This is a genomic window from Zooshikella sp. RANM57 (assembly GCF_050749885.1).
Lineage (GTDB): Bacteria > Pseudomonadota > Gammaproteobacteria > Pseudomonadales > Zooshikellaceae > Zooshikella.
On sequence record NZ_JBOIUB010000011.1, the window covers coordinates 1 to 57,671 of the forward strand.

Here is a 57,671-nt window from a genome sequence, read left to right on the forward strand (position 1 = left end):
TCAACATTTAATGAGAAAACTTTTTGACAAGTTAGGGTTAAGCTTAAGCATTCAAAAAGTCGCTCAAGTGTATGAACAGCTGAGCGACTATGGGGCTATGGCTGGGTAAAAGTGTCTACAGTATTGCACAACACTTGCTTAACTTAAAAAAAAGTAAAATACTCATACACTCGACAGCCTGAAAAAATTTAGCTCAAGTCAGAAGGGTTAAATATGTTATTGTGAATTTAAATCTTCTATTCGCCCCTCCTCTCACAAATTCCCTATGTGCATTAGAAGATGCGCAAGAATACTTACAAGCAGAAGCATTTCTGACAATATCGTCGATCACTTTTTAACCAGAATTCAAACAACAGCACACATAAAAAACCAGTAGCATTCTTGAAAATGATCGCGTATAATCCGTGACCCTGTTAGGGGCCCTTAGCTCAGTTGGTCAGAGCAACCGACTCATAATCGGTTGGTCGCTGGTTCAAGTCCAGCAGGGCCCACCATATTCCGTCTTACATCATCACCAAGAAGCTACATTGATTGAGCAAAGCCACCGCTTACTCTTGGTCTCTCAATTTATTCCCTTTACCTTATATCCTTTCAGTTACCAACGCTTTAACGCCTGTTGTTTTTCCTGAACTTTGATATTTTGCAATAAATACCCAGCATACTCATCAACAAGTCACTTAATCTAACAAGTAACTCATTAAGTGTTTCCCTCTCATTAACTGACAACGCATTCTGCTCTTACGACATAACGCGTATTAAATCAAGCGATTATATGTTGCATTTCCTGCTTATCACTCTATAATGCCGGCAAACCATATTTTGAGAAAACGATGATTCACTTACATTCACAGCAAGGTAATTTATATAGTTGGACGCCGGGGATAGATATTTCCCTGGAGAAACTCGTGCGTCCCTATATTGCCTGCTAAGAATGTAATATCTGGTAGGCAATAAGCCTTCCAGATATCGTTTACTTACACCATACGAAAACCCGGAAGGCTAACTTAGCTTTTCGGGTTTTTTTTCGCCCGTAGAAAATGATTTTGAGTTGTTCGTTTGATTAGTTTAATGGCTTGAGCCTTCACCATATTGGCGAAACGGGAGAATTATACCTCCCTTCTTGGCTCACCAATGTAAAGAAACAAGAGATAAAGGAAAAAAATTTTAGTGACGTTTAGATCGATTTTATATAGATGATTAGCTTATTTTAACTGGTAGAGAAATTATGAATTATTGTCATTTTTTCTCCGAGATCCCCTGTCTCAAATATTGCATTTTTTAGCGATAGGTATGCACTCATCCTTAAGAAATAACACGTTAAAATAAAGCATATAACCCAAACGAATATGCAGATAAAATCTAACTAAATTCACGCTTGCAAAAAAACAAATCGACAAGTATCGTTTAAAACGATTCGCAAACACGAGCAAATATACCCATATTAAAGGGTTTAAAAATTATTCGTGTAGAGTACTGAAGATAAATATTTAGCTTATTCATCAATCGTACTCATGAATTAATAGAAATAAATCTCTATCACTATTAAATTTCGAGGGTACACAGAAGAGACGTGGTGACTCTAGCGTGCTGTAAACACGTGGCGAAAGCTTTGGTGGTTCGACTCCATCTACCCTCATCAGTTAATGCCCAGCTAGCCCAATTGGCAGAGGCACCTGACTTAGAATCAGGAGGTTCCCAGTTCGAATCTGGGGCTGGGTACCAATTTATTAAAAAATTTGCGCAGCTGGTACCGTGCTGACTCTTCAAACCAGATCATGGCAGAGCTGATAATACTAGCGTTTTCAAAGGAGGAAAATACGGTGCGAGTAGCTGTGAGTAAACGCGGCAACTATAACGCTGATATTTATTGCAGTGATAGTCATTCCGCAAAAAAAATATTAAAGGAAAATAGAGTTTCTATTCTGGCCATAGATTTTTACCTAAATGGCCGACACAACGGAAAAACTATTTTGGCATGGGCCAAAGAAAAAAACTTACTCCCACAATTTGTGGTGGTTACAGAAAATGATCGCGATAAACGTGTCTTGCTAGCGTTAGAGCTCACAAAGGGTGGTTATCGTACCGCAGATGGTACAACTTTTATTAAAGGGCACCTCTAACTATACCCTCCCCGAAGGGTATAAATTAAGAGTAGTTAACATGAGTAGAGTACTACGACTGGACCTTTCGGGCACACCAACCTCTTGGCTTTCTTGCGAAGATGCGGCCGTGCTCTATGTCAAAGAGTTGGTCAAATGGGAACTGGGCAAAAAAAACGTCATTATGTTAGGTGGTATTAACCGAATAAGTGGCGAACAATCTTTTTTAGAAATTAGCCCTGTCATTGCAACAAAAGGTGATATAAACCACCGGCGTCGAACAACAGGATTTAACAACCAAATGCTGTTTCGTCGGGATAACTACCAGTGTATGTATTGTGGTATTCAATATACGCATGTGGATTTAACACGAGATCATATTATTCCTCGTTCAAAAGGTGGTAAAGATATCTGGGAAAACGTTGTGGCGGCATGTCGCCGATGCAATCAATTCAAAGCCGATAGAACACCTGAAGAAGCTAGTATGGAACTGTTAGCAGTGCCCTTTCGACCAAATATTTTCGAGTCGATGTTCCTTGCGCAACGTACTGTGCTTGCTGATCAAATGGAATATTTAGAGAGGCAATTTTCAGGAAATAGAGATTGGAAAGCCGCTTAATTGGCGGCTTTGTCTTGACCATAGAAACCATATAGTTGAAGGCAAATACTCTATAAAAGGAAAGTATTGGGGTAATTAGATGAGATAAAGCGCCCCCAATAAGGAAGTAATATGCGTAAACTAGTCACAGTAAGAAAAGTGGATGCAATTTCCCCCATACCCAATGCAGATGCCATTGAATGCGCAACCGTTGAAGGTTGGACGGTAGTTATTAAAAAAAATGAATTTTCTGTCAACGATCCATGTGTGTTCTTTGAAATTGATTCTTTTTTGCCTATAGAAGACGAACGTTTTTCATTTCTTGCAAAAAATAAAATTACTTGGCAAGAAAAGGAAGGTATTCGTTTAAGAACCCTGAAATTACGAGGACAACTGTCCCAAGGATTAATTTTACCATTAGCTGCTTTTCCAGAAATTATGGCACAAATTGATGGGGCTGAGTTGGCCGATATTCGTGATCACGATTTTAGTGGCCTACTGAATATTGAAAAATGGGAGGCACCCGTTCCTGCATGTCTGATGGGAGAAGTGCATGGTGGATTTCCAGGCTTTATTCGCAAAACGGATCAAGAGCGGATACAAAATTTACCTGACGTGTTTGTAAATGAGTTGAATAGTCTATTTGAAGTCACAGTAAAACTTGATGGATCAAGTATGACTGTATTCCACAATGATAGTGAGATAGGTGTTTGCGGTCGCAACTGGTGGCTAAAAGAAACACCTGAGAATTCTCTATGGAAAGTGGCACGCGCTTCAAGATTAATTGATTCACTGAGCCTTCTAGGTAAAAACATTGCACTGCAAGGTGAACTTATTGGCGAAGGGATTCAAGGAAACCCTGAAAAACTTAAAGGCCAAGCATTCTACGTATTTGATGCCTACGATATCGATGCACAATGCTATCTTGGTCATTATGAGCGCCACCTAATAATGGATGAGCTACGAGCGTACGGGGCACAACTTGAGCAAGTTCCTCATGTTGCAATCGATAATCTCAGAAATATGGGTAGTGATTTAGCAACATTACTAAGTATGGCTGATGGACCTTCATTAAATCCCAATACGCGGCGTGAAGGTTTAGTGTTTAAGAAGATAAATGGACAACTTTCATTTAAAGTTATCTCAAACTATTACCTTCTTAAATATAGTAATAAATAGATATAGGGTGAACTTTCGCCCTATACCTATATTATTCTACCGTTTGTTAGCAAAATCGGCGACAATATAAACATCCTTAATTAATTTAACTGAACCGTAAAACAGGATGTCAACGCCAATACTCAATTCGACTGTACAGTGGGAAGCAGAACTGCAAGCCTTAGTAAAAAAGCATTTTGCTGAAGCGCAGCAACGTGTTGATGTAGTGTATGCCGATCACTTTGCCTCCTTTCGCCGTGTCCTTCACCGTCACTGGCAACACCGCAAAGATATCCCCCGCGACTTAGCAACAATTCCTCGAGCCACATGGCGTTTAGCTAAACGGTTAACCGGTCGTCATACAGAAAAGCCATTCACCCTAAGCCAGAAAGAGATAGCAATCAGTCAAATACTGATTAATGAACTGCTTGATCTACCCTCTTTAGAACAATTAATCATCGCGCATATCACTAGGCACCCAAACGTAAACCCCGAAGACTGGCAAGAACTCAGGAGCCTTATTGACGCCTATACGCCAGAACAAGCTCAGCAACACCTTCAACAGGCGCTTAGTCGATTAACTTTAAGTCATGAAGGTAGCCGGGATATGGCTATCTTTTTTACCTTAGGACTTATTGGTCGATCTTTTAGCGATAAATTAGTATTTGGTAGTGCGCTCGGCGTAGGGTCTGCGGCAGCCACCAGTTTATATATCAGCCAACAGTCTTATTGGGGCGCACTATGGGCTAAATGGGCCGGTGTTCCTACCTGGATATCTGTGGGCGGCGCTGTCAGTGGAGCAGTCGTTTTACTCGCAGCAACACCACTTATAGCGCCATTAACTGAATATGGTGTAAATAAATTCCGCGCAAAAAAATTTCTCCACGAAGTCATTACCCGGGTAGAAAACAGCATCTTACAAACTAAACCGGATGCCACCAGTATCATTGCTCATATTGGTACTTATATACAGCTGCTGCCGGACTTACTTACAGCCTTACGGGCAATCCGTTGAATTTTTCGATTCCCATCATGAAAAGAGCAAATCTGCTACTGTATGAACTACGGTAGCTACTTTAATTTATATATAGCACTGCTGAGCAACTCCATTAATAAGAGATTTAAGTGGTGGTCATTATTTCCCACCCCATAAATTAAGCCTATATAACCGCCACTGCTATTTTATTTACTACAGTTTTTTTAATAAACAGATCTTTTTATCGAATCATAGAAAACAGCATAGCAAATATTCCAAAAAAGAATATTATTTATTCCACACATAAAAGCATGATAATAAAACCCCATTACTGATGCATCAGCAAAAGTTTATTCAACAAGCATAGCAATAAAACTATAGTAACTCACAAATCAAAAAAACCATATCCATACGTATTTTTCCGAAATAAAAAACTTAAACGATACACCAAGCTATAACTAATCTTTCAAACTTACCATTATACTTTGGTCTAATTGACAATTATTTTTAACGTTAACAAAGCAGTTCAAAACCAGCTAATACAACATAATATTTTAAATATTATAACCTAAGAAACATGTAAACCTAACAATACACTATAAAGATTAAAAACCACAAAACACTGCTACCGCCAAGCTAAACAACCCATAAAAACAAAATAACACATACAAATACTGACGTATTTTTAAGAGAAAATAATTTAAGCATTGACAATCATCACAATAAAAATATAAATTCAACTTGCGCGCATCTCATAACAAACAAAAATATAGCAAGGAATAAATATGAAAAGCATAAATGAAAAGGCTTTCAAAGAACTTGATGCTAAAGAAATTGAGTTAGTTGCAGGTGGAAGTGGAACCTCCGAAAAAACAGCTGAAGCTTACTCAACTATGAAACCAAATGGTGGAACAACGACTGACTGGAAAGTGGATTTCCGCTGGGATTAATTTTCATAATTAGCTTATACAAGATATTGGATTACCTGCTATGGGTAATTCATCATACGTACGCTTAATAATTCAAAATAAGGAATAAAAAATGAAAAGCATAAATGAAAAGGCTTTCAGAGAACTTGATGCTAAAGAAGTAGAACTAGTAGCGGGTGGAAGTGGAACCTCTGAAAGAGTTATGGAAGCTTACTCAACGATGAAGCCAAACGGTGGCACAACGACTGACTGGCGAGTTAAGTTCCGTTGGGATTAATAGTTATAGCTGAATAGTACTATATGTATAATTAATAATTATAGATAACATACTATTCACACTCAAATAACTGCAAATAAGGAATAAAAATGAAAAGTATTAATGATAATAAGTTCCACGAACTTACCCAGGAAGAAATAAAAACAGTAGCTGGTGGTGGCACAACATACCGAGAAGCGGTTATTGAAAGTACACAACCAGGCAATAAGCCAGATGTTGTTTTCCGTGTCAAAATTGATTTCTAGCATTTAAATAAGCACAAAATCAATACGACAAAATACCCAAAGTGTTTTAATATTTGAATTGATTTTTATAGGATGAATACCCTTTGTTATAGGTGTACTTTAGAACCTCTAAAAGTAAACTTTTTTGTTCAAAGAATTTAACCTATTAATTTTAAGCAGAAAGTAATTCACTTTGGGGTTTTACTTACTGGAGTATTACATTGTCCGTTATAATAACACACTCAGATAATGATATATCCACAGATGAAGTCATGGCTTGGTTATATTACAAAGGCAACTCACCAAAAAGGATAAAAGGTGATGATTTTAGAACAAAGCCATTTTCTGTGATATTAAAGAGTGGTAAACGAAATGTAAAAACCTCTCTCAATGGTAAACTTGAAAATAATAGCGAAACAAATCCAGATAATGCTTTTTGGTTCAGACGGTGGTTTGACTTTAGTGGAAATATAACAGACTTCGCTAATAGTGAGCTAGATAGCCATGAAAAGCTAAAATTAGCAGTAATAACACATCACCATTTGAGACAAGAACGATTAACATTAGATGATTGGCTCCACAGTTATCTTTCAAGTAAAGAAATGTCACTAAATAAAGGCTTTATTGAAGTCAATAAACTTCAAGTGCTTGATCTTGCAGACAACTTAAACTTGCACATACCTGATACATTAATAACCAACGACAGGCAAGAAGTAAAACAATTTCTTAATGAAAAAGGTAGAATAATAACCAAACCAATCAGTGATGCATTTCTTTATATTGATAATAAAAATGGTTCCTACGTCAGTTATACAGAAGAAGTTACTGAAGATGCTATTGATTTATTACCAGAAAAAATTGGTACTTCTCTATTCCAAGAACTTATCGAAAAACAATTTGAACTCAGAATTTTTTATTTAGATGGTTCGTTCTATCCAATGACTATTTTTTCACAGAAAAATTCTCAGACGAAAATTGACTTTAGGCAGTATGATAAAGTTAAGCCTAATAGAAGTACACCTTTTAAGCTACCCTATGAAGTTGAAGAAAAATTACAGTGTTTACTTGACGAACTCAAGTTGAAAACAGCTTCTGTTGATATGATCTATACCAAAGATAATCGCTATGTTTTCCTTGAAGTCAACCCCGTTGGGCAATTTGGCATGGTATCAAAACCCTGTAACTACCATTTAGAAGAAAAAATTGCTGACCATATCATATCAATGGATAAATCAATATGAAGAAACAGGATTTAACGAAAGCACTTCAACAACTTTATAATGAAGATCAGGCCGTTAAGCTGCCTACACCCTATTACTTCATGAAATATGCTAAAGCGCCTGATAACAGCCAAAGACTACATACCATAAGGCATGCAAAATGCTTAAAATACAATACCGATAATATGCTTTGCTATCCATTCGAAAAACACATCACACGATTTTGCAGCTTCAATAGCGATCAATTTGAGAAGTAATTTCATGATTTACAATACACCCACAAGTCACTGTTTTCTGACCCTGTATTCATCAATACAACTGGTTAAAGGTTATTCTCGTTCATTATTGATTGATCTAGAACGTTATAAAATGAGGCTAGTACCTAATGAGTTTAATGACTTTATTAATAACTGTAAAATAGAACCAGTTCTTACCGTACTGCAAAAGTATGAACAAGACGATCAAGTTATTATAAAAGAATACCTGGATTTTATTATTGAACATGAATTTGGTTTTTATACTGATAAACCAGAGTGTTTTCCTGACTTAGATTTAACATGGAAATCACCAAGCTATATTACTAATGCCGTCATTGATGTAAACAAAGACTCTCATCATGACTACAGCCATATGATCAACATTTTGGAGAGCTTAGGCTGTCAGGCAATTGACTTAAGGGTTTTCGATAACATTCATTTTGATTTAATAGATGATTTCTTAAGCCTGTCAGATAACAGCTGTATTAGAAATATTAACATATGTATACCTTATGCTACCTGGAAAAACCGCAAAGCAAATAAGGACTATTTCTTAGATCATCCAAGAATTAATACATTTATAGTCCATAAATCACCAAAAAATAAAATCAAGGAAAACGAATACGACAATAGAAAAATCATTTTCCTTAAGAAAGGCATAACGTCTGCGAACTGTTGCGGTTATGTTTCTGAAAACCTTATGATTGGTAATATGTCTCTCTTCACGGAATCACAACAACATAACTCATGCTTAAATAGAAAGCTATCTATCGATGTCAATGGACAAGTGAATAACTGTAACGTTAGAAAAGAGAATTACGGAGAATATGACAAAATTGATGTTGTTGACTTAGTCAAAAATAATAAGTCTTTTTCATCGCTATGGCAAATCACTAAAGATCAAATATCAGTTTGTCAAGACTGTGAATTTAGATATGTCTGCGTTGACTGTAGAGGCCTGATTAGTGATGACCAAAATATCTACTCTAAACCCAAACGATGTAACTATAATCCTTATAAAGCCGAGTGGGAACCGGAACCTATCAATGTTATAGGTCACTAAATAATGGACAGTTTAAGATCATTCAAATATTACAGTTTTTTCATACTGTCCATACTTATAAGCGGATGTAGCACAAAAAACATGAAATTCGATAATGAAGTCTGCATCAATCATGTGCCAAAAATGCAGTTTAGCTTATTAGAACATATCAGAACGGCTGCATTTTCTGCTAAATCAAACAACAACTATCATAAATGTGCTACGTTATATAAGCTTGCGGCACAGCAGAACAATAACCCTAACAGCGCATCTGACTTATATAATTCTGCGATATGTTTTAACAACCAGGGAAATGTAAAGCAGGCATTAGATATATTAACAGAATCAATACACATGGGGTTTCATGATGTAAAGCAATTGAAAAATGATTTCCCAAATATAATTAATAACGCGCAATACCCACAACTACTTACCAAAACCGAATCAAATAAGAAGCTATATTTAAAACAAGTCAATAATACACTTTTAGCGCTTTATGAGTCTGATCAAGATGATAGACAACAGTCAAGCGTGTCTAAGCATCCAGATCAGCAAACCATTGCAGCCTGGAATAAAATATCGGAACGAGATCAACAACGTACAAAACGTGTTATAGCGATAACGAAACAAGATATTTTATCAACGGCTGATGACTATTATCATGCAGCAATGGTTCTCCAACACAGCCAATCAACTGAGGGTTATTATTTAGCCCATCAGCTTTGCCTCAATGCATTAAAAATTAATCCACACCACGATAAAGCACGCTATTTAGCGGCAGCTTCTCTCGACCGCTATTTAATTGGACAACACTGTCCACAACTATTTGGTACACAATATGTTATTGAAGATGGTCACTTCTACCAGCAGCCCTCTCAATCAATGTCAAAAGACTTAAAATTATACTGGCGAGTACCCTCAGAAAAAAACTATCGCGAGCAAATTAATAAACTATTAAAAACCAAATAGCATTATATTTAAACTATGCCTAATCCAACAAAGAATTCACTGTTTAGAGCTGAGGTCTATGAAAAACTTCATCATAATTTTGGCAAAATACTGATTATAAGACCTATCTCTTTTTCAGTTTATGTCATTTTTATTATACTATTCCTAGCTATCTTGATTTGTTATTTAAGCTGGGGAACCTATCGAAAGATAGAAGTCGTTTCCGGTGTACTAGAGCCATCTAAAGGAATCAGTGAAATCTTCGGTGTTAGAAATGGCGTAGTAGATCATATTAATGTGACTGAAGGACAACTTGTACAAAAAGGTCAACCGCTTGTTCTCGTAAAAACTGATAGACAAACAGCCGCGGGTAATGTAGATCAAGAACTCATCACCCAGATTGAAGAACGTTACAGATTGCTAACCAATCAAATTTCAAAAAGTTATCATATACTAGAGCTTGAAAAAGAACGTCTTAAACAAAAGAAAATAAATACCGATGTTGAATTAGAACATCTATCAAAGCAAATTAAACTTAGAAAAGAACAAAAAAATTCCTTAGCAAAAGATGTTTTAGCCTATTCAAATCTTTACAAACGAGGACAAATATCTGAAAGTAATTATAAAAATATTCTCAATAAGAAAAGAGAGCTTGAGATTAATCTTCATATTGACCAACGTGAGCTAGGTCGCTTACAAATGGAGCTTAACGAAGATACAAAAGCCTCCCAGCAAAAAGAACTTGAAATTGAAAACACTATATTTAAGCTCAGTGAGGAACAACTGTCTTTAAAACAACAGTTAATTGAAACCAAGTCCCAAAAAGGCTATATAATAAAATCACCCGTTTCTGGGCAGGTGAGTGCACTGCTTGCTAAAGTTGGTCAACACGTTGATACTGAAAGTTTATTACTCACAATATTACCAGCTCACAGCGAATTAATCGCAGAATTATATATTCCGAGTCGGTCTATTGGTTTTACTCACCCAGGACAGAAAGTACTTATTCAGTATGATGCCTTTCCATATCAGAAATTTGGACATCATGAAGGTGAAATAACGGCTATTTCACACACAATCTTACAGCCTAAATATTTAAATACGTCGATCAATATCAACGAGCCTGTTTATAAAGTCAGTGTTAAATTAGGCAAACAGTCTATCGATGCGTTTGGTAGCCAATATAATCTACAACCCGGTATGCAACTAATGGGAAGTATATTAGGTCAACAAACTACTATTCTTGGTTGGATATTTGAGCCAATTTATAGTTTACGAAAGCAATCATTATTTATCGAATAGGTCATTATTCAAAGCATATTGAGTTTTAAATCTCAATAACTGATCCATGCATTACAATAAGTATTAAATAAGATGATCAATACAATGGATACACTTGGCGCACGTTTTTCTAAAAAGCTTCCTGTTATATTTCAAAGTGAAAGTTCAGAGTGTGGTTTGGCTTGTGTATGTATGGTCGCCAACTACCATGGGTATAAGATCGACTTACTTACCTTAAGACAAAAGTGTAATATTAGTCTCAAAGGTGCAAATCTATCCCAAATCATTAAAATCAGTGATCAACTAAAATTAAACTCCAGAGCTATTCGGATTGAACTGGAAGACCTAAAGGAAATAGCAACACCCTGTATTCTACATTGGAAAATGTGCCACTTTGTCGTCCTTAAGGCGGCAAAAAAATCGCATGTTGTGATCCATGACCCTGCGATGGGTGAACTACGGTTAAGCTGGGAACAAGTTTCAGAAGCCTTCACAGGTGTAGCATTAGAACTTTCACCATCAAGAAGTTTTGAAAAAGTAGACAAGCGACTTCATCTAAGTTTAGCGGCGTTTCTTAAAAATATTACGGGTATCAAACGAAGTTTATTTCAAATTTTTCTCCTAGCCATTGCTATTCAAATATTTTCACTTGTCTTACCTTATTTTACCCAAGTTGTTGTTGATAGTGTTGTTGTCAATAAAGACAAAGAGCTACTATTTGTGTTGGGAATTGGCTTTCTACTATTAACCTTTGTAAAAGTTTTAACCAATGCACTCCGCTCCTGGTTAATTGTTTATTTACGAAGTGTATTGGGTATACAGCTACTATCCAATTTTTTTCGCCATTTAATGCGTTTACCACTTAACTGGTTCGAAAAACGCCATGTCGGGGACGTACTTTCTCGTTTCGGTTCTTTAGATAAAATCAACCACCTCTTAAGCACAGGATTTATAGAAGGCATTGTTGATGGCTTAATGGCGCTAATCACGTTAGTGATGATGCTCATTTACAGTATACCACTTACGTGTATAACACTTGCATCAGTTGGTATTTATTTTATTTTTAGGCTTGCCATCTATCGCTTGTTGATTGAACGTACTGAGGAAAGTATTCAATTTGCTGCGAATGAAGACTCAATTTTCTTAGAAAGTGTTCGAGCAATTCAAGCTATTAAAATTTCAAATCACGAATCAACCCGACAATCTACTTGGCGAAATGCTTATGCAGACTGGCTTAATGCCGATATTCGTTTATCCAAGCTCACTATCTCCAGTGATACTACTTACGACCTGCTGGCAGGTATTGAATATATCTTATTGGTTTGGGTTGCTGCGCTTATTATCATGAATAATGAATTCTCAATAGGTATGCTGTATGCTTTTTTTGCTTATCAAAATCAATTCTCATCATGCTCACAAACCTTCATCAATAAATTTTTTGAATATAAAATGATTTCACTTCACCTTCAACGCGTTTCAGAAGTAATCTTAACGGATGAAGAAAAACATTTAGAGTCTAGTTCAGCGATAAGTACTGAAATTCAAGGGAAAATTGAGCTTCATAATATTGCCTTTAAATACAGCGAGGAAGACCCTTTCTTATTCAAAACGCTCAATATAACAATCAATGCCGGTGAATGTGTCGCTATTGTTGCCCCCTCTGGTTATGGAAAAACAACGTTGATGAAAATCATGATGGGTTTGTTAGAACCCACTGAAGGCCAAATTACCATAGATGGTATCGATATCAAGCAGTTTGGCATGCGGAACTATCGCGATACCATTTCAGCCGTCATGCAAAATGATGTCTTACTGTCAGGTTCCGTCGCTCAAAATATTAGCCTGTTTTGCCCCGAGCTTGATATGAATCATGTGCTTGAGTGCGCAGAACAAGCAAAAATAGCTGAAGATATTCTGAATATGCCAATGGGATTTAATACCCTTGTTGGCGACATGGGTAGCACGTTATCCGGAGGACAAATGCAACGCGTATTAATCGCTCGAGCATTATACAGCCAACCAAAAGTGTTATTCTTAGATGAAGCAACCAGCCACCTTGATAAAAAATCAGAGCAGTTTGTTAATGATGCATTAAAACAATTAGACATGACCAGAATCATTATTGCCCATCGTGAAGAAACCATAAAAATGGCAGATCGCATTATTGATTTACAAGCCCTTGTCACTCAAAAAAATGGTGACCAAGTCACTCCTAATCAAAGCCAACCTGAAACACAAGCGGTCTAGTTGACCGCATAGAAAAATCATCTATTGTTTTAGCATTAAAACTATTTTCTAAAACCCATTTCTCCAAAGTCTGAATAACGCCCTTCAAGTATACTGTTCTTTTACCCTATGATGCTACACAGTGTATTTATAGAAATAGTCAGTAGAAATACCCTTCGCAAATAAATTTTAGGCTTCGTCATCATCACACGATGGCGTCGCAAAAAATAGAGATTATCAATTACCCCTTAAACGCCAAAACACATCAGCAGCCTTCTCTTAAACTTTCAAGTTCAAGTAAAGCGTTACGATCTTAACCTAATCTGTTACATATCGTAGCCTTGTGATGTACATTGCTAAGTCCTTGCAGCCTTTGAAATACAATAGCGTCCAGTTATTTCTTGTAAGGCGATGTCATGAAGTTGGGTGCTAATCGTAGTGTATTTCTGTTGGAGATCACTGGTTGCCATGCTGAGTTAATGGTAACGGAGGTCAATGGTATTGAAGGGATTTCAGACCCTTACAGTATTGAAATATCCTTAGTCAGTCGTCATCCCGAGCTGGGTAATTTGAATCTTATTCGCAAGCCTGCTTGTATCACTATTCGTGGCGAAGAAGAGGACCGAATAATTCATGGCATGGTCGCTTCATTAACAGAAGCCAGTCCTGATAACCGTTATACTGGATACCACGTAAAAATAGTCCCTAAACTATGGTTTCTTCAATACCGAGAAGACTGTCGTACTTATCAAAAACTCACAGTGCCTGAAATTGTTGAGCAGGTTCTCATCCGAGCAGAGCTGCAAAAAAGCATCGACTTTGAGTTTCAACTCACTGAAGACTATGAAAAAGAAACCTATATAGTTCAATTTAACGAATCTGACTTAAATTTTATTGCCCGCCTGCTGGAAAAAGAAGGTATTTTTTATTACTTCGAGCATACTGCGAACAGCCACAAGCTTATTTTTGTAGACCGTAATGAAAGTCTGAAGCCTATTGTGGGTGATACGCTGAGTTTTCACATGAAAACCGGCATGGTACCTGATGGTGATTGTCTGGACTCGGTGAAATGCAGTAACAACCGAACCATCGGTAAAGTGGTGATGCGGGATTACAACTTCCATAAACCACGGTTAAACCTTGAGGTTGAGCATACGCTTGGTGAGGAAAATGCCGTTGAGCATATTTACCCTGGTAATTATAAGACGGTAGAAGCAGGTCAGCGTTATGCCCGTATTCGCTGTGAAATGCATCAAGTCAAAAAGACCATCGCCACCGTAGGTGGTACTTATCGTACGATGATTCCTGGCTATACGGCAGCCATCGTAGATCACCCAGTTAAAGATGTGAATAAAACATACATTATTACTCAAGTAGTGCATGAAGGTCGGCAACCTCAAGGCTCTGATGAGTATGCCGTGGGTGATGGCGCGTATTATCGTTCGCGAGGGATCTTCATACCCAAAACAACCGTTTATCGTCCTCAACCACGACATAAAGCCCCTAAAATGCCTGGCAAACAGACCGCAATTGTTACGGGACCTGCGGGTGAAGAAATCTACACCGATGAATATGGGCGTGTAAAAGTCCAATTCAAATGGGATCGAGAAGGCAAGCAAAATGAAAATTCTTCCCGCTGGGTTAGGGTTATGCAAACCTGGGCGGGTGATCGTTGGGGTAGTATGGTGATCCCCCGCATAGGTCAGGAAGTCACCATTGATTACTTAAATGGCGATGTGAACCACCCATTAGTGACTGGTGTTGTCTACCATGGCAGGCATCAAACACCGTATAAACTTCCGGATCATAAAACCCGCTCTGGCTTTAAAACCAATTCATCCCCTGGTGGTGGTGGCTTTAATGAGTTCACCTTTGAAGATAAAAAGGATCAGGAAGTCATCATGGTCACTGCGGAAAAAGACCTGGATGTCCGCATTAAAAATGATCGCCGTGAACATATTGTGGGCAATAATACGGTTACAGTTTACCAACATGATTTCAAGCACATTATAAAAGACCAACATATCAAAGTAGATCAAAATCACGAACGAGGAATTAAAGGCGACTTTCATGAGACTGTAATGGAAACCCGCCACTTGCAGGTTGATGGAGAACACCGGACTGAAGCCAAAGACATGAATTTTAAATCCGGACAAAAAATATTACTTGAGTCAGATACCGAAGTAACCTTTGTCGCTGGTGGTAGTTCGATCACGGTCAATCAGGAAGGGGTATTTATTGATGGTAAAACCATCCATGTCCAAGGACCAGGACTCCCCACACCAGTCAATATCATTACGCCTGAGCGACCAGCGCTTGCTGAAGAGGCTGATCGGGCAAAATCAGGCAAACCTTCTGAAAATCTGGCAGATAAAAAATTATGTCCCAGTCAGGCAGATGCGCTTTCTGCAGCCCAACAAGCTAAAAGCCCTATTTGCAAAATTTGTAATGAGAAGTAAGTCATGACAGACATAATTCAAACGATGCCCTTTGACCATCTGCCCCCCATTATTTATGAATGGCAACGTCGTGATTTAACCATTTATTTGCTGGCTGATGGTATTCATCCCCCTGATTTTTTACCTGTTTATATGAAATTAACGGCAGGCGAGCGGTATGAAAATTTATATCAAAATACGCCATTTTATGATGCTGTTGCTTTAAAAAGCCCCTATCTCATCCAGGTAGAAGATAAGCGCCTTATTCATGGTTTAATACAAGAATGGGATCGAGATGGTATGTGGATCATGGCAACCCCTGCCCCTTTTGAACAAGTCATGCAACATTGGCAAAGTTTGATTACAGCCAAAAATACCACAGGTGAAGAAGTATTGTTTCGCTTTTTTAATGGTGAAATTATGCGGCAGTACCTGTCTGCCTGTACAGAAGAAGAAATACGTTACTTTATGGGCCCTGTCCCTTATGCCATTTTCCCTACTCAAGAAAACATTATTCATGTCTTTAACCCGGCTATCGCCGGTCAAGCAATGCCAGTTGATCATTTGGTTGAGCAATACCAACCTTTGCCACGCCCCTGGTGGCAATTTACTGACAATCATGCACAAGCATTTCAAATACAAGGGCTAAAGATACAAGTCACCAATTTATCACAACATGTGTGGGCGAATTTCCCCAAACAAGCGCAACACATTGCTGAACAGGATGGACCACTCGAGTGTTTTTTAGTGAGAAGAATCGCTGCCGCTGAAAAATTAGGCCTATCAGAAGATGCCCATGTCACGCAGTTTATTGAACAAAGTGTCGTGATGGGGGAAGGGTTTGAAAATGAAGCGACATTTAAGTCGTTAATCAATAGATACCCGTCAAAACCAGGCGAAATGTTAAACGCTTTTGCAAAGCATATTAAAACAGCTTAAGGCAGTTGCAACTGATGGCTAATAATCCTTCTTCCAGCACTACATTACAGTGTCCAAAATTAGGTAGTATACGCATTAAACTGATCGACCCTGATCGCCAACCCTATACAGGTATCACACTACAGTTAATACCAAGTAGTGGTGGCAGTACCGTTTTTGTGAATGATAATGGTAAGTATGACGCCAGCAAGGGCACGGCTGCGGGTCATTCAGCAACGACCGACAGTAATGGTGAAGCTTTTTTTGAGCTACCACTGGGTCAATATTCACTCAAAGTCACAAATCAAGACGATCTCATTAATCAAGCAGAACAACACCCCAAACCACCCGTTGACCCAAATACCACAACTAAGACAGCAGCATATCAATACGCAAAGGGAAATAATGGTATATTCCGTCAAATGCGTCTGGGCGAGCTGGTGACGACTAATGAGTTACCTAAATACCATAAAGTTGATGGTAAACAAAAAACAGCGTTCTTTTACCCCTTTGCAGAAGAACAACTTTATGTTGTCGAAATCTACCCTTTACGGGCTTATGTGCCAGCCCTATCCCACACTGAACAGTATTGTGACTTAAATGCCTATAATTTAGGCTTATTTGCTACAATGTCGTATGCTAAGTTTCCTACTGAGCAGTCTATTAAAATAGGCTATGCACAAGAAAATGAACCGACTACCGTTAAATATATTGTTGAACAGGAGTGGGCTGAATTAAAACAACCCTTGCAAACAGCAGAAATATCAGGCGCAAGATGCCCCTGGGTACTGATTGACGTACCCTACTCTGAACGGTTTCAAACAACTGATGAATGTGCCACTTTTGCTTCAAATATTATTACCCTCACCCCAGAGGAATCCCAAGAGGAAAAAGGGGCAGAATTACAGGCATATATAGTGCATAACCCCAAACAATGTGTCATTTTTGTTAGAGGAACAGATCCTGTCGCAAACTGGTTCACTGACTTTAATGCTGAACAGGTTGATTTTAAACATCCCTTAACGGGACAGTTAATTGGCAAGGTCCATTTAGGTTTTTATACAGGATTTAGAAAACTGTTTGACGGTTTAATTGACACAATAAAAAAGCATGCTAATAAAAAATTATATATAAGTGGTCATAGTTTAGGGGGCGCCATGGCAACAATGTTTGCTGCCAGTTTGTCAGAAAATAACCCTCTACTATATACCTATGGCTCACCCAGGCCTGGTTCACAATCGTTCATCAGCGTATTTGATAATAAACGGGATATATATAAACATAAAAATAAACAAAATGCAGATGTATCATCGAATACAGGCAACGAATTTACTCATCATCGTATTGTCAACCACAGAGACCCTGTTACTTCAGTACCATGTAGTTGGATGGATACCAATTGGAAACACGCTTCAGCCTCAGGTTTAATATTAAAATCAGTCAATGTCTATTTAGGAATTATATTTGTAATATATTCATTAAGAAATGAATCTGAAGATGAATATGTACATCATGGCAATCTACGCTTTATATTACCTGTTGAAATACCAGGACAAAGTAAGTCACCTCTAATGATACCATTATATTCAAGAGGATTAGCTGATGCCGGGTTTGTTAAAGGATTAATTGATAAGGGTGAAGATATGCCCAACATTAATTTTCTGAATAAAATAGCTCATGCGTTTGACCATACCATGAAAAACTATATGTTAAATATAAAATCAATTTTCAAGCAAAATTACCAACAAATGGACACCGCTATCAGCGATAATGAAAAGGCAGTTTTAAAAGCGTTCGATCAACATATAGCCGATTTTGATAGTATATGGAACAGTGCCTGGAATACCATTACAAGAGATAAAGAAGCAGCAATAGAAGTAAAAAATAAACTTCAACAGTTTTTTCGAAAATATACTTTTCCATCAGATGTATTAGGACAAGAAAACCATACTCAAATCGTCAACGCTATAAGTACTCACCTTTTTTCTGAGAAACCCTATGGCTATGAAAACTAGAATTAATCGATTGTATACACTATTTATAAGTGCACTGCTAACAACAAGTTGCACCATTGGACCAACAGGTGTACTTGAAAAATCAATACGTTCCTTTGATAAAGAGGAAGGAATGGTTACAATCTCAGGCATCATGCCTAAAGAATTTACCACCATTAACTTTCGAAGTAGCTTTTATACAAAAAGTAAGCCTTGTTTAAAAACAAGTGATATAACTAAAAATGGTTATGATAATTACCGTGAGATGTGGTACAACTACAAACCTAAAATAGACAGCAAGAGTCAATACTCTATCTCTATCCCAACAAAAATTAACAGCACACTATGTGACTGGCACTCAGCTAGTATTAAAATTATTGGTTATCATTATGATAATCCTAAACAAAAAATATCGTCAGAGCATCCAATCAAAATTGCAAATATATTATTTATTAATGAGAAATCAGAAAAAAGGTATCACCTTCCTTTAAGGTTAACTCATTCTATTCAATGTAGAAAATACATAACGACTCAGGATGCTTGGTATAGTGTATCAATAGACTGCCCTTACTTTAATAAAAAATTAGATATCGATAATGATATGGGATATGTTATCTTTACTCACGAAAATCACCTTAAAGATAATCTTCATTTCAAAATCAATATACATCTATCCAATGATATTCAAACAATAGACTGGGAAAAAGAAAGAAAAGAGCATGGTTTTTGATTGCTATGGCATATAAACTAAGTAAATACACAATACAAACGCTAATAACGATACATATGCTTACTGGCTGCAATATTGGACCAACTGGTGTACTTGAGAAGTCAATACGCACTTTTGATAAAGAGGAAGGTATTGTTACTATTTCAGGTAAAATGCCTAAAGAGTTTAAGAAAGTTGTTTTCAAAAATAGTTTTCTAACCAAAAGTTCAGCATGTTTGAAAAGTAGCGATATTAAAAACAATAGCTATGATAATTACCGAGAGATCTGGTATAACCACACCCCAAAAATAGACAGCAACGGCCAATACTCTATCTCAATTCCAACCAAAATTAATAGCACATTATGTGAATAGCATCCTACTGGCATTAATATAATTGGTTATCATTCTGATGATATGAATAATAAAATCTCATCTGACACTCCAATAAAAATTTCAGAATTAGTTTTCATCACCAACAACTCTGACCCCAAGTATAATACTCCTCTAAAACTAAATCATAAAATTCAGTGTAGAAAATATAAATCAATTCGTGCTGCTTGGGACGAAGTCTTTATTGATTGCCCCTATTATAACAAAGCACTAAATATTGATAATGACAGAGGGTATGTCATTTATACACATAAAAAATATCTAAAAGACAATTTACATTTCAAGATTGATATTAGTTTAACAAGAGAAATAATAAAACTAGATAAGGTACAAGAAAGAAAAGAACATGGTTTTTGATTGCTATGGTATATAAACTAAGTAAATACACAATACTAACGCTAATAACGATACATATGCTTACTGGCTGCAGCATTGGACCAACAGGTGTATTTGAGAGGTCAATACGCACTTTTGATAAAGAGGAAGGTATTGTTACTATTTCAGGTAAAATGCCTAAAGATTTTACCAATGTAATATTTAAAAACGAATTTGCTACAAAAACTAAAGCTTGCTTAAGAAAAAATGTTCTCACTACAGGAAAATATGAATCATATCGTGAGGTTATATATAACATCCAACCGTCAATAGATGACCAAGGGAATTATAAAGTAACATTACCAACAAAAATAAATAGCTCCATTTGTGACTGGGAACATATATCTATAGATATAATAGGGTATCATTATAATTCACCAGCACAAAGAATTTCCTCAGACAACCCAATAAAAATTTCAACCATAATATTTGTCAACGAAGAATCAGAAAAAAATATCATGTTCCTTTAAAATTAAGTCACACCATTAACTGTAGAAAAGAAACCATTCCAGATCCATCTTGGAATAAAGTATATATAAACTGTCCATATTATAATAAAGAGTTAGATATCGATAATGATATGGGATATGTTATCTTTGCTCACGAAAATAACCTTAAAGATAATCTTCATTTTAAAATCAACATACATCTATCCAATGATGTTCAAACAATAGACTGGGAAAAAGAAAGAAAAGAACATGGTTTTTGATTGCTATGGCATATAAACTAAGTAAATATACAGTACTAATTCCAATAATGATACATGTGCTTACTGGTTGCAGCATTGGACCAACTGGTGTACTTGAAAAATCAATACGCACTTTTGATAAAGAAGAAGGTATTGTTACAATCTCAGGGATCATGCCTAAGGAATTTACAACCATTGACTTTCGAAGCAGCTTTTATACAAAAAGTAAGCGCTGCTTAAAAACTAGTGATATAACTAAAAATGGCTTTGATGATTACCGAGAGATTTGGTACGACTATAAACCTAAAATTGACAGTAACGGTCAATACTCTATCTCTATCCCAACAAAAATTAATAGCTCTCTATGTGACTGGCATTCAGCTAGTGTCAAAATTATTGGCTATCATTACAATTCATCAAAACAAAGGATTTCTTCAGACAACCCAATAAAAATTTCAACCATAATATTTGTCAACGAAGAATCAGAAAAAAGATACCATGTTCCTTTAAAATTAAATCATACCATTAACTGTAGAAAAGAAACCATTCCAGATCCATCTTGGAATAAAGTATATATAGACTGTCCATATTATAATAAAGAGTTAGATATCGATAATGATATGGGATATGTTATCTTTGCTCACGAAAACCACCTTAAAGATAATCCCCATTTCAACATTAATATATATCTATCAAAAGAAGTTCAAGTAATTGATTGGGAAAAAGAAAGAAAAGAGCATGGTTTTTGATTGCTATGGAATATAAACTAAATAAATACACAGTACTAACGCTAATAACGATACATGTGCTTACTGGCTGTAGCATTGGACCAACAGGTGTACTTGAAAAGTCAATACGTACTTTTGATAAAGAAGAAGGTATCGTTACTATTTCTGGAAAAATGCCAAAAGAGTTTACTAATGTAATATTTAAAAATAAATTTGCCACCGAAGATAAACCATGCTTAAGAAAAAATATTCTCACTACTGGCAAATATGAATCATACCACGAAGTTAGATATAATATAAAACCTACAGTAGATAATAAAGGTAACTATAAAGTAACATTACCAACAAAAATAAATAGCTCAATTTGTGACTGGGAGCATATATCTATAGATGTAATAGGATACCATTATGATTCACCAAAGCAAAAAATATCATCCGAATCTCCAATTAAAATATTGGAAATAGTATTCATTACTGATAGCTCTGACCCCAAGTATAATATTCCTCTAAAACTAAATCATAAAATTCAGTGTAGAAAATATAAATCAATTCGTGCTGCTTGGGACGAAGCCTTTATTGATTGTCCTTATTATAACAAAGATCTAGACATAGATAATGACAGAGGATATGTCATATTAACTCACGAAAAATATCTCAAAAACAAATTACACTACAAAATCGATATTAGTTTAGAACAAAAAATAATAAAACTAGATAAGGTAAAAGAAAGAAAAGAACATGGTTTTTGATTGCTATGGCATATAAGCTAAATAAATACACAGTACTAACGCTAATAACGATACATGTGCTTACTGGTTGTAGCACTGGACCAACAGGTGTACTTGAAAAATCAATACGCACTTTTGATAAAGAAGAAGGTATTGTTACTCTTTCGGGTAAAATGCCTAAAGAGTTTAAGAAAGTTGTTTTCAAAAATAGTTTTCTAACCAAAAGTTCAGCATGTTTGAAAAGTAGCGATATTAAAAACAATGGCTATGATGATTACCGAGAGATTTGGTATGACTACACTCCCAAAATAGACAGTAGTGGTCAATTTTACATCTCTATTTTAATAAAATTTAATTTATTATCCGAAACTGCGTAGCACCAATTCTGAAGGAATAATATTTAATGACAAAAGCTAAATTCTCAAATTTGCTCATTTTTTTTGTGAAATTAGTCGTTATTTCTGGCTGTACATTGCAACACTATAAGTCCAACCTTACAGGACTTGCTATCACTCCACCTACAGAATCATACTGCATACCTCGTCAAGAGCTAGATAGCAGCTATTTTGATACAGACAAAATAGATATCAATAATTCAAATACACATGATAGAAATGTATATGCTATAGTTGCTTTTTCAGAAAAGTTAGAATCTATACTCGGCAATAGTGGCCCTTTTCCTGTTGTCAACACTTCTTACAATGGCATTAAGAGAAGTCATGGCTTCCCATTCATTTTTTTATACTCGATAATTACTGAAGATGGAAAAAGGGTTTACATAAATAATCCTAATGACACCTATAAAATGAGCAACATATCATTTTATGAATATATGGTACCTATACCGCTACTTGATGAAATTAACACTCAACATATAAATAAATACACATTCAACATAAGCAATAAGTACCAAGGTTTTCTAGTGTATAAAAAAGAAACTGATTTTATAAGCATTAATTCTTATGACATAAAATACCTATTAAACCATGGCAGTTTTTTAAAGCATAACGAAAGCAACAAGCCTATATATAAGCCTAACTGCAGAAATGTTGTTCCATTTCCACATTTCTTTCTAGATGAAGATACGGGCATGGAAGGAGTATTATAGGTTAATATTTATGTTACTCATATACACGTTATTTACTTTATTTTTTTCTTGCTTATCCCTAATTTTTTATACCCATCCACCAGGTATGAGTCATACAGGTATTAAGCTATTTTTTCCTCTTATTCTGTTGACGGTGAACGTTTTCGTGCTTGTAGCTGTTAAGCTTGCATCATTAGAATTAAAACCTGATAGCGCCACTTTTCATAAGTTTTATTGGGTATGGTGGATAGGTACAATTACTTACTTATTCATTCTTTATGATCAACAAGAAGACATTAAGTATATCTTCATGTAGTTAATAGTCTAATTAGTAACAACATCATATACTTTACTTTTTATTTTAAGCACCGTTTCTAAAATGAATTGCTTGGGTATGTTGCCGAACACCAAAAGCTAAAAACCTGATTCTTCCTCTTCATTCTGATACACAGGCTATGAATGACCTGTCTACATACCTATTAACGTTATGTGCTACAGATAACTGACTCAGTTAAGGCATAACTTACCGACTAGAGTTATGCTCAGTAGCCATAATATCTACACCTTGTTGTCAAAACCCTAATGGTTATTTTTTGTTACTAAATTCTCAATTTAATTTTTTTCCTGATGACTCCCTACTTTTATTAGGGATAATGTTGCCTGTAATTTGAAATGTTAGATTTCAAATAGGTGATAATATGAATCAGTACAATAATTCTAGTATCTGGTATATTCACGATTACAAAATTGCCTTCTTCTTTCCTTGTAAGTAATCCCTCCTGACCTTACATATATTGTTTTTAATTCCTTCATTAACTAATTTTCTTCTTCGTTTCTGAGAAGCAGATTGGCTGATAATTTCATATTCAACAAAGTTATTAAAGACAATATTTATATAAATTTAATTGCAATTAAATCCAGAAATAGTTTTGGATAGGATTTTTTTGACTTTTAAAAATTAGTTTGTGGTAACGATTACTAATCCGAATGTTATGGAAAAGATAATTTAGTTACTGCTTAACTCTTTTATACTAGGAATAACTTCGTGGATAATTTTAAACACCTTCCTGAACCCTTTCGTATTCGTGTTATTGAACCCGTAAAACGTACTACTCAAGCATATCGAGAACAGGCTATTTTACAGGCTGGTATGAATCCCTTTCTGTTAGATAGCAAAGATGTTTTCATTGATTTACTGACTGACAGTGGTACAGGTGCAATAACCCAGGAAATGCAGGCCGCTATGTTTTTAGGTGATGAAGCCTATAGTGGTAGCCGCAGCTACTATGCGCTCGCTGATTCAGTAAAAGATATTTTTGGTTACGAGTACACGATTCCTACACATCAGGGCCGTGGTGCAGAGCAAATTTATATCCCAGTATTAATTAAGAAACGAGAAAAAGAAAAGGGTTTAGATCGCGCTAAAATGGTGGCGATTTCAAACTATTTTTTCGATACTACTCAGGGTCATACCCAGCTAAATTCTTGTGTTGCCAGAAACGCTTATACCAAAGAAGCATTTGATACTTCAGTCAATGCTGATTTTAAAGGTAATTTTGATCTGGAGAAACTTGAACATGCAATTCTTGAAGCAGGTCCTGAGAATGTGCCATACATTGTTAGCACCATCACTTGCAACTCTGCTGGAGGACAACCTGTTTCGATTGCTAATCTCAAAGCGGTATATGAGATAGCACAACGTTACGATATTCCCGTTGTTATGGACTCAGCCCGTTTTGCTGAAAACGCTTATTTTATTCAACAACGCGAACCCGGTTATCAAGACTGGACTATTGAAGCGATCACTTTTGAAAGCTACAAATACGCTGATGCGTTAGCCATGTCCGCTAAAAAAGATGCCATGGTACAAATGGGCGGTTTGCTTTGCTTTAAAGATGATTCTCTGCTGGATGTGTATAACGAGTGCCGTACTTTATGTGTTGTTCAAGAAGGCTTCCCAACTTACGGCGGGTTGGAAGGCGGCGCAATGGAACGTTTAGCGGTTGGTTTGTATGATGGTATGCGTCAAGAATGGCTTGCCTATCGAATCAGGCAAGTACAGTATCTTGTTAATGGTTTAGAAGCCATTGGGGTTATTTGTCAACAAGCAGGTGGCCACGCTGCCTTTGTCGATGCCGGTAAACTTTTACCTCATATCCCATCTGACCAGTTTCCAGCCCATGCATTAGCGTGTGAGCTATATAAAGTGGCAGGCATTCGAGCCGTTGAAATTGGCTCATTATTACTTGGTCGTGATCCAGTGACAGGTAAGCAGCACCCATGCCCAGCAGAGTTACTTCGTTTAACCATTCCCCGTGCAACTTATACACAAACGCATATGGATTTTATTATTGAGGCCTTTGAAAAAGTAAAAGAAAACGCAGCAAAGGTTAAAGGTTTAGATTTTACCTATGAGCCTGAAGTTCTGCGTCATTTCACTGCGCGCCTGAAAGAAGTTGAGGATTAAATTCAATGATAAATGCAGCCTATTTAGGCTGCGTATTTTAAAGCCTCTCATACCTTAGAAAAATATCGACAAAAAATTAAATACTTAATTATAAAGATAAAGAGAATATAATAATGAATACTAAGCCCTCCCTACTCGGTGGGTCCTGCATCATCGCAAGTGTCTGTGTAGGCGCTGGCATGTTAGGACTACCCAGTGCTGGCGCAGGTGCATGGACAATTTGGTCTTTGCTTGCCATCACTTTAACCATGATTGTTATGACTATCTCTAGCTGGATGTTACTTGAAGCATTCAAGCATTATGATTTAAAAGTCTCATTTAATACCGTAACAAAAAACATGTTGGGAGATAAAATCAACATGTTCAATAATTTAGCCGTGTATTTTGTGGGTGGCATTTTGCTTTATGCCTACATCACTTCTTCAGGCTTGATTTTGCAAGAAATACTCAATATTAATAGCAAAATCGCTTCAGTTTTATTTGTTATTCTATTTTCGAGTTTTGTATGGCACTCTACACGCGCGGTTGACCGTATTTCAGTCGTTCTTATCGCTTTTATGGTACTCAGCTTTATATTTGGTGTGTCTGGACTTACCTTAAGTGTAGATATGTCTGTTTTGTTTGATACCATTAATCAAGAAGCTGAATATGCGCCTTATGCGCTCGCCATGTTTCCCGTCGCGCTCACTTCATTTGGTTACCACCACTCCGTCGCGTCCATGCGTGCCTATTATGGAGAGGAGCGACGAGCCAAGTATGCCATATTTGGAGGAACTATAATTGCACTTGGGCTTTATTTTCTTTGGATATTCTGTATTTTTGGTAACTTACCACGAAGTGACTTCAGTCCTATTATTGAGCAAGGTGGAAATGTTGATGCTTTGCTTGGCGCATTAGGTTCCGTGATCGAATCAGAAAAAGTAGCTAAAGCAATTAACGCATTTTCCATGGCCGCTATTCTGTCATCATTTATTGGTGTGGGTTTGGGTGTATTTGACTTTTTAGCTGATTGCTTTAAATTTGAAGATTGCAAACGCGGTCGAACAAAAACATGGTTTGTAACATTTATACCTCCTTTGATTTTGTCTCTGTTATTTCCTTTTGGTTTCGTAACAGCAATTGGTTATGCGGGAGGTATTGCAACCATTTGGACATGTATTATACCCGCACTGCTGGCGAAAAAGTCACGCACTATGAAATCAGGTAATGAAGGATTTATCGTCTCAGGAGGCTCTTTCATTCTCACATTCGTTTTTTTATTTGGTGTATTTATCGCTGCATTCCATTTTTTGGCAATGGCAGGCATGTTACCCATTTTTACAGGCTAACCCGAAAAATGATTCGCGAATAATATAAATGAGGAATATTAAATGACAGCAATTAAAACATCTCAAGCTCCAGAAGCGATTGGCCCTTATGTACAAGGTGTCAGTTTTGCCAATATGGTGATTACCTCAGGACAATTACCTTTAGATCCAATAACCAAAAAAATGTCCGATGATGTGGCCGAGCAAACAACCCAATCGTTAAATAATGCATTAGCGATTATTAAAGAAGCGGGCTTGAATGCGGGCAATATCATGAAAACAACCGTCTTTGTGAAAGACTTGAACGAATTTTCATTGATTAATGCAGCCTACGAAGCTTTCTTTCAAGCACATAATGCATCATTTCCTGCTCGCTCATGTATAGAAGTGGCACGGTTACCGATGGATGCTAAAGTTGAAATTGAAGTGATCGCCGTACGTTAGGTTCTAACAACGTTTATAAGGGCACCTCTAAAATGCTTTTTTTTAGAAGTGCCCTTAAATTTATTTATTTTATATACCTACTAAAACACCTTTACTACCTGTATAACAACTACGTATTTTCTACTTATATTTTTGTTTATCATTCATACGTAAATCATAGCATATTCACTCATACACCCAATAAATCCAGGTTAACTCTTATAATCGCATGAATTCGACTATCATTAACTTTAGACTTTAGTATAATACCCATCTATTCAGCTATTGTATTATAATAAAAACCATGATTCTCATTAAACCCTGAAAATGCTGCAATGTAAGTATTACACACACTTTTAAACGTATTTATTTGTATAAATTATATCCATTACTTTTATAAATAGTGTACTTACAATCTTCGCATGTCATTTTAAGCTAACCTTGCTGGGGCCTGTTAACACTATTCGTGATATGAACAAGATACTTGAACAAGCAGAGAAACTTAAACAAATTAAGTCAATAGAAGCACTAACACTGCATTGCAATGAAATTATGGATAGCCTGGATATTGATTATTATATCTTTCGCTATTACCCGCCATTACAATTGACAGAAGATGACATGCTTTCTTTTGGCAACTATCCAGAACAATGGATTGACTATTACGATATTAATGAATTGGTTAAAATTGATCCAATCCATCTTCATTGTAAAAGCCACAGTACTCCTATATTTTGGCAAGAAGCTAAGAAAATTAAGCAATTCAATGCAAGTGAACACCGCCAAGTTATGACGTTAGCAGAAAGCGCTGGCCTTAAAGATGGTATAACAATACCTGTTCATGGCCTGCGCAGAGGGGTTGCTTTTCTAAGTACTGCTTTTCATAGAACGATATCCATTGAGAAGGAAATTCGCAATATCGCTAATATTCAATGGATTACACCATTTATCTATGAAGCCGTTAATCGGATAGAATTAAGTAATTCACAAAATAAAACGGTGCTTTCAAAGCGAGAAAAAGAATGCCTAGCGTGGGCCAGTAGTGGTAAAACATCATGGGAGATCTCTCAAATATTAGGGGTTTCTGAAAGAACCGTTAACTTTCATTTAACAAATGCAACACAAAAAACCAATTCATCGAATAGAATACAAGCAATAGCACGCTCAATTATCCACGGAATTATTGAACCAATGTACTAATTTCAGTATATCTAATACACACATCATTCAACGGCTACATTAAATATCTCTTAAGTATTTTACTTGCTCATTGCTGGCCGTTTGTCACTCAGATCTTCATCACCTATATCAATACCTGTCAAGCTCGCAGTATCAGCGAGTCAACGCTTTGTTATTCATTTTTGTCTGACAAAACCGATATCACAAGTAACAGTAACCTGGCTTTATCCTCACAAAATTTTTTTCCAAAACCTGTCATTTTAGCTAGTTATGTAGCTCCGTATCTCTCCCTATAATTTAAACCACAAAATCACCATCCTAATAAAGAAACACGGTATAACAATAATGAGTACTTTACTTGAAAATAATAAGTTATCTTCGCTCTTTGATTACTTTGGAACGACTATTTTTAGCCACAATAACGAAGATATAAACCAGCTCCCTTACCAATTGCTCATAAAGTCATTGGCAACATCCGGCGTCGTCTTACTTCGGAATTTTGACGTCAATGTGCATACTTTTAGTACATTTATAGAAAATAATTCTGATTACGTCACTTTCGACCCTGCTCGAAAACCCACGACAAAAAGTACAGCAGAGATACAAGCAGGTGATGTAGAAATGGGTTTACATATGGAAAATGGAAACCTTCCATTCTCCCCAGAACTTCAGTGGTTTTATTGTGGGAAGGCTGCCAAAGAAGGTTCAGAAACTACATTCTGTGACGGTTTGACGGTATGGCAAAAACTATCACCCATGACCCAGAAGAAATTTTTAAATAAAAAAGTTAAATACTCGCGCGATATTCCTTGGGAAAATGTCAAACGTTATTTATCACTTGAGTTACAACAGCCTGTAGATAGAATTACTGACGAGCACCTTGAATATGTTAATGCAATTATTCCTGGCCAAACCTACACGCGTATAAATGATGAATCAATTCATTCTGAATATGTTGTTTCAGCCGTAATTGATAATGTATTTAATACTGGCCCTTGTTTTTGTAATTCACTAATGAGTCCTAGTGTGAATTATCGGCCTCCTAAAATGACCTGGGAAGATGATACTGAAATCTCTGAGTTTGTATGGACTGAGATTAAAGATATTTGCGAAGAATATACACGTGATCATAAATGGCAAGATAATGATGTTATTATCGTTGATAACACACGGGTTATGCATGGTCGCAGGAAAGTACTAGATCCTTTACGCAAAATGTTTGGTGCACAAAGCTACCTGGTGGGAGGTAACAATGTTAAGTAAACGTATTCTGAAGTATTTAAATGAAACACCCGATCGTGTTTTCGCAAAAGACATTAATGGCACTGAATATACGCTTGATCAATTACGGAATGATATCAATCTAGTAAAAAATAATTTGGCCGCGCATAATTTATCATTAAACGGCAAAATTGTGGGTATCGCCATGCGCTCAAGCTATGAATGGATCGTAACACATTTTGCGACCATGGAGCTTGGTACTATTTTACTGCCTGTTCCCCTAGAATTTGCTGATGAGCAAATTGCCAGTTTAATGACCAAGGCCACCGCTGTTTTTGTGGCCGATGAACAGCAACATAAGCGAATTAACGCGATATTACCTGATAAACTGTGTATTAATGCAAAAGGTGAGCCTTTAAATAAAAATAAATTAGGTGATATGGTTGAGATACCTGCGGGATTACTTTCGATTATTCATACATCAGGTACGACGTCTAAACCCAAAGGGGTCATGATTCGAGATGAAGCATTGAATATTCTTGTTAATAGTTTATTCAAGCGTGTGCCTGCTCAGCCACTGCATTATCTTTCAATTGTGCCAATGAGTCTTTTAATTGAACAAGTATTGGGTATTTACTTACCATTACTGTCTGGAGGCACCATTACTTTTATGCCAAAAGCCATGACTGAATATGGCGCAGGTATAGGAGAGCCAATTGATTACCTCAATTTAATAAAACAGGCTACACCAAACTTTATTTATTTACCGCCTAAGTTACTTGAGGAAACGAATAGGGTTTTAGAAGAAAGTGCTGATAAAACAACTTTATTCGGGTCAGCTATCGACTTTGACAAACTACATATTATCACTGGAGGTGCAAAAATAAGCCCAGAAATCATTCAGTCTCTCGATAATCATAATATTAACGTTTTTGAAGCCTATGGATTAAGTGAAAACAGTTCAGTCATATCAATTAACGGCCCTAATGAGCGAAAAATTGGTTCCGTTGGAAAGCTATTAGATGGCATTGTACCAAAGTTTGTTGATGGTGAACTGCTTGTCAAAACACCTACACTCTGTGCTGGTTACTACAACGCTGATGACACAGCTTGCGATTTATCTGATGGTTATCTCCATACAGGTGATATTGCTGAAATACGGGATGGTTATCTCTATATTACTGGGCGTAAAAAACATGTAATTATTTTGTCTAACTCACGGAATTTATCACCTGAGTGGGTTGAGTCCATTTACAAACAAAGCTTACTTATTGATGATATGATTGTTATCGGAGAAGCCCAAGCCTATCCAACAGCCATTATTTTATCAAAAGCAGATAAACATGCTATTCATAATGAATTGCATAAGTATCATGATCAAATAGCTAAATTCGCTCAAATCAATCACTTTGAGCTTATAAATGACGTTGATGCATTTAGAGGCCAATATTATACCGTCTCAGGTAAGCCAAAACGTAGCGAAATTGATCAATCATTCTCAACCAGTTTATACAGGAATTAGTCATGGGCTTTGATTTACTGATCGTAAAAAAAGAAACAGCTTTTTACTCTGATATTCAGGATATTGTCTCACAAAAATATCAACAAGCTTTTGATGCTAACGTTAACCCAAGCCCTGATGAATTTATTGTTCTTAAATCAAAAAGTGAACAGCTTGCAGGTGGTATTTTTGGCTTCACTCAATCAAATAATGCTCTGTTTTCAGAGCATTATCTTGACAATCAGCTTCAGTTTATTTGTGGTGCTAAGCGTTCACAAATAGCCGAAATAGGATCATTTGCTTCTCACCAAGTCAGTAAAGCAGGCAAAACAGTGATGAGTTTAATGCCCCTACTGATGCATAAGCGTAATATTAAATATGTGGTAATGACTGCCACCAACCGTGTACAAGGCATTTTAGACGAGCTGGAAATTTCTTATGAGGTTATTACTCAAGCTAAGCATTGCCGAGTAGCAGACCCAAATGTTAATTGGGGTAGCTATTACGAAAATGATCCCCAAGTATGTCTTATTGATATTAAACAAAGCATATTAAATACACTGAGTAATCACTATGCCAAGGAACTTAATATAAATTTTAATGTTGCAGCCTAAGCTTAGTCATAATTATTTATAGCGATTGAATACAATACATCAGCAGCTGATATTCGTTTTTTGGATATACCCACCCCATATATCACTAGTTTACTGAGTGTATATTCGGTGGGATGTTTTTTAACTAATCCATATAAGGAAGCGATATGGACAAAAGGTATGAAAATTTTATCATTTTCTTAGCCCCTTTTATTAATAGTGTGGCAGGTATTGCAATAGACCTTTATGCACCCAGTTTACCGTCAATCGGGCGAGAGTTTTCGGTAAACAGCACCATCATGCAAAACACAATCACTATTACATTATTAGGCTATGCAATCGGTCAACTTTTCTTTGGTTTTATGTCAGATTATTACGGGCGACGTAAAGCGATTAATTTTGGTTTAGTGCTTTTTATTGTCGGTAGCCTTATTTCAATGTTCTCTTCAGATATTACAACCCTTCTTATAGGAAGAGCTATTCAAGGTTTTGCGATTGGGGCCTGTCAAGTCGTTGCTCGTGCAGTGCTTGTGGATAACATTAAAGGGGAAAGATTCTATATTGCCATATTATATTTAAGTCTGGCATTCGGTTTAGGCCCTGTCATTGCCCCTTATATCGGTGGATATGTTGAAGAACTGGCTGGCTGGCGTTATAATTTCTTACTTTACAGTGTTTATAGTTTCACGATTTTATTATTTGTCTATTTTGGTTTAAAAGAATCTTTAGATCCAGCGCATAAAAAGCATCCATTCGAGTCAATGAAAGGTATCAAGCTAATGTTAGCGGATATTCGTTTCTCGTCTGGAATTATTGTGCTGGGTACAAGTTTCTCTTCATTCTTAATCTGGAATGTGATTGGACCATTTATTGTTCAAGAGCATTTATCATTAAGTTCCAGTTTCTTTGGACAAACAGCTCTAGGGGTTGGATTATGTTACCTGGTAGGTACTTTAGCAAACCGGGTTTTAGTAAAAAGTTTTAAACCTTTTAAATTGATGGGCCTAGGTCTTTTATTATATGGTGCTGGCCTGATTGTTATTATTTTCAATTTAAATGGTATTGATCTTTATACTGTATTAATTGGCACCATGTTTATTGCATTTGGACAAGGCTTCCTATTTTCCAACGCTATGGCAAAATGCATGTCGTTATTTGTTGATCGTGCTGGAACATCAGCTAGTTTACAAGGCTGTTTGATGCTTTTAATAGGCTCAACTGTCACTGCGTTAACAAGCCAGATTACTATTACCAGTAATTTAAATGTTGCAGAAATATTTATTTTGTTATTTTTGATACAACTTGCCAGCGTCATCGTTCTTATCAAATCAAGTTCAACGCGCTATGCAGTGCAAGCTCAGGAGTCATAAAACTCACCCTATAGTTTAACCCTTGACGATAAATCTTAGCGTTCACCATCAAATAAAGAAGCCCCAAAACCACTGTAAATAAGTTCATTTGGGGCTTCTTTATATCGCAATACACCACATGTATCACACCTCTCTAATAATACGGTCCCTCCCTTAGCCCCTAAATAAATCCAATACACTGTTATATTTGTCAGTTTCACACCGATCACTTTCAAAATAACATACTTATTAAATGATTTAGGAGATCTGAGAACATGATCGCAACAGCAATTTGCATGGTAAACAAACGCAGCCAATATCCTTCAAGTACATTATATTCAATGCATGATTTACGTTATAGAATATTTTATCAACGTCTTGACTGGGAAGTCCCTATAAATGCAACACAAGAAAAAGATGAATATGATGATTTAGAGCCTGCTTATATTATTGCCAAATCCCCTTCTGATCAAGTTGTTGGCTGTATGCGGCTTTTACCCACAATGGGTAGTTATATGCTTAAAGATACTTTTCCAGAACTGTTAGGTGACTCACCCGCACCACAATGTAACTCTATTATCGAGATTAGTCGCTTTGCTGTGGATAAAGACTATAACTTCTTGAATAGTCATGGCATTAACTATGTGTCATTAATGTTATTTAAAAACTTGTATTTGTATTCAACATCTCACGGCTATACATCCGCTGTAGCCGTCACTACCCCTGCTATTGAAAAGTACTTAAAGAAAATAGGCATTAAAGTTAAACGTATAGGTGCACAGAAAGCAATGCTTGTTGGGAATAGTAAAGCGATTGCTATCCAGTTCAATTTGGACCTTAACTTTTACCTGACTATTAGATCTGCACTTAATCAATAATTATGAATACTTCTGACACACATTATATGTCAAAAGCGTTAAATATCGCTGAACAACAAAAATTGATGAACTGCAAACCGCCTTATATCGGTTGTGTTATCGTCAGCCAAGATGCCAATATTATTGGCACTGCCTGGTATGACCACGAATTGCACTGGTCCATTGTAATAAATGAAATTTCGTCATTAGCCGACGCTTGCCATCAGGCAACTCTCTATATTACACATTGTCCAGATAAAGGTTGCCACACTGATTTTGAAGCATGCATCAGTATTATACGTGATTATCAGATTAAACACGTTATCTTTGGCAGCTTCACGAGTGAAAATATTGAACAAGTACCTTTTATTAAAGCAATGAGATTACAGGGCATACAGGTTTCAGTAGGGGTTCTAAAAAATGAATGTTTTGCAATAAATAAATTTTTTTACAATGCTTATACAAAGCACTTACCCTGGTTATGTGGACAATACACCATTGACTTTAGCCAGCAAGATTACCCAGTATATCAAAATAGTATATCATCGCTTAAATTATTTGATATTTGCAAACAGTATGATGCGTGGATAATAGCCCCTGATTTTATTCCGTACTTAGTAAATAATGATGACTTTACCCGTATTCTGGCACATACCTTTGGATCAATTATTGTTATAGATAGCAACCTTGAAAAAAGTAAACAATATCTAGAAATACTACCCTCTCATAAAACGACTGTTTATCACTCATCCCCAAATACGCCTTTGGAAAAAACAGGTGATCAACCTGAATTTCTACCCATTCCCATTAAAAGTACTACACAAGCAGGTTATTATATTGACTGGAAGTATATTCTCAGTAGTTTAGTAAACTCTGATATATATTCAGCTGTTATTAATATTGATAGTGCTCTTTTACATGAGTTATATACATGTAATGTGTTAAATGAAGTCGATATTAGCTTTCATCCAAGTTTTAATGCTGACGACAAAATCAATTACACCTCCGTTGACTACAACCCTATTCTTGGAGGACTTAATATTCAATATACTTTATAAACTATGATGCTTTTTTATTGCAGTGCCAAACATACAAAAGCTAGCGTTCACGTCTTACCGCTAAAATTTATTCGTTGTTTGGCTATTATTTTTCTTATCATTCACATTCAGCCAAGACACGCAAACATAATCAGTCATTTCTTCACTATACTCAATCACACTTCAGGTTTTCACTTTTCACATATCACAATGTATATATAGTCAAATATTATTTACATCCTACTCGAAACTTATTCTATATTTTTAAAAGCAACTTCATAGCTACTATGTTTATGGATTTAGCTTTATGGCTCCTCTAAAAATCTAAGTGAACGGAATAGGCTTTATACCGAATAACGGTTAAGCCATACGACAACAAGGAAAGTAAAATGAAATATTCCCATTTATCCTTAACCTGTTATACGACCATTATTTATCTCCTTGGGTTACCCATTACCTCATATGCTTATCAAACAAAACGTTTATCTACTCATCAAGTGCTTTATACCATTCCACTAAGCGAGCTAAAAAAGAAAGAAATAGCGTTAACGGATACGCCTCTTATGAATAAAGTAAAGGCGTCAATTGCAACGCTTGATAACGATTCTGTTAATGCAATAAAACCAGGCAGAGCACTCAATCCTGATAATGTAAAACGAGTAGAATCATTAATTTCTCAAGATAATTGGAATTATCTTTTTAGCAAAAGAAACAGCGCTTATACTTACAAACATTTTTTACAAGCTATTGGGAAATTCCCCGCTTTTTGTGGGGACACTGACAAAGCGTTAAATGCTGATAAAGTTTGTAAAAAATCACTCACCACGATGTTTGCACACTTTACTCAAGAGACTGGGGCCCATGCACCTAATTGGGATCTTCCAGAATGGCGACAAGGTTTATATTACGTTAGAGAAGTTGGCTGGACTGAAGATATGCGAGGAGGTTATAACGCTGAGTGTAATCCTGACACTTGGCAAGGACAAACATGGCCTTGTGGCAAATTTTCTGATGGTTACTTTAAAAGCTACTTTGGACGGGGCGCTAAGCAACTTAGTTATAACTACAACTATGGCCCCTTTTCTGATGCTATGTTTGGCAGTATCAGATCTCTTCTGGATCACCCCGAAAAAGTAGCAGATACCTGGCTAAACATTGCCAGTGCGGTGTTTTTCTTTATGTATCCTCAACCCCCTAAACCCAGTATGTATCATGTTGTGAATGGCACTTGGCAGCCAAACCAACACGACCGAGATAACGGCCTAGTTCCAGGTTTTGGTGTCACCACACATATCATAAATGGAGGCATTGAATGTGGCGGTTCAAAAGAACACAAGCAGTCACTGAATCGAATTTATTACTATCAAGCATTTACCAAGTACCTCGATCTTGGCGTTCCCAATGATGAAGTTCTAGGTTGTGCGAATATGAAACGTTTTGATCAGTATGGCAGTGGAGCACTTAACATCTACTGGGAACAAGACTGGCGATGGGATCCCTCAACCCCAACAGGAAAAAGCTATGCTTGCAAACTCGTGAGTTATCAAACACCTTTTACTGCTTTAAAAACAGGGGATTATATAAAATGTGTTCAACACCACTTCGATGATTTGGTGATTGATCCTGAAAGTTAGATAAATCTTTACCCACAACGAAGGATTTTTAGGGGCGGCCGTCAAGTGATGAAGTTCCAGGAGCTTATAAATAATAAGTGACTGGACTGAAGAATGCGGACAACAAACCCTAAAATTCATTCGTGAAGGGTATATATAAAAACCCCAGTCACTTATGAGTAACTGGGGTTTAGATCAGTCAATACATTTTTCTCAACTAATTGTTATTCCTAAACAAAGGTCATAGATAAATTTAACTTAGACAAAAGTTATATAAGGCAAAATTGACTGCCCCAAAACCCACACAAAGTGAAAAATTGGTAGTCCAGCTAAGCTTAATAGTATTAATCCAAAGAATAACATCGTGCCATAACGCTCATTAAGCACTTGATAGGCTATTCCTGCTTTTCTTGGCAGTAAGTAGGGAAGTATATAGTGACCATCTAGAGGGCCTATAGGCAGTAAGTTAAATACCATGATGATTAAATTAAAAATCGCCAAACCTGTGAAAAAGACCCCAGGTCCATCCCCTGCAAACATTTCAAGGCCATTATTAACGCCAAACATATAAAGATTGATAGCAATCACTGCTATCAATAAATTCATTATTGGCCCCGCAGCCACAACCACTAAACTGGCATTTGGTGAAGTAAAATTTCGTGGATTGGTGGGTACGGGCTTGGCGTAACCAAAGCCAACGCATAGCGCCATAAGAAAGCCCATAACATCAAGATGCGCTAATGGACTAAGAGAAACACGCCCTAATTGCTCTGCTGTGCGATCACCATAATATTTTGCTGCATAAGCGTGGCCAAATTCATGAAATGTGAACGCTATAATGAGTGATATAGCAAATAAGATGAAAGTGGCTATCTGACCGTGATAAAGCAACTGCAACATGTACTTCAATTCCTTAAGTCATACCTATAAACGGACTCACACATAACGTTAAGCAGCTAAGGTACGTAATAACACAGGCTGCTATTGTACTAAGCACAGGACAAAAATCAATTCTTGACACGCGTTACACAGGCAATAAGCCATTTAATGATGCCAGATTATGTCAGTGAGTTACCTAGAAATCTTGCACTTAAATTTTGAAGTACTCTGCATATTTTTTCTTAGTGTGAATTAAGGGCATCTCTAAAAAAGTGCATTTATAGAGGTACCCTTATCTGATAAAGCTGAAAGGTTTTGATGAGGTAATCAATAGCTTGAATTAGACTAAGCAAATAATTCTAACTGATTCTTAGTTTTATACTTTATCTTAAGTATTTTCTTTTTGTATCAATTCATTTGAATTTTTTCACATATTTTACCTCACCACCATGTAATTATTAATATTGTATCAACAAACAACTGTTGGATATTTTTTTAAAGCAAAATCATATTTACTCATTAAACCTCCTTGGTAAAAGGACTATCAATCAATAGGTACCCATTGCAAATTATTCAACATACTTTACAGAGCAATACCCTAAGCTAAAGGTCTAAACGAATAAGAGTCTAATAGCTACGTCAAAGTCCACATGTATACCCATAGTGAAGGGTACAAAATAATTTGTGTAAGGGAATTAAGTACAGGTGATGTACAATGAAGATTTATCGCTTAAATAAACCAGTTAGACCAGACGCACCTTCTGCACAACATCAAATGCAAAAAGCTAAGCAAGTGTCAATTAGACAACGTTTTATACCTCAAGCATTGCTCACATTAAGTATTATCAGTGCCAGTACTGTAATGTGCACCCTGAATGCTCAAGCAGATTCAACCCAAACCAAGCAGCTTGAATACTTTCCTATACAACAGTTGATCTATTCACCAGATGAAATGGATCAGTTCAACTTAGCAATCTATCTAGCACAACATGCCCCTCATCTTAGCCAATATGCCGAGGTGATCTCCCATTGGAGTGGATATACCAGTATAAGTCCAAAAGTCCTACTGGCTTTAATGGAGCAACAATCAGGCATTATCTCCAACCCATCCCCTTCAGCTGAAGACCTACAATCCCCCTTTGGCAAACTTTCAGTGAAAATAGGCTTTGAGTTACAGGTTGAAATTATTGCGAAGCGACTCGCCAAGCTGCATTATCACCCAAAAGATTCATCCACAAATTTAAATACTCAAGCAGCAGAGACTTTACAGCTTAACCAAGCCCAAACAGTCAATCAATTATTTACGACTGGTGTTGCGAATGGAGAATTAACTGCTACAAATAACGCATCAAATTTAAAACACTTTATTTCAACCTACAATCAATTGTTTCCAAACGAGCTTGGCAACAATCAGTTAGCATTGACTGCACAAAGTTACGAGCAAACGCCCCCAGACACTATGCTTCAATTGCCATTTCCTGTGGGTGAATACTGGCACATAGGTGGTGCTCATACGAACACTGGCAGTGGTGATCGTCCTCTATCATCACTGGATTTTAATAATGGAGGATACTGGGGAAGTGATACGTCGAATCAATGGGTCTCAGCCGCCGCATCAGGGGTAGCTAAAGTTCACTCGTCCTGCTCACTTGAAATAACGCATAATAATGGTTGGTCAACTCATTATTATCATTTATCCAATATTCAAGTACAGACAGGTGATAAAGTCTCAATTAATCAGCCTATTGCTAATTATGCCGGCAATCAGTCACAAGCACTTTGTAATGGAGGACACTCTACAGGCCCTCATCAACACTTTAGTTTGAAATTACAAGGCCGTTATGTGCACCTCAATGATGTATCCCTCTCTGGTTATAAAATCCATACTGGGCGTAGCAGTTATGACAGTAATTGTAGCTTCTTTTGGCTGACAAAAGATGGTGATAAACACTGCTCAGGTCGTATTTATAACCCTGGAGTTAATAGCAACAATGATCCTGGAGGAGAAACACCTTTACCACCAAGTTCACCTCAACCCCCTACCGATCCACAACCTCCAACTAGTCCAGACTGGCCTCAGTTACCATTACCACCAAACAACACAGGTCCAGACTTACGTGGGCTACCGGGTATGATTTGTAATATTGTGGCAACCTCAATTTGTGCAGGCACTAGTCCAGCAATAACGGCTCCACAAAACAACCTATTTCCTGCATCAGAGCAGGAGCGGGAACAACAGCAACTCACGAACCCGAATATAGATTTTTGTCAGCTTGCAAAGTCTCTTTGTAGTATTATTGACAGCCAGTTTCCTTGATATTCTCAAAGGTATGGCAACCACTGAAAAAGAAACTGCCGCAAATGCGGCAGTTTTTTCTTTGATAGATCAGATACTCCGTTCATTTAAGTCCAACATAAAATGTTTTACTGACGCCACTGTATGGTTTTACTTTACCTGTAATGGGTTGCCGAAAAGCACCTACATGTCGAATACGGTAAAGCCCATCTGTTGTATTATCAGGTATTTGCCAGCGAATGATGACATTGGATGATCCCCAAATAGGATCAACCCGGCGCCACTGTAAACTTGTGCTCCAATCATTGTCTGTGGCAACGGTCTTCCACTGACCTTGATAAAATTGTTCAACATACAGATAGCTTTTACCTATCCTTAGATCATTACGTAAATGTCCAGACCAAAATGTGACAACCACTTCATCACCTGTCTTATATTCACTTTGCGCATCACGCTCTACCATACCAATTTGTTTACTTAATGGTGCTTGATCATGGATAACAGGTAGATCAAAACTCATCTGATGCTTGCTTAAATCACGAGGCTTAGGCTCCTGCTTATAAGCATTCTGTAATTTATTTATATCATGTAAACTTTGTGCTAATTCACTCACCGCTTGTCGATAAGCAGCTAATGTCCAAGGACCAAAATGAGTCGATCCTCCTTCATAATGTTGTGCATTATATTCTTCAAATGTTGTGATATAACCTGAATACGCATTACTGTATCCTGCCATTACAGTTACCCTTGCGTCAGGGTAATACTTTGTTAATGTTTGCAGAATCCTACGACCAGCCATCACGGTAAATTCCCCAGGTAAAGCCACCACAACAAACTGTCCCAATTGAATTAAGCTTATGGGAAGTATTTCCGGACTCCATGGAAATGGCTTTGCATTACCTTGTGCTAATAAAATAGGTTTAGGTGCATGACAGGTCTTTTGTTGCGCTGTTGGTTGAGTTAACAACCCAGTAATGATCTGCCAAAAAGGATTTTCTTGTAATTGACCTTCATGAAAAAAATCCAAACCCCGCCCATCCTCAGTACCAGCCGCAAATGCATACCCCAATGCTGCAGTACAGGTCTTCTCCATTTTTCCTGAGGTAAATTCTCTCCGTACACTCTGCTTACTCATATCAATATATAAGTGACGATATTGCAGGTTACCATTAATTTTTTGGCCTGATTGTAATACAAGATCACGTGCTTTTTTAAATTGTAACTCACCAATGCGTTTTGTACTTTTCTCAGCTGTGTTTCCAGGTCCTGAGCCATCTAAGTTAATATTTGGTGTCATATCACCTGCATTTGATTGAGCAAAAGCCGAGACAATATTTATGCCCCATACGTCTTTGGCGTACTTTTCAAATAAATAGGCTGCATAACCTTTATTATCAGGATTTATAAGCTTATTTTCTTTTGGCATAGACACACCATGTGTTGGAAACCAACTTAACACCCCAACCAGTTGCCCTTTTTGTTTAAAACTAAGCACAACCATTCTTGTATCTTCTGCCGGGTAGTCTCCTGCATCCTTGTTCTGTAAGTAAGCCTGTAAAGAACGGTTACGATTAGCACCGTCTAAATGCCCCTGATTTGTAAATATTTCACCCGGCTGAAGATTTTGATGTGCTTCAAAAATAGCATTGACAATGCCTTTAACAATTACGTCAAAATTTTGTTTAATAAACCCTTTTGTCGTAATGTTATACAATGCATAGTGTGAAAAACCTCCGGGGCCTGAATGAGTATGAGTAGCACTAATAACTACATTACGGTGATTATAATAACCTGGTAATACTTTATTTAAACGAGCAATTACTGCTTGCTTAACGGCCTGAAAAGCCATTCCAGTATCAATAACAACGTAAACCACTCTATCTTTGGTAATTTGATCTTTTATAATGAATACTCGAGCCCACAGTCGACTTTTAATTCCCTCTGCCACTTGATTTAAGTCAGCATATCCCATAAATAATACTTCAGCCGCAGGTCCCGTAATATCAGCCTTACCGATACCAATATCAAACCTTGCGTAAAGTGATAAAGAAAACATATAAAGAAAAATCAATAGTCCCATATTTATAATTTTTATTTTCATTTTATTTTGTCTATCCTTGGCAAACTTGTTATTATTTTATCAGTGGTGCTAAATATTCCCTATGAACAGGGCATATATGAACCGTCATATAAACTACACCCTTTCGTTAACATACTGCTTTTCAGTCATAGCAAAATTATTTGCCAACACGTATCAACTTGTATCGACATATAATAATTGCGACAACCACTTTGTTACACCTAATGATTAAATATAGACAATGAAGCAAGTAATAAAAAAATATAAACTATTTGTAACAAATCTTATTTATCAACACTACAATCAGTAGCATTCATCATTTTAGGTTTTACACAGTAAAACCCTCTGGTTTTATTGATTACCAGCATAAGTATAAAAAGTCATTTTCAAGCATAAAAGTCAAAAAATAAACTTATATTCTCGCCAATTACATTTTTTTACTTTGTTACAATTAACCAAAAGATAAAGTCTATGCTAATCAGTTAGCGTACTTCTTTATACTCAATAAAGGTCTATCTAAATTAATACCCATTCTAAATGCTGCAAATTAGCGCACCCTGCACCAACAAATTGCTCTTTTTTTAATAGGCGTTCTCTTACAAAAAAATATCCTATTGTTTTTAAACGTTTTTTTGCTAAATATATATGGCAAGACTTATGCATTTTATAATTTTGTATTGCCATACAAAGCAAAAATATAATATATTTTTAGTGTGGGATAAAAAAACAAACAAAAAGCTAGCAGTGAGCCAGAAGTAAAGGTATACACATTTTGTATTCGCTATGTAGAACATATAGGATGTATCGGGTGTATACAGATTACTAGCATAACAAAAGTGCTAATATGCAAAAACTTTTGTTTATATCAGTAGCTTACGCAGTAATAAATAAGGGTGCCTATAAGTATTTTCAGGTGAAACAGCACGTACAAATTGTATGTTTATCACCTCTTACTCAATCGCCAAAATAACCCACGCTACAACTTAAATAACAATTATTTTTAGTAAGAATCCTTAAACAGGGAGTGTATCTATGCCATCGTCGAGACTGTTAAGTCTTTTTTCTGCAGCCACCATAGCTTTAAGCCTGACTAACACTTATGCTGCAACTAACATTTCAAGCACTCAAAAAACTGACCGTATAATCATAAAGTTTAAAAAGAATGAATCTGCCTCTTCCAGCAGCAGTAATAATTCGAGTAGTACTCACGCGCAAATGCTAAGAATGGGTTTTAAACCGCTTCATAAAACTGTTTCTGGTGCACAGGTTTATAACTTGGGAGAACTTATTGATGTATCCAAAGTAAACGAGTTTACGGAGCAACTTGCTAATACGACAAGTGACGTTGAGTATGCAGAACCTGACTACATAATGACCGCATTAAATACTCCAGATGATCCAATGTACAATCAGCAGTGGGCTTATTTTGACACTAAAGGTGGTATAAATGCTGAAGAAGCATGGGATATGACAACGGGTAAAATGCCTTCTGGTGAGTCAGTTGTTGTCGCCGTTATCGATACAGGTGTTCGCCCTCATGGAGACTTAAAAGAAAATCTACTACAAGGCTATGATTTCATTTCTGATGCCTGGGCTGCAAACGATGATAATGGACGTGACAGCAATGCATATGATACTGGCGATGCCATTAAAGCAGGAGAGTGTGGCACTGATGGTAATGGTAACCCCTATCCATCTTATGATCAAAGCAGTTCATGGCACGGAACGCATGTTGCTGGAACAATAGCCGCTGTTGGTAATAACTCATTTGGCGTTTCCGGTGTTGCCTGGAATGCAAAGGTACTTCCAGTTCGGGTATTAGGAAAATGTGGTGGTTATACCTCTGATATTACCGATGGCATGATGTGGGCAGCAGGTATTGATGTTGATGACGTCCCTCGCAACACGCATCCTGCTCAAGTCATTAATTTAAGTCTTGGCGGTTACTCTAAGTGCAGTAGAACATATCAAAATGCAATCAGCGCCATACGCGCTAGAGGAACAACTATTGTTGTCGCCGCAGGAAACAGCGATGATAACGCTAGAGACTACACCCCTGCTAGCTGTGATGGAGTTGTTACTGTAGCGGCTACTAACAAAAAAGGATTCCGTGCCAATTACTCCAATTACGGCTCAGTAGTAGACGTTGCTGCTCCAGGTGGTGAAACCTCATGGATGTCAAAAACAGGTGGCATTTTATCGACATTAAATGCTGGCGACTCTGAACCAGGTGAAGATAACTATGATTATTATCAAGGCACCAGCATGGCTGCACCTCATGTAGCAGGCACGGCTGCACTGTTATATGCAATTAATCCTGATTTATCGCCTAGTGCAGTAGAGCGAATTCTGAAATCAACTGCACGTGAATTTCCAGGATGCTATACACGTGGTTGTAACAATATTTGTACAGAAGACACTTGTGGTACAGGTATCATTGATGCAGGTGAAGCTGTAAAGAAAGCAAAATACTATTAATGTATAAATCGGAGGCTTTATCAAAAGCCTCCAATATTAACAGCGATTCCATGCTTCAGATAATTTAGCCGTGTAAATAGAATAGTTTTTATACCTACAACTCATAGTGTCATCATACTGTACTAATAATGCACCCTTATAACAGGGTTTCACTATGAAGTTAAACTACTCATATTTCGTTAAAGTTTGACATATATGTATTTCTGACAAACATTTAATACATAAGGGCTCCTCTAAAAATGCACTTTTTCAGTGGAAGCTGTGTCAGCGCTATACTCGGATCCTCATGTATTTCTTATACACTGCGATCCTCCGTGCAGTGCTTCCTTGCTCTCACAAAAAAAATCACTATTTTTAGAAGTACCCATAATGCAAAAAAATGTATTATGCATACCTTTTTCAGTAAAAGCATCGTTACCAGAACATATTGAAACTAACGATTCTACGTATTATGCAGTAACAGCCAAAATCAAACTCAGCATGTATTAATAATAAAAATGGACTCTCACACTAACGAGTCTAAATTCATTTATTTGGATTAAGAGTAAGGAAAACTCGGCTAGTTTTTGTGGGTAAAACTAAATCTGGCTTTAGGCCAGTTTAGTTTACATTAAAGCATACCAAGGAAATTCAGCCAATTAATCAGCATGGAGTGCCGATGACATGATAAAAAAAAATATTTTTCCACCGCTTGGGATTATATCTATTGTTGTACTGTCCAGTACAGTAAACCCAACTATTGCCAACACACCCTTTTCTTCTTACGCGAAAAAAGTCACTCCTTCCCTGATGGCGGAAAATATTACAGCATCAACTAACCGTATAATCATCAAATTTAAAACCCCAAAAAACAATAAAAAAAATACGTCACCTGCCGTAACCAACAAAGTTCAGATAGAGTCTGCACTATCTATGCTCAGGGGTTTTCAGGCAAAACCTTTACGACACACATCAAATGGCGCTCAAGTCTATAGCCTGGGTGAAACACTTGATATCGATACAGTTGAAGCACTTGCCAACCAAATCAGTAACGATAGTCGGATTGAGTATGCAGAACCAGACTACATACTGACGAAGCAGGAAACACCTAATGATGCACGTTACAGCGAACAATGGAATTACTATGACACTCAAGGAGGAATTAACCTTCCTGAAGCCTGGAACATAACCAAAGGCAACTCAAAAACCACCGTCGCCATTATAGACACAGGATTAGTTAAACACCCTGATATTGAAACTAAGCGAATTTTACCTGGCTATGACTTTATCTCAGATGCATGGACTGCTAATGATGGAGATGGCCGAGATGATAACCCATTAGATACAGGGGATGCGATCAATGCAGGTGAATGTGGACGTAATAGCCAAGGCAATCCTGTGCCAGCAAAAGACCAACCAAGTTCATGGCATGGTACCCATGTCGCGGGCATCATCGCAGCCTCAGGAAATAATCAACAAGGTATTGTTGGCATAGCTTGGAAATCCAGTATTTTACCAATAAGAGTGTTAGGTAAATGTGGCGGTTATACGTCAGATATTGCTGATGGTATCCGCTGGGCTGCAGGTTTAAATGTGCTAGATGTACCTGATAACCAATACCCAGCTCATGTCATTAATATGAGCTTAGGCGGCAAACATGCTTGCAGCAGAACGTATCAAAACGCTATTAATGATGCTATCTCTCAAGGCACATCGGTTATTGTCGCAGCAGGAAATAGTGCTGACGACGCAAGTCAATACACGCCAGCAAACTGCAAAGGTGTTATTTCCATTGCTGCAACAAACCGAAAAGGTGATATGTCATATTATTCAAACTATGGACAGTCAGTTGATGTTGCTGCACCAGGGGGAGAAACACGTATCGTTATTAATGGTCATGTACAACAACAAACGTATAATGGCATTTTATCTACGATTGAAGGCGGCTATGCTTTCTACCAGGGTACCAGTATGGCTGCGCCTCATGTCGCGGGTTTGGCTGCATTAATGTATTCAGTTAATCCAAAATTAACCCCTGCAGAAACCAAGCAAATTTTGAAAGAAACAGCAAAGCCATTCTCTGCTAATGCACCGCTTTGTAAAAAGTATGACTGTGGTGCTGGAATCATAGATGCGGGTGCTGCCGTTAAAAAAGTCAAATCTATAATGGATGAGGATACAACAACGCCTGAAACAGAGGATGATACCTGTTCTTGGCTTGATTGGTCTTGTTAGCCTATTAGATAAAAAAGTGTATGAATTTGATGATAGCGAAGGTACAAAGTACTTGTCGCTATCATCAATGAGGCAGTTTGTTATATACGTATAATGAAGAACGCTAACAACAAACTCTACCATTTATTCGCGAAGGGCAGCGTTTAAAACTGCTTTTCTTCAAGTGAAAATAAATCTTCACTTCCTGCCATAATACATTGCTCAAGCCCGTAAATACGTGGCAGTAGACGGTTAAAATAGTAACGTGCGGTCTTCAGCTTGGCATCATAAAAAGCGTTATCCTGATCAGACTTTTGAGTGATAACAGCCACCACTTTTAGCCACATATACGCAAGGGCTACATACCCAAACAGGTGTAAATACTCAACGGAAGCGGCACCAATTTCATTTGGGTTATTTTTTGCCTTATCTATCACCCAAGCCGTTACTTTTTCAAGTGTAACTATTGCATTTTGCAAAGGCTGCAAAAACTCATGCATGACATCAGTCTGCTGTTGTTCAATGAGATCTCTAATTTCAGCAATAAACTCATCAACATACTGACCACCATTAGCAACGACTTTCCGCGCAACAAGATCAAGTGCTTGTATTCCATTTGTGCCTTCATATATTTGTGCTATACGCACATCTCGAACAAGCTGCTCCTGTCCCCACTCTGAGATATAACCATGACCACCAAGTACTTGCTGACCTAAAACACACGCATCTAATCCCATATCCGTAAAAAATGCTTTCGCCACAGGCGTCATTAATGCAACAAAATCTTTTGCTTTTTTCTGCTCTGTTTTATCCTGGCTATATTTTGCGGTGTCTAACTGTAAGGCAACATACGTCGAAAAGATCCGCGCACCTTCAGTCAAAGCCTTCATGTTAAGCAACATTCGTCGTACATCAGGATGAACTAACAATGGATCAGCATATTTATCTGCATATTTTACACCTTCAGGAGATCGCCCTTGTAATCGATCTTTAGCGTAGTTTGCAGCAATTTGATAGGACGCTTCAGCACAACCAATACCTTGAATACCAATTGATAGCCGCTCATAGTTCATCATGGTGAACATGTACATTAAGCCTTTGTTTGCTTCACCCACCAGAAATCCACGAGAGTCATCAAAGTTAAGGACACAAGTGGCAGAAGCCTTAATGCCCATTTTATGTTCAACAGAACCACAATTAACCTGGTTAAACTCACCTAGCGAACCATCTTCATTCACCCAAATTTTGGGAACAATAAACATTGATATGCCTCTTGAACCTTCAGGGGCATCAGGTAGTTTTGCTAACACTAAATGAATGATATTTTCGGTCAGGTCATGCTCGCCACCTGTAATAAATATTTTGCTCCCTGTAATCGAGTACGTTCCATCCGCATTAGGCTCAGCTTTAGTTCGAATAATACCCAGGTCAGAACCAGCATGTGCCTCAGTTAGGCACATTGAACCCGCCCACTCACCTGAATACATCTTGGGTAAAAACTGTTGTTTAAGCTTATTATCTGCATGTGAGTCTATGGCTAAACAAGCACCGACGGTTAACACCAAATATAAAGCGAGTGAGTTATTTGCCCCATAAAGCATTTCCTCAAAATGGACAGACAACATCTTTGGCATTCCCATTCCACCAAATTCAGGATTACCAGTAATGCCTAACCACCCTCCTTCAGCAATGGTTTGATATGCTTCTTTAAAACCTTTTGGTGTTACAACCTGACCATCTTGCCAGGCTACACCTTGGCTATCACCAGACTGGTTAAGTGGAGCCAGTAATCCACCCGCTATCTTATTGCCTTCTTCCAAAATGGCTTCAGCAATATCACTATCAACCTGCTCCTTTAACGCAGGCCAAGAATGCCACTTCTCCTGACATTTAAAGACATCATTTAGCAAAAAACGAATATCATTTAAGGGTGCATTATATTCAGCCATGATGGCACCTCAGCAAAGTTTATAATTGAATATTTTTTATGTAGGCTTCTACGGTTCACCTGAATATGAACCACTATACATTTTATGTAGTGTTTTATTGATGCTTAACATCAAATAATAATTAGAGAAAAACTCTAATCCCACACAACTAACAATCCTTTAAATACTAATATCTCACTTTATAACTATCATACCTTATAAACATTTTTATTGTATCTGTCACAATATGACTATTAAGTATTATTAATAGCTCGAATACCTTACGAGAAACCATCTACGCCCCCCTGCTATATCGGTAAAAATTTGCATGATATTTATCAATATACTTTTAACAATTTTCCAATACAGTATCGTTTACGAAACAGAGTCAATACTCAACAATAATCATACCGTTACGTTATTTCATGGAGGAATAAAACATGAGTATGGTTCCGTGGAATCCCTTCAGTGAACTTGAAACTCTTCTGGATCGATATCAACGTCTATCAGGTAAATCGACCCAAAGTCCCGGTGGCCGAGAAGCAATGAAAGTGAATGATTGGTCACCTGCGGTTGATATTAGTGAAACCGCTGAAGAATACCTTATTAAAGCAGAGTTACCTGAAATCAAAAAAGAAGACGTTAAAGTCGCTGTCGAAGAAGGTGTATTAACAATTCAAGGTGAGAGAAGATACGAGTCAGAGGATAAAAACCGTAAACATCACCGTGTTGAACGTTTTTATGGCAGTTTTGCTCGCAGCTTTCACCTTCCAGAAGATACTGACACAAATGCTATTCGTGCTGAGTTTACTGATGGTATGCTCAACTTACATTTACCCAAAATGGAAAAACCCACTTCGCGCTCAGTAGAAATTGATATTAACTAATCGCTAACCTTGTCGGGAGCTTGTCAAGCAAGAGCTCCCGACATCAATATTTTTTTCAAAATCTTAATTCAGAACCACCCGCTTGCTTTATCGTTATCAGATTAACGATTAATTCCGTTCACCATTATTCCCTGACATTCTTTGTAAAACCAAGATTTATGAATTATTTTTAACTGTTAATTTACAGAAAAAATAGCAAAAATTAAATCTTATGCATTTATGGCTTCTTATTGTCATTCACAGCTTTAATATTCTACTTGAAAGCCAAACTGAGCAGCATGACTTTGTTTGTCAGCGTCTCTATAAAAGCCAAGTAATCAAAAAGCAGCTCGTTTCAGTTATCTGGCTCATTGCCTCTTTCTTTATTATTAACTGTCCTCTGTTGCCAATGGTCATCATCATTGCTCTAAGTGCGACATTCTTAGGCTTTATGATTTTGGATGAAACCAAATAAAAGGATACCTATAAAAAAAAGCCCGCTTAAAGCGGGCCAGGTAAAGGAGCTGTATGAAAATTACCAAACCAGAAACAATACACTTCACTTTGAATTTATAGCCTATAAATCGAAAATTTACTCTACACCAAACTCATCTTCAGCCATTTCCATTAAGTTATCCGCACCTGACAATAAGGCTGCTTTGTGCATTTGGGTACGAGGCAAAATCCGCTTAAAGTAAAAACGTGCTGTTTTGACTTTGGCGGTGTAATAACTTTCTTCTGTGGTTCCAGCGTTTAACTTTTCCAAAGCCACTCTTGCCATATCCGCCCAGAAATAAGCCAAACAGGCGTAACCTGAATACATTAAATAATCAACGGCTGCCGCCCCTACTTCATCCCGGTTTTGCATCGCCGCCATACCTACTTTCAGAGTGATATCCCCCCACTCCTTATTAAGTTCGGCCAAGGGCTCAACAAATTCCTGTAAAGCTTCTACATCTGTATTAGCTTGACAGAATTTATGGACAACTTTAGTAAAACGCTTCAAAGCTTCACCTTGAGTCATCAGCACTTTACGTCCAAGCAGGTCCAGCGCCTGAATACCGGTTGTTCCTTCATATAACAAGGCAATTCGACAATCACGAACATTTTGTTCCATGCCCCATTCACGGATATAGCCATGACCACCATAAACTTGAAGACCTAAGTTAGCCGCTTCAAAACCAACTTCTGTCATAAACGCTTTCGCTATAGGGGTGATAAAAGAAAGCAGCTGCTCTGCGTCATTTCGTGCTTCTGTATCAGGTGAAAGCTTAGCAATATCAACTAATTTCGCGGCATAATAAGCAAGTGCTCGATTACCTTCCGCAAATGATTTAATCGTCATAATCATACGACGAATGTCAGGGTGAACGATGATGGGATCAGCAGGTTTATCAGGTGCTTTAGGACCAGATAAAGAACGCATTTGCAGACGGTCTTTGGCATAAGTTAAAGCACCCTGAAATGCTACTTCAGTATGCGCCAAACCTTGTAGACCTGTTCCCAAACGAGCAGTATTCATAAAGGTAAACATGCAGTTTAAACCTTTATTCGCAGGACCAATCAGATAACCAGTAGCTTCATCAAAATTCATAACACAGGTTGAGTTTCCATGAATACCCATTTTGTGTTCTAAAGAGCCACATTGCACTGCATTACGCTCACCTGGCTCACCTTGTCCATTAGGTAACCACTTAGGCACGATAAACAATGAAATGCCTTTGGTACCGGCAGGTGCATCAGGTAAACGTGCAAGAACGATATGAACAATATTATCGGCTAAATCATGCTCACCCGCTGAAATAAATATTTTGGTACCAGAAATACGATAGGAGCCGTCGGCATTAGGATCCGCTTTACAACGAAGTAAACCAAGATCTGAACCACAGTGAGGCTCAGTTAGGCACATGGTTCCTGTCCACTCGCCAGAAATCAGCTTAGTCAAATACACTTGCTTTTGGTCTTCTGTACCATGTGCAGAAAGCGTATTCATTGCTCCATGGCTTAAGCCAGGATACATGCCCCATGACCAATTAGCCTCACCGACCATTTCACTCAGAACCAGACCCAAGGACTCTGGTAAACCTTGACCACCATACTCTGGCTCATGAGCTAATGAAGGCCAACCACCTTCTACATATTGCTTATAGGCTTCTTTGAATCCAGAAGGCGTAGTTACGCCATCCGTAGACCACTTACAACCTTCTTCATCTCCAGTAAGATTTAAGGGGGCTAGAACTTGCTCACAAAACTTTGCCCCTTCTTCTAAGATGGCATTGACCATATCAGGTGTTGCTTCTTCACACCCTGGCATCGTTGCGTAATGCTCTGGATAATTCAACACTTCATCTCTAACGAAGCGAATATCGCGCAAAGGTGCTTTAAATTCTGGCATAGTGCTAACCCCTCACTCTGGTTTACTTCTTGTTTTTATTTGTTTTTACAAATTGATGTGCTGCTTTGTCTGTCCTGATTATTGCAACAAACTATATGCTCAGGAGGCTTTAACTGGTTGAAAATCGTACATTTAAAATAATAAAACAGTTGTTTGAAACATACGTTGGCTGGTTTCAGTTGTCAAGTTTAGGCAGCTCATATTTCCTGGTGTACTCATAAACAGTTTAGCTACACTTTCAAACTGTCGTTCGAATGAAATGTCATAGCGTCAAATTGCTTTAGAAAAAACTTATATAAAATAACTTAGCTTTTTCAAACGAGGATTAGAGAGGGGATAAAAAAGCGTTTTATAAAGAGACTTAAACAGAATTAGCCATAATCATGTTACAAAACACAAAAATTTTTTATGTACAATAAACAACCTTAATCAGGTAGATAAATCGATTCCCTTATCCACTTGACTCTTAATTAAGCCAAGCTCAATAAATTGCTCATAGACGGATAAATTTCGCCGATTTCTTTCCGCAAGCTGTGCCCTATTTGCGTCATCATCACTCTCTTCTTTTTTATCTTCTTCCTTCTCCTTATTTTCTTCTTTTACTAAAGTGCTTCTCTGCTCTTGGTTTGTTGTGAGCTGCTTTTCCTGGGTTGAAGCAAGCGCTTGTCTTGCCTGAAGTTCCAACTGTGAGGCTTTGGCCGCTACAATTCTATCCTGCGCTGAAGGTTCAGCAGGGGCTAAAGCGGCTCGGCGGATTTGCTGAGCTTTAGCAATCGTTGCTTCAGGGCTGCCAGGTACGGGCGAAATATCAATCGATACTTCTCCAGAAACAGCATAAGGCACTCCGTTAGGTCCTCTAATGAACTGAAATTGTGCTGCGCCCGCAAACTGGCCTCCTACAGCCTGATGAGCTTGCTCATGCGCTTTAACTTCCTGGTCACGCTGGGCTAACTGTTGAATTTCTTGCTGTTCCTGCTGCTGCTCTTGTTGAGAAGTATCCTGAGAGTTTGGCTGGTCTTGCTGTTGATCTTGATTAACTCGCAAGTTTCTAGCTTGAAGGGCTTGATCTCGATCCAGGGATTGTTGCTCTGCTACATTGGGCTGATTTTGGGTCGCAGTTCGGGGAGCAGTAGAATTAAGTTCTTCTACAGGCAAGAAAACAGAAGTTTGTACTCTTTCCTTTTCGATACTCTCTGCTGTCTTCACGGGTGCAATGACAGGTGGAGTTATGTTGTTTATCGAAAAGCTATTGTTTACCTGCATGCTTAAACTCCCTGACAAGTCAGTAATGAGTTAAAGCTCAGGCCGTTATATCAAGCAGTGTTCCTAGCATTTCATCCGCTACATTAACCACTTTTGCTGAAGCTTCAAACAAATGCTGACCTTCTTTAAGCTCAACAATGGATGTTGCTAGATCACCACTACCTTCACTAACAGCCGTTCCTGAAGCAATATCCTGTGCTGCTTCAGCCACTGTCGACCGTCCTCGGTTCATCCCTGATAGGCCTGTATAAAGTAGTGAATTATTAACCTCCATCTTACTACCCTTTTATAAGTTCAAAAAATACCGACTCATAAAACGCTCTATCATTTAGATATAGCTACAACCCTATTAAAACATGACACACTTCACATTCAAAAAACTGATTCTACATAAAAAGCGATCAGTCATTACTAATTGAATTAATAACCCTCACCTGCTTTTTTAATGTCTACTGAAACAGACTTAAACAATCCCAGTCAATGACAGGTATTGTGCAGCAAGCATGGTTAGGGGAGCAGATATTGCTGTTGTAGGATGGGATGACTGTATTGCTTTGGACGCCCCCAAATAAGGAACAACACCCAGACAAGGTGTATTGAGTATCCTTTTTAAGGTATCTACATTTTCTTGAAAGCGAGACATATCAGGGTCAATAGTATTGGCAACCCAACCAGCCAACCTTAAGCAATCTGACTGAATAGCTTCTGCTGTCAGCAAGGCATGATTCAAACAGCCAAGTTTCATCCCTACCACTAGTATGACCGGAATATTCAAGAGCTTAACCACATCTGCCAGCGTTTCACTGTCATTGAGTGGAACACGCCACCCCCCTGCACCTTCAATAAGCGTAAGATCAGTAGAAGGTTTAATGAGACGCTGGCACATACTGGCAATGTCATTTGCAGTGAGGGATATCTTCTCTTCTAATGCGGCAATATGCGGCGCAATCGCGGATTGAAGTGCAATAGGGTTTACCTCAGGGTAGCTACGAGGTTCATTCATACATTGCTTTAATAGAATGGCATCTTCATTTTGCCAACCCTCTGCTGTCAACTGGCAACCTGCAGCAATCGGTTTGATTGCTGCAGTGGCAAGACCGTCAAAGCCAGCTCGCTCAAGTAAAGCACAACTAATGAATGTTTTACCTACTTCAGTGTCTGTACCTGCAATAAAAAAAACTGACATAACGCCCCAATACTTCTACTACTTTTTCTTAAGAACACCGTATATAACCTGATAAGTCGCTGGTAAGTTTCCTTCTTCATCACGATACCGTTCATAGGCTTGCCGCAAACGCCTTAAACGTCTAAATGTTGTCAAACCACTTGAAGGTGCCTCTAGGACTGTATTTGCACCCAGACTTTTCAACTCACGTGTTAGCTGTGACAATTCTTGATAATGCATGGTACAAGGCTGGCGTTCGAGCATTAGCTGCTCTAATCCACTCTGATGAATGGCTTTTTCATGAGCAAGAACACCAGGGTAATGATTGACATGGTTATAACTATCAACTTGTGACCAAGCTTCCCTTAATTCACTCAGCGTACCTGCTCCCAGTGTTGTGAATACAAAATACCCTCCAGGCCTTAACACCCGACTTATCTCTTTAAATACCACTGCAGGACTACTACACCACTGGATCGCCAGGCTGGAAAAAACCAGGTCTAATGATTGACTTCGAATAGGGAGCTGCTCAGCATCACCACTTACCCAGGTTGCACCTAACTTTTGATAACGTTGACGGGCAAACTTCAACATTCCCATCGCAATATCACACGCCAACACATGGCTCGTCTCATAAGCACGTGCAAGCTTCGTTGTAAAATAGCCAGTGCCACACCCCAAATCGAGCATTGCTCTTGGCTCCATATGCGTGGGGAGAAACGACATTAATCGATTCCCAACCAACCGTTGCAACTTAGCAACACTATCATACTGTTGTGCTGCACGACTGAACGAACGGGCGACTTTCTCTTTATCAACAAGAATCACTCAAATACCACTAAGCTAAAGTTAGGATTGTTGGGAATTTAGAAAGGTATGAATCAGGGATGCAACATACTCAGGCTGATCCCAAAATATAAGGTGACAACCATCTAATGTTTCAACCTGGTGATGAGGAAACCTATCCTGCACATGACTGCTTACTCGGTGTGGAACCAGTGAATCGCGCTTTGCAAATATGTGCAGCGCTGAACAGGATACTTTTTGCAGAAAACTTCTGGCATCAGAGTCGCCCAAAAGTCGTAAAGAGCTGATATAAATCTCATGTTTGTCTGGTCTACCTTTTGCTTGAGCTGATAAGCCACGTAGCAACGCACGTAGTTGATCGCTACCCAGACAATTAAGACGCAGGAAGCGTTGAAAAGTTGCTGAAAAATCGTCTTCAATCCCTTCTAAAAACATCCCAAAAACCTCAGGGTCCATTCCTGGCCAGTCAGCTCTTGCGACAAAACATGGATTACTCGCCAATGTTATCAGTTGCGAAACCCGCTGTGGGTATTTGGCGGCTAAACCACTCGCCAACGCACCACCAAACGACCAACCAATTAATGTACAGGGCTGATCAGGCAACAGTAATGCAAGATGACTTTGCAAAGTTTGCCAGTCCCAAGAGTCAGTAAAATCATTCTCCAAGCCTGACAGGCTATGACAACTAACGGAATAGCCTAAGTGGGTTAAGACTTCAGCCAATGGGTTTAACACACGTTGAGGCATCCCCCAACCCCCCAGTAGCATAATAGGAGAAGTATTCACTTTACTCATAAAGGTTCCTGCAAGCCTTTTATGTTTGCTAAAGCATCAACAAGCTGTTCAACCTGATCCATTGTATGTTGTGCAGAAAAGGTTATTCGTAGCCTAGCCGTTCCTTTGGGTACAGTCGGTGAACGAATTGCTGTTACCCAAAATCCACGCTTCTGCAACTCATGACTTATCTGTACAGATTGATCAGCATCACCCACCAATACAGGTTGTATGGGAGTACATGACGGCAACAACTGCCACCCCTGCTGGCTTACTTCATGGCGGAAAAAGGTGATTAACTGCTGTAAATGTGTTCGCCGCCAACTTTCTTCTTGTAGCAATTTCAAACTGGTTAACGATGCTGCCGCTAACGCTGGTGGTAAAGCGGTGGTGTAAATGTAGGTTCGTGCAAATTGAATCAATGCTTCAATCAACGTATTAGAACCTGCAACAAAAGCACCATACGTTCCAAAGGCTTTACCGAGTGTTCCTACTAATATGGGCACTTGTTCAGGACTCAAGCCAAAGTGCTGAATAATTCCTTTACCATGCTCTCCTAAGACACCAAAACCGTGAGCATCATCAACCATCAACCAGGCATTATAACTTTCTACCAAGTTCACCAATCCTGGTAAGGGCGCTATATCACCATCCATGCTAAATACGCCATCTGTGACTACCAATCTTTGCTGCTGAGAAGAGCACTGCTGAAGTCGTCGTTCCAACTGTTTGACATCGGCATGAGCGTAACGTTGAAAACGAGCCTGACTGATTAATCCTCCATCAATCAACGATGCGTGATTCAGCTTATCCTGGAAAATATAATCGCCTTTTGTTGATAAAGCATTAATCACGCCAAGATTAGCCATATAACCGGATGAAAACAGTAATACCCTTTCATATCCAGTAAACTCAGCAAGCGCCTCTTCTAATTGGTTATGAAGTTGATGATGACCACACACTAAGTGTGATGCACCACTCCCCACACCATGGCTTTTTGCGGCTTGTTGAAATGAACGAATTACGGCAGGGTGGTTTGCTAAGCCTAGATAATCATTACTACAAAAATTAACCATTACTTGCTTTTGGTTAATGACAGTAGGTTGTTGTGGCCCAGTGATTTGTTGACGTTGGCGTAATAAATGCTGACGCTCACGCTCTGCAAGGCGTTGCTGTAAAACTTCATCTAGCCTCATACTCATGAAGTTACAGTCGCATCGTAAAACAGTGCTTGGTCCTGATGTTGCTCAATCGCTTGCTGGAGTTGCTGTGCCTGATCAGTATCAGACTGACCAATGTGTTGCTCAGGTGTTATTCCGAGAGATTTAAAAAGCTGTAAGTCTTTGTTTTTTTCTGGGTTGGGTGTTGTCAGCAAACACTCTCCATAAAAAATAGAGTTTGCACCTGCAAAAAAAGCTAACGCTTGCATCTCTTTGCTCATATTTTCCCGCCCAGCAGAAAGGCGCACATAAGACATGGGCATCATGATGCGTGCCAGCGCAATTATCCTAATAAACTCAATAGGATCGACATCCTCAACATCATCCAGAGGAGTGCCATCCACTTTGACAAGCATGTTAATTGGCACGCTTTCTGGCTGCTGAGGCATGTTTGCTAACTGAATTAATAGTCCTAGCCGATCCTGCTGTCCCTCACCCATACCAATAATGCCGCCAGAGCATACTTTTATCCCAGCCTCTCGTACGCT

At 37.8% G+C, this 57,671-nt stretch carries 53 protein-coding genes and 2 tRNA genes (1 of these 55 running past the window's edge); 43 read left to right on the top strand and 12 right to left on the bottom strand.

The genetic code is table 11. The features are described 5' to 3' along the window. Positions 1–417 precede the first annotated feature (417 nt). From ACQ96U_RS20025 to ACQ96U_RS20195, 35 genes are all read left to right on the top strand, one after another. Positions 418–494, top strand: a tRNA-Ile gene (locus ACQ96U_RS20025). A gap of 1,151 nt (positions 495–1,645) precedes the next feature. Further along, positions 1,646–1,722 (top strand) — tRNA-Leu (locus ACQ96U_RS20030). 98 nt (positions 1,723–1,820) lie between these two features. Beyond that, a complete protein-coding gene (locus ACQ96U_RS20035) occupies positions 1,821–2,120 on the top strand; it encodes a hypothetical protein (RefSeq protein ID WP_431723043.1) in 300 nt (99 codons plus the stop codon). Between the two features lie 40 nt (positions 2,121–2,160). Further along, positions 2,161–2,718, top strand: coding sequence for an HNH endonuclease (locus tag ACQ96U_RS20040; RefSeq protein ID WP_431723044.1), 558 nt, complete (start codon positions 2,161–2,163; stop codon positions 2,716–2,718). A 111-nt stretch (positions 2,719–2,829) separates the two neighbouring features. Next, positions 2,830–3,876: an RNA ligase (ATP) gene (locus tag ACQ96U_RS20045; protein WP_431723045.1), complete on the top strand. Its 1,047-nt coding sequence runs from the start codon at positions 2,830–2,832 to the stop codon at positions 3,874–3,876. A gap of 106 nt (positions 3,877–3,982) precedes the next feature. Then, a complete protein-coding gene (locus ACQ96U_RS20050) occupies positions 3,983–4,870 on the top strand; it encodes a hypothetical protein (protein WP_431723046.1) in 888 nt (295 codons plus the stop codon). Between the two features lie 746 nt (positions 4,871–5,616). Continuing rightward, positions 5,617–5,781, top strand: a complete 165-nt coding sequence (locus ACQ96U_RS20055) for a hypothetical protein (RefSeq protein WP_431723047.1) — start codon at positions 5,617–5,619, stop codon at positions 5,779–5,781. 91 nt (positions 5,782–5,872) lie between these two features. Continuing rightward, positions 5,873–6,037 carry a hypothetical protein gene (locus ACQ96U_RS20060; protein ID WP_431723048.1) on the top strand — a complete coding sequence of 55 codons (165 nt, stop codon included), beginning with the start codon at positions 5,873–5,875 and terminating at the stop codon, positions 6,035–6,037. A gap of 89 nt (positions 6,038–6,126) precedes the next feature. Next, the gene (locus ACQ96U_RS20065; protein WP_431723049.1) at positions 6,127–6,282 is read left to right on the top strand and encodes a hypothetical protein; all 156 of its coding nucleotides are present in this window, start codon (positions 6,127–6,129) and stop codon (positions 6,280–6,282) included. 200 nt (positions 6,283–6,482) lie between these two features. After that, positions 6,483–7,502 (top strand): grasp-with-spasm system ATP-grasp peptide maturase, encoded by a 1,020-nt coding sequence (gwsG, locus tag ACQ96U_RS20070; protein WP_431723050.1) that lies wholly within the window; start codon positions 6,483–6,485, stop codon positions 7,500–7,502. After that, the gene (locus ACQ96U_RS20075; RefSeq protein ID WP_431723051.1) at positions 7,499–7,738 is read left to right on the top strand and encodes a hypothetical protein; all 240 of its coding nucleotides are present in this window, start codon (positions 7,499–7,501) and stop codon (positions 7,736–7,738) included. Before gwsG ends, ACQ96U_RS20075 begins: the two co-directional genes overlap by 4 nt. Before the next feature lie 4 nt (positions 7,739–7,742). Then, on the top strand, positions 7,743–8,801 hold the full coding sequence (gwsS, locus tag ACQ96U_RS20080; protein WP_431723052.1) for a grasp-with-spasm system SPASM domain peptide maturase: 1,059 nt from the start codon (positions 7,743–7,745) through the stop codon (positions 8,799–8,801). 81 nt (positions 8,802–8,882) lie between these two features. Beyond that, positions 8,883–9,749 carry a hypothetical protein gene (locus ACQ96U_RS20085; protein ID WP_431723053.1) on the top strand — a complete coding sequence of 289 codons (867 nt, stop codon included), beginning with the start codon at positions 8,883–8,885 and terminating at the stop codon, positions 9,747–9,749. A 15-nt stretch (positions 9,750–9,764) separates the two neighbouring features. Then, positions 9,765–11,030 (top strand): HlyD family secretion protein, encoded by a 1,266-nt coding sequence (locus ACQ96U_RS20090; RefSeq protein WP_431723054.1) that lies wholly within the window; start codon positions 9,765–9,767, stop codon positions 11,028–11,030. 84 nt (positions 11,031–11,114) lie between these two features. After that, positions 11,115–13,256 (top strand): peptidase domain-containing ABC transporter, encoded by a 2,142-nt coding sequence (locus ACQ96U_RS20095; RefSeq protein WP_431723055.1) that lies wholly within the window; start codon positions 11,115–11,117, stop codon positions 13,254–13,256. A 395-nt stretch (positions 13,257–13,651) separates the two neighbouring features. Continuing rightward, positions 13,652–15,694 carry a type VI secretion system Vgr family protein gene (locus ACQ96U_RS20100; protein WP_431723056.1) on the top strand — a complete coding sequence of 681 codons (2,043 nt, stop codon included), beginning with the start codon at positions 13,652–13,654 and terminating at the stop codon, positions 15,692–15,694. Positions 15,695–15,697: 3 nt separating this feature from the next. Then, on the top strand, positions 15,698–16,612 hold the full coding sequence (locus ACQ96U_RS20105; RefSeq protein ID WP_431723057.1) for a DUF4123 domain-containing protein: 915 nt from the start codon (positions 15,698–15,700) through the stop codon (positions 16,610–16,612). Between the two features lie 14 nt (positions 16,613–16,626). Further along, complete coding sequence (locus tag ACQ96U_RS20110) at positions 16,627–18,606, top strand: lipase family protein (RefSeq protein ID WP_431723058.1); 1,980 nt, start codon at positions 16,627–16,629, stop codon at positions 18,604–18,606. After that, positions 18,590–19,315 (top strand): hypothetical protein, encoded by a 726-nt coding sequence (locus ACQ96U_RS20115; RefSeq protein WP_431723059.1) that lies wholly within the window; start codon positions 18,590–18,592, stop codon positions 19,313–19,315. Before ACQ96U_RS20110 ends, ACQ96U_RS20115 begins: the two co-directional genes overlap by 17 nt. 5 nt (positions 19,316–19,320) lie before the next feature. Next, positions 19,321–19,668: a hypothetical protein gene (locus ACQ96U_RS20120; RefSeq protein ID WP_431723060.1), complete on the top strand. Its 348-nt coding sequence runs from the start codon at positions 19,321–19,323 to the stop codon at positions 19,666–19,668. Between the two features lie 42 nt (positions 19,669–19,710). After that, positions 19,711–20,043, top strand: coding sequence for a hypothetical protein (locus ACQ96U_RS20125; protein ID WP_431723061.1), 333 nt, complete (start codon positions 19,711–19,713; stop codon positions 20,041–20,043). 5 nt (positions 20,044–20,048) lie between these two features. Then, a complete protein-coding gene (locus tag ACQ96U_RS20130; RefSeq protein WP_431723062.1) occupies positions 20,049–20,531 on the top strand; it encodes a hypothetical protein in 483 nt (160 codons plus the stop codon). A 244-nt stretch (positions 20,532–20,775) separates the two neighbouring features. Then, the gene (locus ACQ96U_RS20135; protein ID WP_431723063.1) at positions 20,776–21,498 is read left to right on the top strand and encodes a hypothetical protein; all 723 of its coding nucleotides are present in this window, start codon (positions 20,776–20,778) and stop codon (positions 21,496–21,498) included. After that, positions 21,465–22,226: a hypothetical protein gene (locus tag ACQ96U_RS20140; protein ID WP_431723064.1), complete on the top strand. Its 762-nt coding sequence runs from the start codon at positions 21,465–21,467 to the stop codon at positions 22,224–22,226. Before ACQ96U_RS20135 ends, ACQ96U_RS20140 begins: the two co-directional genes overlap by 34 nt. A gap of 5 nt (positions 22,227–22,231) precedes the next feature. Further along, on the top strand, positions 22,232–22,582 hold the full coding sequence (locus ACQ96U_RS20145; protein ID WP_431723065.1) for a hypothetical protein: 351 nt from the start codon (positions 22,232–22,234) through the stop codon (positions 22,580–22,582). Between the two features lie 26 nt (positions 22,583–22,608). Further along, a complete protein-coding gene (locus ACQ96U_RS20150; RefSeq protein WP_431723066.1) occupies positions 22,609–23,313 on the top strand; it encodes a hypothetical protein in 705 nt (234 codons plus the stop codon). Positions 23,314–23,990: 677 nt separating this feature from the next. Beyond that, the gene (gene tnaC / locus ACQ96U_RS20155; RefSeq protein WP_373687352.1) at positions 23,991–24,065 is read left to right on the top strand and encodes a tryptophanase leader peptide; all 75 of its coding nucleotides are present in this window, start codon (positions 23,991–23,993) and stop codon (positions 24,063–24,065) included. 272 nt (positions 24,066–24,337) lie between these two features. Further along, the gene (tnaA, locus tag ACQ96U_RS20160; RefSeq protein ID WP_431723067.1) at positions 24,338–25,759 is read left to right on the top strand and encodes a tryptophanase; all 1,422 of its coding nucleotides are present in this window, start codon (positions 24,338–24,340) and stop codon (positions 25,757–25,759) included. Positions 25,760–25,872: 113 nt separating this feature from the next. Further along, positions 25,873–27,087, top strand: coding sequence for an aromatic amino acid transporter (locus tag ACQ96U_RS20165; RefSeq protein ID WP_431723068.1), 1,215 nt, complete (start codon positions 25,873–25,875; stop codon positions 27,085–27,087). Between the two features lie 42 nt (positions 27,088–27,129). Further along, positions 27,130–27,510, top strand: a complete 381-nt coding sequence (locus ACQ96U_RS20170; RefSeq protein WP_431723069.1) for a Rid family detoxifying hydrolase — start codon at positions 27,130–27,132, stop codon at positions 27,508–27,510. Between the two features lie 450 nt (positions 27,511–27,960). Then, positions 27,961–28,689 (top strand): autoinducer binding domain-containing protein, encoded by a 729-nt coding sequence (locus ACQ96U_RS20175; protein WP_431723070.1) that lies wholly within the window; start codon positions 27,961–27,963, stop codon positions 28,687–28,689. A gap of 324 nt (positions 28,690–29,013) precedes the next feature. After that, entirely contained in the window at positions 29,014–29,931 is a 918-nt protein-coding gene (locus ACQ96U_RS20180; RefSeq protein ID WP_431723071.1) for a TauD/TfdA family dioxygenase, read from the top strand. Then, positions 29,921–31,411 (top strand): AMP-binding protein, encoded by a 1,491-nt coding sequence (locus ACQ96U_RS20185; protein ID WP_431723072.1) that lies wholly within the window; start codon positions 29,921–29,923, stop codon positions 31,409–31,411. Before ACQ96U_RS20180 ends, ACQ96U_RS20185 begins: the two co-directional genes overlap by 11 nt. Before the next feature lie 2 nt (positions 31,412–31,413). Continuing rightward, positions 31,414–32,004 (top strand): thermostable hemolysin, encoded by a 591-nt coding sequence (locus ACQ96U_RS20190; RefSeq protein ID WP_431723073.1) that lies wholly within the window; start codon positions 31,414–31,416, stop codon positions 32,002–32,004. 146 nt (positions 32,005–32,150) lie between these two features. After that, complete coding sequence (locus ACQ96U_RS20195) at positions 32,151–33,353, top strand: multidrug effflux MFS transporter (protein ID WP_431723074.1); 1,203 nt, start codon at positions 32,151–32,153, stop codon at positions 33,351–33,353. 35 nt (positions 33,354–33,388) lie between these two features. On the opposite strand, the gene ACQ96U_RS20200 is transcribed toward ACQ96U_RS20195, so the two are convergent. Next, the gene (locus tag ACQ96U_RS20200; RefSeq protein WP_431723075.1) at positions 33,389–33,553 is read right to left on the bottom strand and encodes a hypothetical protein; all 165 of its coding nucleotides are present in this window, start codon (positions 33,551–33,553) and stop codon (positions 33,389–33,391) included. Between the two features lie 54 nt (positions 33,554–33,607). Between ACQ96U_RS20200 and ACQ96U_RS20205 the strand changes: the two genes are divergently transcribed. The 3 genes from ACQ96U_RS20205 to ACQ96U_RS20215 all read left to right on the top strand — a co-directional run bounded on the left by ACQ96U_RS20205 (position 33,608) and on the right by ACQ96U_RS20215 (position 36,860). Then, entirely contained in the window at positions 33,608–34,210 is a 603-nt protein-coding gene (locus ACQ96U_RS20205) for an acyl-homoserine-lactone synthase (RefSeq protein WP_431723076.1), read from the top strand. A 2-nt stretch (positions 34,211–34,212) separates the two neighbouring features. Beyond that, the gene (locus ACQ96U_RS20210; RefSeq protein WP_431723077.1) at positions 34,213–35,247 is read left to right on the top strand and encodes a hypothetical protein; all 1,035 of its coding nucleotides are present in this window, start codon (positions 34,213–34,215) and stop codon (positions 35,245–35,247) included. A 368-nt stretch (positions 35,248–35,615) separates the two neighbouring features. After that, complete coding sequence (locus ACQ96U_RS20215) at positions 35,616–36,860, top strand: chitinase (RefSeq protein ID WP_431723078.1); 1,245 nt, start codon at positions 35,616–35,618, stop codon at positions 36,858–36,860. A 237-nt stretch (positions 36,861–37,097) separates the two neighbouring features. Here the strand turns inward: ACQ96U_RS20215 and ACQ96U_RS20220 are convergent, their stop codons facing one another. Then, a complete protein-coding gene (locus tag ACQ96U_RS20220) occupies positions 37,098–37,739 on the bottom strand; it encodes a site-2 protease family protein (protein ID WP_431723079.1) in 642 nt (213 codons plus the stop codon). 694 nt (positions 37,740–38,433) lie between these two features. Between ACQ96U_RS20220 and ACQ96U_RS20225 the strand changes: the two genes are divergently transcribed. Then, positions 38,434–40,035, top strand: coding sequence for a M23 family metallopeptidase (locus ACQ96U_RS20225; protein ID WP_431723080.1), 1,602 nt, complete (start codon positions 38,434–38,436; stop codon positions 40,033–40,035). A gap of 82 nt (positions 40,036–40,117) precedes the next feature. Here ACQ96U_RS20225 and ACQ96U_RS20230 read toward each other — a convergent pair whose 3' ends face one another. Then, positions 40,118–42,115 carry a neutral/alkaline ceramidase gene (locus ACQ96U_RS20230; protein WP_431723081.1) on the bottom strand — a complete coding sequence of 666 codons (1,998 nt, stop codon included), beginning with the start codon at positions 42,113–42,115 and terminating at the stop codon, positions 40,118–40,120. Between the two features lie 1,011 nt (positions 42,116–43,126). Here ACQ96U_RS20230 and ACQ96U_RS20235 point away from each other — a divergent pair. Further along, complete coding sequence (locus ACQ96U_RS20235) at positions 43,127–44,572, top strand: S8 family peptidase (RefSeq protein ID WP_431723082.1); 1,446 nt, start codon at positions 43,127–43,129, stop codon at positions 44,570–44,572. Positions 44,573–45,235: 663 nt separating this feature from the next. Next, positions 45,236–46,786 carry a S8 family peptidase gene (locus ACQ96U_RS20240; RefSeq protein ID WP_431723083.1) on the top strand — a complete coding sequence of 517 codons (1,551 nt, stop codon included), beginning with the start codon at positions 45,236–45,238 and terminating at the stop codon, positions 46,784–46,786. A 143-nt stretch (positions 46,787–46,929) separates the two neighbouring features. On the opposite strand, the gene ACQ96U_RS20245 is transcribed toward ACQ96U_RS20240, so the two are convergent. Next, the gene (locus ACQ96U_RS20245) at positions 46,930–48,714 is read right to left on the bottom strand and encodes an acyl-CoA dehydrogenase C-terminal domain-containing protein (RefSeq protein ID WP_431723084.1); all 1,785 of its coding nucleotides are present in this window, start codon (positions 48,712–48,714) and stop codon (positions 46,930–46,932) included. Between the two features lie 419 nt (positions 48,715–49,133). Between ACQ96U_RS20245 and ACQ96U_RS20250 the strand changes: the two genes are divergently transcribed. Together ACQ96U_RS20250 and ACQ96U_RS20255 are read left to right on the top strand one after the other, a co-directional pair. Next, positions 49,134–49,580 (top strand): Hsp20/alpha crystallin family protein, encoded by a 447-nt coding sequence (locus ACQ96U_RS20250; RefSeq protein ID WP_431723085.1) that lies wholly within the window; start codon positions 49,134–49,136, stop codon positions 49,578–49,580. Between the two features lie 211 nt (positions 49,581–49,791). After that, positions 49,792–50,034, top strand: a complete 243-nt coding sequence (locus ACQ96U_RS20255; RefSeq protein WP_431723086.1) for a hypothetical protein — start codon at positions 49,792–49,794, stop codon at positions 50,032–50,034. A 117-nt stretch (positions 50,035–50,151) separates the two neighbouring features. On the opposite strand, the gene ACQ96U_RS20260 is transcribed toward ACQ96U_RS20255, so the two are convergent. The 8 genes from ACQ96U_RS20260 to bioB form a co-directional block, all read right to left on the bottom strand. Continuing rightward, positions 50,152–51,954: an acyl-CoA dehydrogenase C-terminal domain-containing protein gene (locus ACQ96U_RS20260; RefSeq protein ID WP_431723087.1), complete on the bottom strand. Its 1,803-nt coding sequence runs from the start codon at positions 51,952–51,954 to the stop codon at positions 50,152–50,154. Positions 51,955–52,383: 429 nt separating this feature from the next. Next, positions 52,384–53,217, bottom strand: coding sequence for a putative metalloprotease CJM1_0395 family protein (locus tag ACQ96U_RS20265; protein ID WP_431723088.1), 834 nt, complete (start codon positions 53,215–53,217; stop codon positions 52,384–52,386). A gap of 37 nt (positions 53,218–53,254) precedes the next feature. Next, positions 53,255–53,491, bottom strand: a complete 237-nt coding sequence (locus tag ACQ96U_RS20270) for a flagellar basal body rod C-terminal domain-containing protein (protein ID WP_431723089.1) — start codon at positions 53,489–53,491, stop codon at positions 53,255–53,257. 189 nt (positions 53,492–53,680) lie between these two features. After that, entirely contained in the window at positions 53,681–54,403 is a 723-nt protein-coding gene (gene bioD / locus ACQ96U_RS20275) for a dethiobiotin synthase (RefSeq protein ID WP_431723090.1), read from the bottom strand. A gap of 18 nt (positions 54,404–54,421) precedes the next feature. Further along, entirely contained in the window at positions 54,422–55,210 is a 789-nt protein-coding gene (gene bioC / locus ACQ96U_RS20280; RefSeq protein WP_431723091.1) for a malonyl-ACP O-methyltransferase BioC, read from the bottom strand. Between the two features lie 21 nt (positions 55,211–55,231). Further along, on the bottom strand, positions 55,232–55,984 hold the full coding sequence (locus ACQ96U_RS20285; RefSeq protein WP_431723092.1) for an alpha/beta fold hydrolase: 753 nt from the start codon (positions 55,982–55,984) through the stop codon (positions 55,232–55,234). Beyond that, entirely contained in the window at positions 55,981–57,165 is a 1,185-nt protein-coding gene (gene bioF / locus ACQ96U_RS20290) for an 8-amino-7-oxononanoate synthase (RefSeq protein ID WP_431723093.1), read from the bottom strand. The genes ACQ96U_RS20285 and bioF overlap by 4 nt, the downstream gene beginning before the upstream one ends. Beyond that, positions 57,162–57,671, bottom strand: partial view of a biotin synthase BioB gene (gene bioB, locus ACQ96U_RS20295; RefSeq protein ID WP_431723094.1) — the 3' portion only. 552 nt of this gene lie beyond the right edge of the window; the window shows 510 of its 1,062 coding nt (coding positions 553–1,062); its start codon lies beyond the right edge, outside the window; it ends in the stop codon at positions 57,162–57,164. Before bioB ends, bioF begins: the two co-directional genes overlap by 4 nt.

Excerpts from the sequence above, each read along its gene's own strand:
- ACQ96U_RS20040 (WP_431723044.1), top strand. The coding sequence starts at position 2,161 with ATGAGTAGAGTACTACGACTGGACCTTTCGGGCACACCAACCTCTTGG.
- ACQ96U_RS20045 (WP_431723045.1), top strand. The coding sequence starts at position 2,830 with ATGCGTAAACTAGTCACAGTAAGAAAAGTGGATGCAATTTCCCCCATA.
- ACQ96U_RS20050 (WP_431723046.1), top strand. The coding sequence starts at position 3,983 with ATGTCAACGCCAATACTCAATTCGACTGTACAGTGGGAAGCAGAACTG.
- ACQ96U_RS20055 (WP_431723047.1), top strand. The coding sequence starts at position 5,617 with ATGAAAAGCATAAATGAAAAGGCTTTCAAAGAACTTGATGCTAAAGAA.
- ACQ96U_RS20060 (WP_431723048.1), top strand. The coding sequence starts at position 5,873 with ATGAAAAGCATAAATGAAAAGGCTTTCAGAGAACTTGATGCTAAAGAA.
- ACQ96U_RS20065 (WP_431723049.1), top strand. The coding sequence starts at position 6,127 with ATGAAAAGTATTAATGATAATAAGTTCCACGAACTTACCCAGGAAGAA.
- ACQ96U_RS20075 (WP_431723051.1), top strand. The coding sequence starts at position 7,499 with ATGAAGAAACAGGATTTAACGAAAGCACTTCAACAACTTTATAATGAA.
- gwsS (WP_431723052.1), top strand. The coding sequence starts at position 7,743 with ATGATTTACAATACACCCACAAGTCACTGTTTTCTGACCCTGTATTCA.
- ACQ96U_RS20085 (WP_431723053.1), top strand. The coding sequence starts at position 8,883 with ATGAAATTCGATAATGAAGTCTGCATCAATCATGTGCCAAAAATGCAG.
- ACQ96U_RS20090 (WP_431723054.1), top strand. The coding sequence starts at position 9,765 with ATGCCTAATCCAACAAAGAATTCACTGTTTAGAGCTGAGGTCTATGAA.
- ACQ96U_RS20095 (WP_431723055.1), top strand. The coding sequence starts at position 11,115 with ATGGATACACTTGGCGCACGTTTTTCTAAAAAGCTTCCTGTTATATTT.
- ACQ96U_RS20100 (WP_431723056.1), top strand. The coding sequence starts at position 13,652 with ATGAAGTTGGGTGCTAATCGTAGTGTATTTCTGTTGGAGATCACTGGT.
- ACQ96U_RS20105 (WP_431723057.1), top strand. The coding sequence starts at position 15,698 with ATGACAGACATAATTCAAACGATGCCCTTTGACCATCTGCCCCCCATT.
- ACQ96U_RS20110 (WP_431723058.1), top strand. The coding sequence starts at position 16,627 with ATGGCTAATAATCCTTCTTCCAGCACTACATTACAGTGTCCAAAATTA.
- ACQ96U_RS20115 (WP_431723059.1), top strand. The coding sequence starts at position 18,590 with ATGGCTATGAAAACTAGAATTAATCGATTGTATACACTATTTATAAGT.
- ACQ96U_RS20120 (WP_431723060.1), top strand. The coding sequence starts at position 19,321 with ATGGCATATAAACTAAGTAAATACACAATACAAACGCTAATAACGATA.
- ACQ96U_RS20125 (WP_431723061.1), top strand. The coding sequence starts at position 19,711 with ATGAATAATAAAATCTCATCTGACACTCCAATAAAAATTTCAGAATTA.
- ACQ96U_RS20130 (WP_431723062.1), top strand. The coding sequence starts at position 20,049 with ATGGTATATAAACTAAGTAAATACACAATACTAACGCTAATAACGATA.
- ACQ96U_RS20135 (WP_431723063.1), top strand. The coding sequence starts at position 20,776 with ATGGCATATAAACTAAGTAAATATACAGTACTAATTCCAATAATGATA.
- ACQ96U_RS20145 (WP_431723065.1), top strand. The coding sequence starts at position 22,232 with ATGGCATATAAGCTAAATAAATACACAGTACTAACGCTAATAACGATA.
- ACQ96U_RS20150 (WP_431723066.1), top strand. The coding sequence starts at position 22,609 with ATGACAAAAGCTAAATTCTCAAATTTGCTCATTTTTTTTGTGAAATTA.
- ACQ96U_RS20165 (WP_431723068.1), top strand. The coding sequence starts at position 25,873 with ATGAATACTAAGCCCTCCCTACTCGGTGGGTCCTGCATCATCGCAAGT.
- ACQ96U_RS20170 (WP_431723069.1), top strand. The coding sequence starts at position 27,130 with ATGACAGCAATTAAAACATCTCAAGCTCCAGAAGCGATTGGCCCTTAT.
- ACQ96U_RS20175 (WP_431723070.1), top strand. The coding sequence starts at position 27,961 with ATGAACAAGATACTTGAACAAGCAGAGAAACTTAAACAAATTAAGTCA.
- ACQ96U_RS20180 (WP_431723071.1), top strand. The coding sequence starts at position 29,014 with ATGAGTACTTTACTTGAAAATAATAAGTTATCTTCGCTCTTTGATTAC.
- ACQ96U_RS20185 (WP_431723072.1), top strand. The coding sequence starts at position 29,921 with ATGTTAAGTAAACGTATTCTGAAGTATTTAAATGAAACACCCGATCGT.
- ACQ96U_RS20190 (WP_431723073.1), top strand. The coding sequence starts at position 31,414 with ATGGGCTTTGATTTACTGATCGTAAAAAAAGAAACAGCTTTTTACTCT.
- ACQ96U_RS20195 (WP_431723074.1), top strand. The coding sequence starts at position 32,151 with ATGGACAAAAGGTATGAAAATTTTATCATTTTCTTAGCCCCTTTTATT.
- ACQ96U_RS20205 (WP_431723076.1), top strand. The coding sequence starts at position 33,608 with ATGATCGCAACAGCAATTTGCATGGTAAACAAACGCAGCCAATATCCT.
- ACQ96U_RS20210 (WP_431723077.1), top strand. The coding sequence starts at position 34,213 with ATGAATACTTCTGACACACATTATATGTCAAAAGCGTTAAATATCGCT.
- ACQ96U_RS20215 (WP_431723078.1), top strand. The coding sequence starts at position 35,616 with ATGAAATATTCCCATTTATCCTTAACCTGTTATACGACCATTATTTAT.
- ACQ96U_RS20220 (WP_431723079.1), bottom strand. The coding sequence starts at position 37,739 with ATGTTGCAGTTGCTTTATCACGGTCAGATAGCCACTTTCATCTTATTT.
- ACQ96U_RS20225 (WP_431723080.1), top strand. The coding sequence starts at position 38,434 with ATGAAGATTTATCGCTTAAATAAACCAGTTAGACCAGACGCACCTTCT.
- ACQ96U_RS20230 (WP_431723081.1), bottom strand. The coding sequence starts at position 42,115 with ATGAAAATAAAAATTATAAATATGGGACTATTGATTTTTCTTTATATG.
- ACQ96U_RS20235 (WP_431723082.1), top strand. The coding sequence starts at position 43,127 with ATGCCATCGTCGAGACTGTTAAGTCTTTTTTCTGCAGCCACCATAGCT.
- ACQ96U_RS20240 (WP_431723083.1), top strand. The coding sequence starts at position 45,236 with ATGATAAAAAAAAATATTTTTCCACCGCTTGGGATTATATCTATTGTT.
- ACQ96U_RS20245 (WP_431723084.1), bottom strand. The coding sequence starts at position 48,714 with ATGGCTGAATATAATGCACCCTTAAATGATATTCGTTTTTTGCTAAAT.
- ACQ96U_RS20250 (WP_431723085.1), top strand. The coding sequence starts at position 49,134 with ATGAGTATGGTTCCGTGGAATCCCTTCAGTGAACTTGAAACTCTTCTG.
- ACQ96U_RS20255 (WP_431723086.1), top strand. The coding sequence starts at position 49,792 with ATGCATTTATGGCTTCTTATTGTCATTCACAGCTTTAATATTCTACTT.
- ACQ96U_RS20260 (WP_431723087.1), bottom strand. The coding sequence starts at position 51,954 with ATGCCAGAATTTAAAGCACCTTTGCGCGATATTCGCTTCGTTAGAGAT.
- ACQ96U_RS20265 (WP_431723088.1), bottom strand. The coding sequence starts at position 53,217 with ATGCAGGTAAACAATAGCTTTTCGATAAACAACATAACTCCACCTGTC.
- ACQ96U_RS20270 (WP_431723089.1), bottom strand. The coding sequence starts at position 53,491 with ATGGAGGTTAATAATTCACTACTTTATACAGGCCTATCAGGGATGAAC.
- bioD (WP_431723090.1), bottom strand. The coding sequence starts at position 54,403 with ATGTCAGTTTTTTTTATTGCAGGTACAGACACTGAAGTAGGTAAAACA.
- ACQ96U_RS20285 (WP_431723092.1), bottom strand. The coding sequence starts at position 55,984 with ATGAGTAAAGTGAATACTTCTCCTATTATGCTACTGGGGGGTTGGGGG.
- bioF (WP_431723093.1), bottom strand. The coding sequence starts at position 57,165 with ATGAGTATGAGGCTAGATGAAGTTTTACAGCAACGCCTTGCAGAGCGT.